Raw genomic sequence first — 54,096 nt, 5'->3', positions numbered from 1 at the left:
GCGCACCGTATAAAGCGAATTACTTAGTCCACACACGGTGTCAACAATAATCGCACATACCTGTAAAGTTCCTGAAAGGATTCCTTAAAACCTGAGGTGAAGGGTCATTTTCCAGGTGCCTGCCGGAACCGCAGTATCAACAAAAAAACGACCGCCCGAAGGCGGTCGTAGAACATGTGGTGGAGCCTAGTATAACTAAGGCGAACACGGTTATAAGCCTTGAAACCTGTTATTTGCAGATTAACCGCAATTGGTTTGCGGTCATAGGCAACCTGCAAAATACCAGATAGACGGCTTGCGTATTTGCCCTGTAACGCACGAAAACGGGGCACCCCTTATCAGGGTGCCCCGTTTGAACGTCAGATTTTGAGCCGTTGACCCGGATAGATGATATTCGGGTTCGTGATGCCGTTTTTGGCGGCAATCTTCTGATAGGTCGTGCCGAACTTAGCCGCAATGCCTGAAAGCGTGTCACCAGATTTGACGGTGTACGTCTGGCCGCTTTCAACGTTGCCGTTGATAATCGCCATGACTTCATCATAGCGGTGCGCCAAGATCGCTTTTCGCTCTGAACCGTTGCGATAATCGCCCGCCCACGTCTCTTTCGCCAAGGTTTCAGCCGAAGCGCTGCAAATGTGGTTGACGATCTTTTGCACCTCGTCATAGCGTGAGCCAAGCGCCTTGCGCCGGTCATCGTCCTTGCCGTATTCGTCGCGGAACACCCCGGCCACAAGGTCTAGCGCGTCCATGTTCTCAACGCCGGTTGCTGGCGCGGTCGGCGTTGGCGCTGGCTGCGCCGCGCCGCCGACGGCTGCGAACTGCTGCCATTTCGCAGCGTCCATATAGGCTTTGTTTAAGTCAAGGTTGCCGCCCCATCCGTCCAAGCGCCCGCAACTAGAGTATTGGCGAATGTCACATGAATATGCGCCCTCGTTCCATGGGTTGCTTTGAAGCCCGGTCGTGTTGTTGTTGGCGTATTGCGCAACCCACGTGCCGCAACCGTGCTTCTTGGCAATGTCCCAAGGGAAGACGCTTTGGCTTGCGTAGATCAAAGGTGTTACGCCGGTGAGCGCCTTTACCTTCGCAACCAGCGAATCAAGATAGCCGGTGTTGCCCCATGCGGCATTGTCGCCCTGCTCCCAATCAAGCACAATAAGCGCTTTGCCAAGGTAGCCTTTAATGCTGTTGGCGAAGTGCTGCGCTTCCGCGTCAACGCCAGCGCCGTTAACGTAGTGGTAAACGCCAACCAGAAGCCCGCGTTTCATCGCCTGTTGCATTTGCCGGTCACAATCCGGCGAAACGTAGCTTGCGCCCTGCGTCGCTTTGCAGATCGCAAAATCAATGGCAAGGGCATCAAGGTTGATACCCTTCTGCCAATTGCTAATGTCAATGCCCTGTAGTGCCATAGAAACCACCTTCCAAGCATACGAAATAGAAAAGTTTTGCCGTTTGAAGTTCTTCAAGTGTCCATGGCCGCGCGGAATTGACGGGGCTTGCCGGGTCGCGAACCCACCACATACCGTTTTCATCGTGCCGCCAGATCGTTATAACGTGGCTGCTGTATTCGGTATCGCCGAACGCACCGCGCACGCCCGCGAAGCAGACCGCGCCAGCGTCAACCTTGGCAAGCGCTGATTGCAAGCTGTAAATCTTGCCTGTGTGCGTGATGCCGTATGGCTCATAGGTCGCGGCAATCCACTGCGCGAACTTCTCCATGTCGTTTACACCGTCAGTCAGACACGCGGTGCCAACAGCGCCCGCAACGGTAAGCGGCGTAACGTCCTGTGTCGTTATGTACTTGATAGCCATTGCGGCGCAGACAAGCCCGCACCCGCTGTCACCGATGGTGCCGCCCGCGTATCCGATATGTGACCACTGCACATCATCTTGAAGGTAGAGCGGCATATAAGTGCCCGCCGGTATAGGCTTGTACGCGGGTTCATCAACCGCAAAAACGATTTCGGGCGCTGATGCTTCGCGCGGCTGGTCGCTTGCGTAGGCAACCATGAGCGCGAAGCAGACAACTATAGCCATGAGCGCCCCGCACGCAAACGCCAGAATCTCGCGCCACGTCCGTTTACTCGCTTCCATGGGTGGCTTTCTTGGGTTCGGTGTAGGTCATCGCCTGTGCGCTGTCGCCCAAACCCTCGGTGGTTGGGTCAACCACCACGCCAAGGATTACCAGCACGGCAAACAGCGCATCAACGGCGGCAACTACGCGGCCTTGCAGTTCCGACAAGTCGAAATTGAAGCCGAAAATAGCGGCCACCATCTGCACAAGCAGGAACAGTGCAGGGATTAGCGTCATCCAAAACAGCTTGTTCTTTGCACGTGCAAGAAAGTTGATTTTCAGATCGTTCATAATGTCCCCCTTAGTCGATTATTAGATAAGGCTTTAGTGCCTTAATCTCGTTCATGTAGCGTTCACCAGTGCCATTGCCGCCTAGAAGCTTGTATGCTTCGTATTCCTCTAGCAGTTCGTCATAGGTCGAAATGCTCATTTTCTTGCCGTCTATGACGTACTTTTGATAGGCGGTTTTGATATGCTCTCGCGCTGATGCTTTGTCGATAATCAGCCGCGCCCGCTGGTACTTGGTCAGGTTCTTAACCTGCGCGATAAGGAAGCCTATAACGCCGCTGGCCAGCAGCCCAACGATTGACGTTATAAGCTGTTCGGTGGCGGCGCTAATCATTAGTCCACCACCTGCCAAAGCGTTTCAGTGCCAGCCGCCCCCGGCTCCCAAACGTTGTTGTCAACAAGCGATTGCCACTTGTTGCCGCCGTGGGTTACCACTGCGCCGGTTGGGTAGCCGTTCGTTGCGTCCGGCTGCTCCCATGCGGGCACGTCCGTTGCGTCCGGGCTGTCGGCTGCGGCAAGGTTACGCGCCCAAAGGCTCGGCGCTGCTGCCGGTGTCCAGCCCGCTTGCGACGTGTGCGGCTGCAAGCACACATAGAGCGTGCCGCCATGCTCCACGCGCTCACCGGCGGTGTAATAGTGGCCGTCGCCCGTCCACTGGTCGTAGAGCGCCGGGGCAATCTCTGCCACGTCATCGGACAATGACGGCGCTTGTGACTTGTAAATTGCGATGATGCCGCGCAATGCGGCTTCCTCTTCGGCTGTGAATGCCATGTTTTGCCCCCTAACAATAGGAAAGCCCGCACAATGGCGGGCTTGGCTTGCTGTTGGTGTGTTTGTGCTGCTATCCGAAAAGCCGGGTAAACAGCGCATCCATGTTCGCGACGGTTCGCCGCGCGTCAAGGCGCATCATCGAACCGCGCCAAGATTGGTAGCTTTGCAACGCCTGATCGCGGGTCATCTCGCCGCGCTCCACGAACGCTGCAAGCTTTTTCAGCTTGCGCCGCTCCCGCGTTACGGCGGAACGGCACGGGCGCACAATGACTTTGCCAGTCTCGCCATAGTTGAACCTCTTCTTTAGGAACGTGAAACCGCGTGTCAGCTTCACGATGCGGGTTTTCTTCTCGTTAACGACAATGCCCAGCTTCGCGCACTCGCGCCGAATGTCGGCAAGCACGCCGCGCAAGTCTGCCTTGTCAAGGGCGATGCAATAAAGGTCATCCATGTAGCGCCCACTTGCCAGCACGCAGGGCGTGCGCAGCAACATATGGTCTACGGGGCTTGGAAGTGCCACGGCTAGTATCTGGTTCGGCTCGCTGCCAAGCCCAAGGCCACGTGTGCCGTGGGAATCAACTTGCGCGTACATAAGCGCCTTGATTCGCTCGTCATCTAGCGCCCTGTCAATTAGCCGCTTGGTGGCCGCGTGGTCGATGTTCCCGAAGAAGTTAGAGAAATCGACAAGCAGCACGTAACCTTCTGCGCCGTGCTTCTGGTAGTGCCTTGCAAGCTGCTGTTTCAGGCGCGATATGGCAAAGTCAGTTCCGCGCCCCTTGATGTTGGCGGTGCAACCCGGCGCGAGCGTCGGCCAGATCGCCGGTGCCAGCGCGTGGCGGTTAAGCGCCTTATGCACGACGCGTTCAGAGTAATGCACGGACGTGATATGCCGAAGCTTGCCCCGCTCGAATATGTCAAACTCAACGAAGCCGCGCCGAATGTCCCTGCCCGCCATCAAGTCGGCGTGCGTCCTTAGAACGTTCGGAATGATGTTTGCAAGGTAGCGTTGAACGGCAGACTTCCACGCCACGCCGTGGGCGCAGTCGCGGGCGCACCTGTAAAGGTTGTCAATGTCGGCCACCTCTTCAAGCGTGCATGATTCAATGCGCTTGGCGCGGTTCGCCGCCCGCTTGGCATCGCGGCGGGCACGCCTTGCCGCCCGCCGCTCTTCGGATTTCATGGGCACCCCGCACGGCTTGCAATCGGCATCCAATAGCCGCTTAGGCACCGGCAATGAAACGCAAGCGAATGCCGAAACCTGCGTCATGCAAGCAGCGGTCTGCGGTACCTGCGGGGTGCATATTTACGGCCACATGGCCGAACGTTGCACCTTCCTTCCTCTTGCGCACGGATTGCGGACGTGTCCGCAATGACTGGCAGTGCAAAGGAATCACGGGCGCGGGCGAATGCTCCCATTCGTCGCCGAATTGTTGTTGGCATTGCCGTTGCTGTTGACATTGCACACGTTGGAAGCCGAACCGCCCATGACGGAACGCAGCCACCAAGTAACGTGCTAAACAAGGTGCAACGCGACGCTATTTTACCGCTGTCCAATGAGTTTCACACCCTTTCTTGCGCCCTTTATAAGCTTCGCCGCCGTTTCCACATCTTCGGCGACGCGCACGCACCGGCTTACCTTGATGATGCCAAGATCAATAAGGCATTGCAGGTCTTGCAATAGCTGTTCGCAGTCGGCAACGGCAAGCGTCATGTAATGCCGCCGCTGCGTTACGTTGTGTTCGGTGTTGGGGTAGAACGCGTTTGCGGTCACAAGGTTGTTTACAAGGCTTCTTGCCGTCTCTGCCATCGGCACGGCCAAAACGAAGCGGTAAGACTTCGGCATTGCCGCCGAAGTCACAAGCGCCGTTATCTCCTTGCGCACCCTCGTTGCGGTGGTGAAATACTCGAAGTTGCTTAAATCCCTGTAGCGCTCCAGTACGGTACTCATTAGCTTGCCTTTCCAGTGCGCCCGCGCAAGGCGGGCGCGGGCATAGCGTCATGCAACGGCTTGTCAGCCTATGAGGAAGCACGGGCGCGGGCGAATGCTCCCATACGTCGCCGAATAGTAGTCGGCAGTGCCGTTGCCGGAGACAACGCACACGTAGGAAGCCGAACCGCCCATGACGGAACGCAGCCACCAAGTAACGCGCGTGCCCATGATGCGGCTTGCCGTGCTGTCGAACAGCGGAAAATGGCAGTCCATGCCCACCGAATAGCCCTTTGAACCCCACACGGCGCACCCGTAAACTTCCATTTCTGACAATGACCACACTTTACCAAGGTCAGCCCAGCCCCAGCCGCTCGCTTCGGTCAGCGCGGAAGAGCCGTAGCGCTGTTCACACAATGAACGGTGGTTGATTAGCACATTGCGAAGCGCTGCCGGAAGGGCTGGCAAATAGTCGTTGATTTCCCAGCCGTGAAGGTGGCTGGCAAGATAGGGTTCTTTGACGGTGGCGTTTCCGTTGTTGGTGGCCGTGGTGTTCCACATGATATAGCTAGTGTTGGTGGCCTTGCTGCCGCTCACCAGCACCGGCGCGGCGGGCACGAAAGCAAGGTGGTGCGGCATCGCCGCATCTGAACACTGGTAATACGGATCTACCGCAGCAAGAAGGTAACGCACCGTCTGCGCTGGCACGTTTGAGCCAGCAGCTACGGGCACGTCCATGTAATCGCCGATGCGCAAGCCCGAAAAGTCCGCAGCTTGCACGCGCGAATGAAGCCACGCGTAAATATCGCCCTTCGCCGCAATCTCCGTTGCGAACGTGTCAGCAAGCGAGCGCCCCGGATACTGCCCGATGCTCTTTTGCCGGTCGAACTCTTCAAGAACGGTGGCGTTGCTCGCCACCTCGCGTGCGAAATCGTCTTTGTTAAGGCACGTTTGGCCGTTAACGTCAAAACCGCGTACATTCGGCATGGTTTCCACTCTCCTAAACTAGGGTGATTGTCTCTATATCGCCGTCAAAGGACGCACCGTTGATGCTTAGCAGTTCTTCGGTGATCGTGGCGGCGCGGCTGCTCGGCACGTAACAGATTTCATCAATGACTATGTAGCTGTCCGTTGCTTCCGCAAGCGCCCGCGCAAGCACGGCGTTGTCCGCCTTGACCTTCTCCAACTCTTCGCTAGACGCGCCGCCGCCCGAACCCGTGCCGCTTCCGCCGCCGCCCGAACCGATTATGCTTAGCGCCCGTTTGGTCGCGTCGCGGGCATCCTCGGCGGCTGTAATCGCGTCCGCTGCCGCAATGTCCGCCTTGCTCGCCGAAGCATCGGCCTTTGATGCCGCTTCGTTGGCGCTCTTCGTCGCCTTTTCCGCGTCGGCTATGGCGCTGTCCACGCGGTCGGCTGCGTTGTTTGCGCGTTGCGCTGCCGTGTTCGCTGCGCCCGCCGCGTCGTTAGCGGCGCTGGCCGCGCTCGTGGCGGCGCTGGCCGCGTTGTTTGCGCTGGTGGTCGCCGTGCGTGCGGCGCTTGCCGCGCTGTTCGCTGCCGCAGCGGCGTTGTTGGCCGCTGTCGCCGCGCTGCTGGCGCTGCTCACTGCCGTTTCTACGCGGGCGGCTGCTTTGTTCGCCGCGTCTGCCGCCGTGTTGGCGGCTCCCGCCGCCGTGTTGGCCGCGCTGACTGCTGCGTTTCCGCGCGAAATGAGGTTGTCTATAGCGTCATCCCAGTTCTGCGCGGGCTGCTGCCCCTCGGTGACGCACCGCAGAATCTCGACGGCGAAGCGCTCCGTTGAGTAGCGCACGCCGTCTTTCTCGAACGCGAAATAGGCTTCGTCGGTGTAACCGGCCACGCTGCAAAGCTTGTTTTCGTCAACCGTCACCGTTGCGGCGTTGCCCGAAATGGCGGCAACGGCGCGGTAGTAGTGGCGCTTGTCGGGCAACAGCACTTCAAGGTAGGCCGTGAACCCCGTTAGCGCCGCTTCCGCGCCGCCGTCGTAGATTAGCGCCTTGATTGTGGTTCCGTGCTTGTCGCCCTGACCGACGCGGACAAGGCCAGCGCCCAAGCCGTCCTTGCTAAGGTCTAGTTCAAGCGTGTGCGTGTTCATCGGCTCTCACCCGCCTTGGTGATCTCGCGCAGGGCGGCAAGCTTCGCGCTGAACGTCTCTACCGGGTCGCGCACCTGCGCCGGTGGGTCATCGTCTGCCGCCGCGAGCGCCGCCGCTTCGGGAAGCATGAGCGTTTGCAGCGCGTCGAACACGTCAACCACTGCTTGCATTCGCTCGTCAACATAGACGGGCTGCACAAGCTGCAAAGAACCTTCGGTGCCCTTTTGCGGCTTGACTTCCGAAACATCCGCAATGCGCCTGTTGCCGTGGGCATCGACGGCCACGAACACCACGCCTTGCGATGCAGCCGCATTGAGCAATGCGGGGTCAAACTCTGTCACTTGCGCTTCGGTGTTGCTCAACGGGTCGTGAGCCATGTAGATAACTGTTTCGCCCATATCGTCCCCCTTATCCTGTTCCAACCGTGCCGTATGTGGTGCATAGCCCGTCAATATGCGAAATCTTGAAAGTTCCGTAATGCCAGCCAACGCAACCGTTGCCGTTGTCGTGCAGTTCGGAAATGATGGGCTGTGAAATGGTGCCTGTCTGGCATATAGTCGCAACCGTGCTTATGTCGCTGCTCGCCGCCACCGATATTTGCGGGCTTGAAATCCTCGTGCCGTGCTGTGCTTGAAGCTGCAAGCCTTGGTACAGTTCGCCGGTCTGCACGTTTCGGAAGTGAGCCGAGAAGTCAATAACGCCGATCTGCACGCCGTTTTCGCTTCCCCGAATCTCCCCGGAAATCAGTTGCAGCAGGTTAGACGCAAGGCCGCATGAGAACTGGCCGTTTGCGGTGATGTTGTTTGCTTTCATGTAATTTGTGGTCAACGTCCCGTTGGTCAAATCCCACGTGTTGCGCCCCCTGTCATCGGTCAGCAGCCCCGCGCGTATGCGGTCGGCTCGCATCGTTCCGGCGTTGATGCAATCGGCGGTCACGCTCGCGCCCGTTATGAACGTCTTCCAGTTCCATTGCCCGCTGCTCGTAAGGCTCGAAGCAAGGCGGATGCCGCGCCCGGAAATGTTCACGCACCACATACCCGACACGCTTTTGAGCGGCAAGCCGGTTTCGGGGTTCAAGGGCACGTTGCTGTACAAGCTGCCAAGTTCAAAGGTTTCAACCTTGTAGGTTCCAACCGAATTGAACTGATCGTTAAGCGCGTCTTGAAGCTGCACCAGCCAGCTAACCGACGTGCCCGCCACCGCGTCATAGGTCGCCGCCGCGCGGCTGCTGTTCTTTAGGGTCTGGCTCACGCTCTGCCACATATCGGCCATGCTGTTTACAAGGTTGCCGAAAGTAACGGTAGCGTCGCCGCCCAGCAAGTCGCGTTCGATCTGCGACACGCGCCCGGTAAGCCTTATGCCCTCTTCGGTAAAGCCCTTGTCGATTATCGCCACGCGGTCACCAACCGCCGCGCCTTCCCAGCTTCGCCCGAACGCGTACAGGTCAAGCACGCTCGCTTCATAGCTAACCTTCGGTTCGCTGACCTCTGCAAGGTACGCTTTCGTTTCCTTTAGAAGCTGCGCGGCATCCTCGCACTGCTCGTTCACGTAGCTTGTGCAAGCTGGCAGAGCGGTGCCGCTGGCGTTCGGATGCCCCCAAATCTTCGTTGCGGCGGCATCCTCGACGTAGGCTTTGCCGCCGTTGATTGATTCAAAGGTCAGCCGTCTGCCGTAAGCCCCCGAATCCGTCTCAACGCCCTTGCCGTAGCCGTAGACGCGCGTTTTCGGGTTGTCAGCCGCCACCGTGCGCGTGATGGTCTTAATGTCCTTCGTCCACGTGAAGCGCTTAGGGCTTGACTGGTTGCCGCGCAGCTTGCGCACGCCGACTTGGCGCGAAACCACCGAAGAACCATTGGTTGTAATGGTGGTTTCCAACTCGCCGCCCCACGCTTCCAAAATCTCGGCTATGGATTCGCGGGCGCTCTGGTGGTAGAGAACGACGCTTGCGCTTGCGGTCACGTCGCACGCGCCCACCGCCCAGCGCGTGCCGGTAAGCACGCGGGCAAGCGCCGTTGCAACCTGCCCCGACGGCCTTACATCGTCCGTCCAATCGTCCCAAAGTTCGGCGATTGAGTTAACGCCCGTGAACTCGGTTTGCAAGGTTCCGTCTTCGCCGTGGGTTCGGCTCGCATCGTCAACAATGTGTTCATGGGTCTTGCCCTGCGCGTCAACCCAAACGATATAGTCACCCTTGTTCACGTCATCGGAACACGTCACCTTGATTTCGTCGGTGCCGTCCAGCGCTTCGGTGTGCGTCGCCGCCGTAACGTCCAGCCGCCCAAGGTTCACGCCCCAGCGCGAAAAGCGCGTGAAGCCAACTTTTCTGATTAAAGCCATCTTTCCCGCCATTCCAGCACCGCGCTGCCGCCGCTTAGTTGCAGGGTCGTGCGGCCATTGATCGTGAAGAAATCCGAATCAAGCGTGACGGCGGCGGCTTGGCTGTTGACGGTCGCCCGCTCTAGCGCCATGTCAACGCGCACGGTGCTTGTGCTTGTGACGCTCGACGCAAGCTTTACTTGCTCGCCCGTGTCAACGTTCCTGATATACCAAGCCGCGCTTGAAGACGGCTTAGCGGTGATTGCCAGATGCGCGGGGCGGTTGCCGCCCGCGTTCACCGTGAACGTTCCCGCCTTGACCTCAACGCGGCGCTTGTTGCCGTAATAGAACGGATCGCCAACATGGAACGTCACCGTTGTGCTTGGGCAAGCGTCCGTGATCTCGCCAAGGTCTGTTGACCCGCTCACGATTGCCAGAAGGTAGCGCGTGGGGTCATCGGGAAGCACCAGCGGCGCGGGTTCGTCGGTGCATAGCAGTTCCGCCAGTGCGTGGCGAACCGCCGCCGCGTCCCGCCTGTCATCGCTTCTTAGCCAAATGTCAACCGGCAGATCATAGCCCCCGAAGTAGGCCGATTTGAACAACTCGCCGTGGCGGCCTGAAACGCTCTCGAAGTTCGCGTTTACAGGTGCCATGATAGGCCGGTTGACCTTGCAGCTTACAAGGGCGCTTAGGTCGTGCCCGTTGAATATAACGCGGTCGGTCTGCGCCCGCTTCATCTTACGTTGCAACGCTCACACCCCTTTGCTTTAGCTTGCTTGCAATCCCAAGGCCGATTTGCTGGCCTGTCTGGTACGCGTCCGCATTGCCCGCAACCGTCGCGTTGACCTCGACGCTGACGGCGATTTGCTGCGCGGGCTGTCCGCCGTTGAACGCGTTGTTAACCGCGCGTTCGATGAAGTCCCATAGCTGCTTTTCAGGCGCCACGTACTCGCCGCCCGCTTCGCCAACGCCGATGATCGAAGCTTTGTCGAAGTAGCCGCCGCGTGCGTACCAGTCAACGGACACGCTAGGCAGCTTGATTGGGCCAACGTCATTCCAAGAAACGTTGAAGTGCGGCATCTTGATTTTCGGCAACTCAATCTTGATGCCGCCGAAGATGCTCATAATCTTGCCCGGTATGTCCTTTATGAAGTTCCACGCGTTTTCAATGGGGTTCTTCATGAAGTCTCGAACGCTATTGAACACGCCGTTTACCTTCTCGCCCAAGCCCGGAAAGCCCAGCTTGTTGCCTATGGCATCGGCGACGCGCACGGCGTTTTGCTGCGCGTTGTCCATCTTCTGGCTGATGTTGTCCTTGATCGCGTTAAAGGCGTTGGCGGCTTCGGCCTTGGCGGTTGACCAGTCGCCGGAAAGGGCGGCTTGCAGGGCGCTGCCCGCGCTGCTGCCCACCTGCTTTGCCGTGTTCATGTCGGCTTGCACGGTGGAAGCAATTCCGCCGAAGTACGTTTGCGTGGCGGTCTGTAGGGTGTTCCACTTGTCGGAAACCCAATCAGCCGCGCCCTGTGCCTTTTCGGAAACGGTGCTTTTGATGTTCTCCCAAGCGTTGCTTGCGTCCTGCTTGAAGCCTTCCCATTTGCTCGCAACATCGCTTTTGAACTGCTCAACGCCGCTTGTAACGTCGTTCCAAACGCCGCCCCAGAACTCACCGGCACCGCTAAGGAAGTCACAAACGCCCTGCCACTTCTCCGAAATCCAGCCGGTGAAGTCAGCCCACATCTGCTTGCCCGTCTCGGTCTGCGTGAAGAACCACGTAAGACCGGCCACCGCCGCGCTTACCGCTGCGATGCCAAGGCCGATAGGGTTAGCGGTGATAAGGCCGGTTAGGCTCTTCCATCCGCCGCCAAGACCGCCGAACTTCCCGCCCAGCCCGTCGGCCTTTCCGCCAAGGTCAACGAAGCCGCCCGCAATGCTCTTGATCGCGCCGCCGATGGGCGCGGCGCTCTGCATGAACTTGCCAACGGCGGTAGTAACCCCGCCGAACGCCAGCACGCCTAGCCCAAGGTTCTTGACTAGTTCTTGCTGCTCCGGCGACAGCGATTTGAACCAATCCGAAGCGGCTTGAAGCGCCGGTGTCAGCTTGCCTAGAATCTCGCTGCCGATCTCGGTTACCATCTGCTTTACCGGCAAGGCCGCTTCGCCCATTTCGCGCATGGATGTTTCAAGTTCGTTTTGCGCGTCGCGGCTTGCCAACAAGTCTTTGTTGGTTTCCTGAAACGCCTTGCCAGCATCCCCGTAAACGCCCGCCAGCGCGTCCGTTACAAGGGTCGCGCGTTCCTGCTCGGTCTTGCACGCCGCCAGTGCTTCGTTAAAAGCGTCTTCCTTGGTCTGACCCTCTGCAATGGCCTTGTTGAAAGCTGCTTGTGCGGCAGAATTGCCGGAAAGGGCGTTGCTCCACTGCTCGGCGCTAGCCGTTGACCAGTTGAGCGCGTCGGCGAAACTGCCGGTTACCGCGCCGGTGTGCGCGGTTTCCTGCGCCGTTTCTGCCAAGTTCTCCAACGGCAGCGCGTCGCCGAATGTGGCATAGGCACCGGCTGCAATGTCAGTCCACTTCTTCAATTCCTCTTCGTCTTGCGTGAGCCTGATTAGGTTCTGGCTCGCTTCGGTGGCGGTGTCGCCGTCGCCCAAGATGCGGTAGAAGTTCGCATAGGTGGTCTGCGCTTGCTCAACGGTGCTTCCGGCGCTGGTGAAAGCGGTTTCAAGCTGGTTGTTCTTGGCTATGGCCTCTTCTTGGCTCTCCGCAAGGGCGGTCAGGCCGGTTGCCGCCGCCGTGATGCCGCCGGAAATAGCAAGCCCGCCGCGCTCAACGCCCTTGCCCGCCTTTTCCAGCTTGTCGGCGTTATCTTCGATGGTCTGGCCGAACTTGTATAGCTTGGTTTTCGACGCCTCGGCTTCGCGCGACGTTTCGGCAAGTTCCTTGCCGTACGATTCAAGCTGGTTTTCGCATTGCAAGATAGCGCGTTTAAGGCTGTCGTATTGCCGTTCCTCTTCGGCGGTCAGCCTAGCGCCGCTCTGCTGTTTCGCTTCAAGCTGCGCAAGCGCCTGTTTGTACGCGTCCAACTTCTGTTGCGTCTCGCCATAGGCGCTGTTTAGCGCCTTGACCTTCTGTTGCAGCAAGTCGGTATTGCCCGGATTGAACTTCAAGGACTTGTCAATTTCCTTCAAGTCCGCTTGGGTCTTCTTGGATTCGCTAGAAACCTTCTTCAAAGCCCCTTGAAGTTCGGTAGTGTCGCCGCCGAACTTGATAACAAGCCCTTTGTAGCTTACCGCCATGCCGGTTCACCTTCTTTCAATTCTCAAAGTGCATGAGCGCTTCAAACACCGCGCCCGCGCGGGTGCGGTGCCGTGAAACGTTCACTAGCCCCAAAATGCCGCTTCGGCCTTGCGTGCCTTTTCGTCGTCTTCGTAGTTGGCGACGGCATCGGCGTAGAACGCGTGAATCTCCAACAGGTCTTTGACCTGCCGGAAGCTAAGTTGCTGCAAATCGGTGATGGAAAGCCCGCATTGCTGGCAGTTGTACAGATAACGCGCGTCGCACGCGTCTGACAGGTTGCTAGGCAGTGGCGGCGCTGGCTGCTTCGGCGGGCGCGGCTTCCACTCCATCGGGCGTTGAAGGAAAAAAGTTATCCTCGACAATGCCCATCACGTCAGCCGCCCAACCGTCCCCCTTCTGTAGGTCGAACGCGGCGGGCGGAAGCGATTTCACCCACTTGTCAAAGCCAAGCCCCCAACGCGGCTTCGCGGTCTTGATGCACGCATAGGCGATTTCAAGAAGCGCCGTCATCGACGGCATACCGCAAGACTTCATCGTTTCAACGATCATGCCCACGTCTTCGTTAATGTCCTTGGGGCGCGTCGCGCCGTTGGGCTTCTCAACGCTGAACGTGCGCGAAAACACAATGGGCGTGAAGCCGTTGAAGGTGGCTTCAAACTCCATCCCGTCGCCGAAGTCGATAACCATTACTCGCCCCCGTTCTCGGCGGGCGTGCCGGTGTCTTCCGCTTCGGCCTTGCGCTCTAGCAGCCCGTCAGTTTTGACGGCATCGAAGAACGTTTCATAGTCAGGCAGACCCGTGAAGCTGTCATAGCCGCTCGTGCGGTCATCGGCTGTGCCGCCGGGGGGAACAACGGGCTTCCACGTAAAGGGATAGTCAAGCTGCGTGATCTCCGGCGTGTCGCTGTTGGTGGTGAGGGTCTGCGACGGCTTGGCAAGCTGGCACATCAGCAGACAGCGGCGGCGGCCTGTGACGTGTCCGGGCTGCTCGCACATGAAAGCGAACTTCTTTGGCTTCTTGTTGGCTTTCAGGTTGGTGCGTCCGTCTGCCGTGATCTCGTAGCCCACCAGATCAGCGATAAGCTGCCGAAGTTCCGGGGTGCCCTCGGTATCGTAGAAACTCATGGTGCCGCTGCCGCCGTTGTCTTGCTGCTCTTCCAACCAAACTTCGTTGTCCGCGTGGCTGGTGCCCGTCTCAACGCTCGGCTCCATGCCGATTTCAACGGTACCGGCAACATGCACCGGCTTTTCGTAGGTAAGCTTGTCTTCGTCAAGGACGATCGCGAAATGAGAATTGCGAACGCCGAAAAAACCATTGCGTGCCATTTTCAAGGCTCCTATCTACTCGGTTACGTTGACGGTGAACGACGCTTCAATGAGCCGTTCGCCGTCTAGGTGTGTTATTGCTTTCTCGAATGCGCAGCCGGACGCGTCCAGCGCGTCGGCAATCTTGCTTTCAAGGTCATATGAGCGCTGCGCGGTGTAAAGCAAGATTTCGTAGGGCATCCAACGCGCCCAAGCGGCATTGTCGGCATAGGCCGTTTCGCCAAAGCCCGCTTCAAGGCTCATGTAGGGCGGGGCGGGCTTGTCATCGTCTGAAAAGCCCTCGTTAGCCCAAGGGATGCCCAGACCGTCAAGCACGCCGCAAAGCTGGTCAAGCGTTATCACGTCGCATCACCGCCCGCCGCGAACTCGCGCCCCACCTCTTCGGCCACGGCTGCAATAACGCCGTCACCCGGCGCAACACCGTAGGTCTTGCCGGTCTGGTTCTTGACCTTGTGGCCTTTTTCAAGCAGGTGCGTTAGCTGGTATTGTTTGTTATGCACCGTCACTTCAACGCCCTGTTCCAAGCTTGCGTGGTCTACGGTGCTAGTCCAGCCCTTCGCGTACTTGCCGGAACGCTTGCGGCTCTCGGCTTTCAGGCGCTTCACTGCTTCTTTGCCAGCGGCGGCGGCTCTCTGCTCCAACACCGCTTCGTTTTCGCCTATGCAGTCGCGCATGGCGGCGGCAATCTCGCGTTCAATGTCGTTGCTAACCCTGCTCACGGTCGCCCACCCTCTCAACAAGCGTTAGCCGCACGTTGTCCGGCGAACGCTCCGCACGCTCAACGGCAAGCAACGCGCCGTTGAACTTCACCAGCGTTTCGCCGCGATAGGCGCACGCCCTCAACTCGATTACCGCTTGCGGCTTGATGCCCGCCGCGCTGGCGGCGTAGTAAGCTGCCGCGCTGATGCTGTAGACGTTGCAAGGAACGTCCCGGAACGCAAGCGAAGTGGACACAACGCCGCGCTTGTCGCGCGTCTGCGTCTCGGTGGCAAGCTGGCACGTGCCAGCCCACATACTCATTGCGCGCCCGCTTCTGGCTTGCCGCCATGCTCGGTGCTTCCGGCCATGCGGCAAAGCATTTCGCCGAATGAGCGCATGAGCCTGTCAGCGTCCGGGTTGTCCATGCCGAAGTTAGCCTTGACGTAGGTTTTCACGGCGACGCGCACGCTTGCGTCATCGTCGCTGTTGGCCTTAGCGTCGGAAACGCCGCCCGCAACCAGTGCGGAACGGGCGGCGCTCACAAGGTCGGCTATCTCTTCGTCATAGCCGGTGTAATCGGCAGGGATGCGCAGGGCGCTACGGCAAGCCGCCAGAAGGTCGGCTTTGTTTTCGTCTGCCATCGGTGGCACCCCCTTAGATCACTTAGGCGGATGCGCCGCCGATGGTAAGCTGCGCGAAAGACTGCGGGACGGCAAGGCCGCAATCATAGAGCAAGTAGCCGTCGAAGCAATGGTTCTGCGAACCGTCGGTTGCGACGTAGCCCGTAACGTCCACGCCGTCAAAGGCGTTGCCCTTGATAAGGTCGGGATAGCCAACCTTGATAATGCCATCGCCGCAAGCATCGTCCTGCTTGACGATGCGCCCGAAGATGCGGCCTTGCACGGCGGGGTCATCGCTCTTTTCGTCCACAAAGTAGCTGCGCTTGTTAGCGTCCTCAACCATGGCAATGTAGTTCCAAATGGTGTTGTTGTTCGCGTAGATAATGCAGCCCTTCGGCGCGGGGTTCGCAAAGGTCTTCAACAGCCCAAGGGTCTTCACAATGTCGGCCTTGGTGAGCGTTCCGGCCTTTGCAACGGTCAGCTTGTTATCAACCGCCATGCCCAACTTGGCATCGTCAAGGCGCGAATGGGCGAAAGCGTTTGCCGCAACGGCGATGCGGGCGGCAACCTCGGAAATTAGCCAGTTCTCGAAGCCGTCAATGGACTGAACGGCCATCTTGCGGGACAGCTTAACGGTCTTCTTGATCTCCACGCCAACAAGCCCGATGGTGTCAAACTCGTTCTTCTCGTCGGTGGGTGCCTTGCCCTCGTCGGTCTGCTCGGCATCGCCCTGCGCAATGCCGGTGTGGCGCACCAACTCGAATTGGTGCTTAAAGGTTGAGCGGCTCACATCGCCGAACAGCACCGCCGAATTGTCAACAAGGCTGATGATCTGGCCTTGAATCTCCTTCGGGATAACGGCATCTGTGTTGGTGGTAAGCGCGGTGAACGCCGCACGCTCCTGCGTGGTCATCTCGTTGCCGCCGCCAAGCTGAACGCCCGCGCGGGTCGCAATGTCTTTGAGCCAACCGCGCTTCGCTGCGGCTTCGTAGTCGGTAGTGTCGCGCACGACGGCACCGGCAGCGCTCGCGCTGCGTGCCAGCGGCACGGTGGAAACCTTCGGCGCGGCTCCGCTCTCGATAGCGGAACGGGCGGCGGCGACAGCGGCGGCGCGGGTCTTGCGCTGCTCGGCCTGCTCGGTGGTCTTGCGCTCGATCTCCGCCGTAAGTTCGGCCATGCGCTCTTCGTCCTGCTTGGCCTCTTCCTCGGTCACTCCCTCGGGGGTTCCCTCGGCGTACTTGTCAATCAGCGCTTGCAGTTCCTTCAACAGTTCATCCATGGTTCTAGCCTTTCTTTCTTGCGTTTGCAATTGCCATTACGGCGCACGCTCTCGCGTGCGTCATGCGCCGCCGCGCAAACTCCTTGCGCGTCTGCTCAATCTCTCCGTTAAGCAAGTTGCGTGCGCTAATCTCGGTGTTGGGGTCAGCCGGAAGGCTCACCGCCGACACGTCGAAAACCTTTTTGACCCGCGTAATAGTGGTAGTGCGGGTTTCCCTGTCGAACTCGTCAGCGGCCACGGTGAACGCCCATGACATACGCGTGATAAGTCCGGCGGCTATCTCTTCGTAAAGCTCGCGCGATGCTTGGCTGCGCGACAGGTCGGCGGCGATGAACAAGCCGTGTTCGTCCGGCTCGATAAGCAGCGTGCCGTTACTCGTGCGGGCGTACACGCGCCCTTCGTGGTCGTACTGCAAAATCACGTCCGACATATCGGCTTCGCGGAAAGCATCGGGGCTGATGATCTCCAAATACTCGTTGCCCGCGAAGTCGCAATAGATGGGGTAGGGGTCATTGAACGTGCTTGCGTAGCCCTCGACGTAGTAATCACTGTCAAAGCGCTTCTTCGGCTCTTCGCCGCCCTCGTCTGCGCGTTTGAGCGGCGCGAGCGTGGCGGTCAATGTTCGGTACTGTCTTTCATTCGGCTTGCTTGGCATCGTTGCCCCCTTGTCCCTTGTCCTTTGGTGCGCCTATCTGCTCTGAAAGCGCAATGTTGGCGTTGGTCTGCGCGGCGCTCGCGGCTTGCTCTGCCGTATGCTCGCTAATCAACCCAAGGTCGATATACTCGCCACGGATTACGTGGCGCTCGCCGCCCTCGTAGTGCGGCGATTGGAACACGTCGGCAACTTGGTTGCCGTTCCAGATTCCACGGTCGAAAAGCGCCGTTGAAACGGCAAGCTTCGTGGTGCTGCTGGCGAACTCCAAGCGGTTTGCCGAAAACATGATTTCGTTTCCGTGGGCAATCTCGTTCCTGCTGTAGGTCATCGCGGTTAGCACGTAGCCAAGCTGAACGGCGAACGTCTCAATGTTCCCTTCATAGAACGCGTTATAGGTGTCCTCGTTCGCCTTGTTCAGCACCACATCTTCGTTGGTACCGAAGAACCTATAGGCGCTCTTCTCGATGCGCTCCATCTGCGCCGCGTCAACCGTGTAGCTTGACGGCGTAATCTGCTTCACATCGTCAAAGATACGGTCATACACGGCGATGCCGCCCGCGTTAGACGGGTCAAGCTGCTTGTTGAAGTCCTTTGCGGCCTGTTCCCTGTCCTTGTCGTTGCGGTTCTGGCTCAACTTGCCTATAAAGCGGATGAAAGCGCCTTGCTTAATGGCGTTCATTTCCCCTTCGGTCTGCGCGTGCATCAGTTCTAGCGTTGGATTAAGCACGTTGGTGCCGTCGCCGAAAAGATCACTTCGGTACTGGTGGCGCGTCATAACGCCGACGCGTGACCATTCCACGTACACGCTTTCAGAAGTCGGAAAGTCCAGCTTCAACCAAAGTTCGCCGCCCACGTCATAGGCCGTGCATTTGCTCGGCAACACCGGGTAATAGCCAACGTGCGTTGTGTTGTCATCGGCGAACAGCGGAATGATCAACGCCGTGTCGTTCACCTGCAACATGGTGTAAATGCGCTTGATGAACTGCGGCGTTGTCATCCACGGGTTGGGCTGGTAGGCCAGCGAAGCCGTGGCGTGGCTCTGCGCGGTGCCGCTCACCTCTGGTTTCAGCTTGCTTGCGTGGTTCGCGCCGCTCTCGATGATTGAGCGCGTCAACTCCGCTTCGTAGATGCCGCCCGTCCAAGTGGTGAAGCTTGGTTGGTAGGCCGTGAACGTTGAGAAGTAGCCGTTTACGGCTTGCATCTGCTTGCCGTGAAACACGGAATCGAACATTGAGCGCAAGCGCGGTTTCAGTCTTGCCAAGGTTTCAGCCCCCTATCATTGATTGGTATTCGTCGGCCATGTCTTTAAGGACTACGAACGCGTCACACTCCGCCGCCCATGCGTCAATGCGGTTGCGCGGGTCTTGGTTCTTCTTGTCCGGCGCAATGTTGCCGTTCGCGTCCGATCTGACGGCCACGTTTGAGCGGCACCACTCCGCAATCGGGTTGGCGTTGTCAACTATTCGGTTCTCCCGGTAAAGCGCCCGCAGTTCCTTCATGGGCATTGACAGGGTTTGCGCACCCTGCACGACGCGCCGGAAGTAGTCAGCGCCAAAGTACCCTTCGTAAGCTTCCACGGTCGGCACGTCGCGCATATGCCACGGGTCATAGCCGCAAGCAACGGCATAGATGCCGTATTTCTGCTGAACCTCGGCCACCCAATCAAGCACGACGCGCTTATCAATAATGGGCGTTGGGCACGTGCGCAAGTAGCCGTTGGCAATCCACGCATCATAGGGCACGCCGTCGCGCCCGCCGCGCCGTCCCTCGCGCTCCGCTTGCTCTAGCGCACGTTGCGGAATCCACGCCATGTGCAGCGCGTATATGTGCGGGTCGTTCGGGCGCTGCATGAGCAGACACGCCGCCGTCAGGTCGGTTGTGTCCGAAGCGTCAACGCCCAGAATCGCATATGTGAAGCCGTCCGACGGGTCAAAAGTCGCGTCGTTGTGAATCTCTGACCATGTAAGCCAAGCTTGGCTTTGGTTCTCAATCAGGTTGAAATCCTTAACAAGCAGCGTCGGCAGAAACGTAGGGTCGTTCTTCGCCTTGCTCACGTTCTTGCGAAGCGCGGGCAGTGATTTGATGGTTCCTAAGCCCGGATTGGCCTTGACCCACGCCGGTTCATGCTCCCATTCCTCGCGTTCGTCCAACTCGTAGATGAACGCAATGAAGCGTTCCGCGTCAACGCCGGTTGCCTGACCGTCAAGCCACTTGGCGGCGTACTGGTATTGCGCATCGAAGATGCCAGCGCGGACGAAGCCGTTTGTTGTGATCTCCAACACAAGCGGTTGCCTACGCGCCGACGTGCCTTGTATGGTCAGGTCGTACAAGTCGCGGTTTCGCATCGCTGCCAACTCGTCGATGATCGCGCCCGACACGTCCAAGCCGTCAAGGTGGTTCGTGTTCGCGCTAAGCGCCTTGATGGTGCCCATGTTCAAATCGCAATACAGGTCGCTCACGCGCTTGCGAATGTGCTTTGACAGCGCCGGTGACGTTTTAATCATGCGCCAAGCGTTGTTGAAGCCCTTAGCCGCCTGATCGTGGGCGGTCGCCACGTTGTAGACCTCTGGTGCGCCCTCGTCATCGTTCACCTGCAAGTCAATTTCGATGCCGGACGCAAGCGCGGTCTTTCCGTTCTTCCTGCCCATGACCCAAAGCACTTCGCGGTACTGCCGCAAGCCCTCTGCGTCAACGAAGCCGAAAATCACGGACAGAATGGCAAGTTGGAACAATTCCAGCTTGAAAGCGTGCCCAAGCTTGCCGGATGGTAGGCGGCAAAAGCGCTCAATGAAGTTAACGTGCTTGCTCGCGTACTCTTCGCGGAAATGGTACGGATAAAGCGGGTCTTTGTTGTCCATGTCGCGCAGAATCTTTGCAGCTACCTGCTTGATCTTGCGGCACGCCGTTATAGACCCGTCAAGCACGCCGCCGAAGTATTCACGTATAGCTTTCTCGCACCGCCCAGCCTTAGCGGCCTTAGTCATAGCGCGTTTCAGCTAGGTAGTCCGTGAGCGCATCAGCAGCCGCCGCGCCGGTCGGCATCAGATCGCAAAGCTGCTTGATGCCGCGCTGAAACGTAGTGAATAGCTTGTTGTAAGCGGAAAAGCCGGGATGCTCTCGCAAGCCCGATTGACCGCCGCCGTTGTCGTACTCGGTGAAGATGCTTTCATAAAGCAGTTCGTGCCGCGCTTCGTCAAGCTTGACTTTCAGAAACGCGATGTTGTGGAGCATCGGCAACACAACTTTGCGCTTCTCGTCTGGTATTGCGTCCTTCGTTATGCGTTGAAGGTTGCGCACCTCGCTTTCGACACGCGATTGCATGGAAGCGGGCTTGCGCTTCGGCTTACTTTTGCCAACTTCGCCCGAAACTTGCGAACTATCGCATAGTTTTTGCTTCTGCACAAGACCACCCCCCTTTGAAAAGTCGGCACGCGAAAGAAATTGACTCCCGGCGTTGGTGCCCAAGGAATCGTTACGCAGATTCAAACCGGGGGGGATTGCCCGCCGCTCTGACCTGCTGTTTTATTTCGGTAATTTTTTCTTTGGTTTGCGTTTCTCGTCGCGCCGATCATTCGGCAAGGCAAATCAAGTTGCCGTCGGCATCAAACGCAAGCCCTTGACGCGTCGCACCGGCACGCGCCCACCCGTGCGTTTTCTTGTGGCACAAGTCGCAAAGGCTGACCAAGTTATCAAGGCCGCAAGCAATGTCCGGGTTGTCGATGTTGGCCGGTGTCAGTTCTTCGATATGGTGAACCATCGTTGCCGGTGTTATCTCTCCACCGGCAAGGCAGCGTTGGCATAAGTAGCTATCTCGCTTTAGCGCGTCTTCCCGCGCACGCTCCCAAGCCTTGGAATGATAGAACGCGTCACTAAACGGTTTAGCCATGCGCCACCACCCCAAAAGAAAAAGCGCCACGGCTCTAAGTCCGTGACGCTTTGCATAGTTCTAACCACCTTAGCGAACTTTAACACAACATGGGAAGTGATGGGAAGTGCCAATTTCTCATGCGGTGCGAATGTGCGCGAAGCCCACGCCGTCGATATAGGCGAAAGCCGCGCCCGATAGTTCACGGCACCATTTCACCGAACAGCGCATGACCTCGGCAACTTCCTTCCATGGCATTCCTTGGCAATACGCCATGCAAAGCACATCGGCGTAGCGGTTGCCTTTCAGCTTCGCCAAGCCGCCGTGGTCATCGTCGCCGTAAAGCAGCATGGTTGCTTCGTCCAGCATTTCCGATGCTTCGTTGATTCTGCGTTGTAATCTCTGCTCAAACTCAATGCGCCGGTTTACCCTGTCCATTGCATCGCTGTTGCCGCTGCCCTGCTGCTCACCGTAGCGCTGAACCTTCGCGCCCTCGGAAGCTTTGAGCCGTTCCAACATTTCCTTTGAGCGCTCAATTTCAACGACGGTTTCCCGTATGCCCTCGAAGTATTCTTGCGCTCTCATGGCTCCACCTACGCAATGCCGGTGCTGCCGAAGCCAGCCGCCCCGCGCTCCGTCTCGGTCAACTCCTCGCAGGGCACCAACTCGCACGGAACGAACGGCATAACGATAAGCTGGCAAACGCGCGTGCCCGCGTCAAGCGTGGTGGTTTCGTCCGACTGGTTCAGCAGCGTTGCGCCGATCTCGCCACGGTAGCCCGAATCAATCACGCCCACGCTGTTTGAAAGCGTGATGCCGTGCTTGCTCGCAAGGCCGCTTCGCGGGAACACAAGCCCCACGCACCCTTGCGGAACCTCAACCGCAAGCCCTGTGCCGACCGTGGCGCGTTCGCCCGAATTCAACGTCACGTCATGGGTAATGCGCAAGTCAAGCCCCGCATCGCCTTCATGCGCATAGCGCGGCAGTTCCGCGCCGTCCGAAAGTCTCACGTTCATTTTGCGTCCAATCATTCTTCGTCCTCACTATCTGTTGCCGGTTCACCGCTGACGCTCTCGCGGACGCAATGCCCAACCTCTAGGCAATTCGTCCACCTATCCCAGACCACGCAAAAGCACTTCTTGCCATCAAGCACCGCGCCCCTGTTTTTGCATTCATCCATTGCGCTTGCCCTTCTTCGCCTTGCGCCATGTGCGCAGAAGTTCAACCAGTCCCATTGATTCAAAGCTGCCTAAAGCCGGGTTCGCCAGGCGCAACGCTTCTCCGTCAATCGAAGCCGCAACAACGTTAACGCCCAGTATTTCTTCGAGGATGGTTCCCGCCTCATCCACAAGAACGTTTTTGCACATCGGTGCGCCAATGAGCATTTCGCGGCTTTTGTAGCAAATCGGCCTTGGCACTGGCTTGCCGATCTCCATTGCCTGACGCTCAATGTATTTCGCCATGACTTCTGATCGTGTAACAATCGGTATGCCGGTTTCGTGGGATAAGTTGATAAGGTATCGCGTCTTTCCTGAACGCCGGCCGCCTACGTAACATTGCATCTCATACACCCCCTAAAACGGTATGTCATCGTCGTAGATTGAACCGACCTGCACCGGCGCGAGCGCGGGCGCACCTTCGGAGCGCTGCGCTTCGCGGCGCGTGTTCATCAACTCCACTTCGTCAACGATGATTTCAACCTTGCTGAAATGCTGGCCGTTGCTCTCCCATGAAGACTTGTGAAGGTGGCCGGTAATGCTGACCTTGCAGCCCTTCGTTAAGTACGGGTGCAGCCCTTCGCCACGCTTGCCAAACATCGTGCAATCAAGCCAATTGGTGTAGTCGCTATAGCTTCCGTCCTGCTGGCGCTGGCGCTCGTTAACAGCAACGGTGAAGCTGACCACGGCAAGGCCGCTGCCTGTCATCCGCAGTTCAGCAGACTTGCCAAGATGGCCGGAAATGGTGCAGGTGTTAAGGCTCATTGCTCCACCCCGTCCAGCTTCATAATCAGGTTCGCGGCCTGAACAGAACCAAGGCCACCAACTCGCTTGTTTTCGGCTATATGCAGTTCCTTCATGAGCGCTTGCGTTCGCTTAAATCCGTATCCCGGCATTGCGTTTATAAGCTGTTTGACGCGCATACCGGCGTAAGCCTGTTCACATTCCAACGCACGCTGCACGACAATTGCCGCCGTGTAGATTCCATTGCTGATCTTTGCGCGGATTTCTGAACGTTCTTTGCGAATCCTCATTGCCTTTTCAAGGTTCGCTTGCCTTTGCTCTTTTGTCAGTTCTGGTGCTGTCATTTCAGCCCCTTTCATCCATGTGCCTGATAATTACTTCTTATCAGTCACTTGCTGTTTGTCTTGAAAGCCTTTTCGGTGTCGCACCTGCGCGTTTACGGTGGTGCGCGGTGCGCGTTCAAAATGCGCCATTGCAACTTCATTGCAACACCTCTTCAAGGTCTGCCGTGGCTTCCATGGCCGCTTGCTCGAAGACGCTTGCGGCGTATGCGTCGCGTCCCGGCAAGACGTGGGCGTAGATGCGAAGCGTGGTTGCTTCGTCTGCGTGCCCCAATCGCTCCGAAACGGTTTTCAGGTCTACGCCGTGGGTCAGAAGCCACGTTGCGTGCGTGTGCCGCAAGTCGTGGAAGACGAAGCCTTGCGGCATTTCGATTTTTCCGGCAAACGTCGTGAATGCGCGTGAAACGCTGTTAGGGCGAAGATAGCCGCCATCAACCGTGAGCAACGGCGCGTTGCTCGGCAGATCGCCGCAGAACAACCGGCGAAGTTCCATGAACGCATCAATGGTTTCAATGTCGCTTGTGGTAATGCCGATGTTGCGGCACTTACGGCCTTTGGTAACGTCGCGCCTGTAGGGCTTCTTGCCCTTCTTCTCAATGACGGTGCCGCCCACGTGGACGTACTTTGCAGCCCGGTAAATCTCGCCCGGACGCAACGCGCACACCTCGCCAACCCTCATGCCGGTTCTAAGCGAGAACCACGCGGCAAAGGCGTTCAGCGCCTTGCGCCACGTCCGCTTGTTCAAAACCTCTGGTTTCAGCAGTGGTTTTAACTGCGCATCCAGCTTGCGGAAATCGCCGATGTTGAGCGCTTGCGCTTCGTGGTGTTCAGGGCTTGGCTTCTCAACGTCAATGATCGGGTTTGTTTCGCATATGCCCGCTTTCACGAAGAACTTATATGCGCCGCGCATGAAGTTATGGACATTGATAACGCTATTGCGGGACAAGCCTTGCCCGCCTAGTTCCTTTGGCACCATCAAGCGTTGTTCGTAGCGGTTGAAGTCGGCGACGCGCAAATCACGGGCGTTTGAGGTTGCAAGGTACTTCCGGGCATACTTGGCAAATAGCCTATAGCTGCGCACGCTGTTAGGGCTTGCGCCGTTGCGCTCACTCATGGCCGTGTAATCGTCCAGCAGGTCGGCAATCAGCGCACTTGCTACTAGACCGTCAGCCGTAAGGTTAGCCGCCCAAGCGTTAGCCATTTCCTGCGCTTCCGCTTCGTCGTGCGCCGCCGGGAACTCTCTATAGGGCTGTATCTTCTTACCTTCTGGCGTTTGCCCAAGGTAGGGGCGTGCGTACCAGACTTCACGCGCCTTGCTCCATTTGACCTTGCAAGCGCTCATGGCTACGCACCCGCTATTTCAGGCAGCGGCTTGCTCTTCATGGTGCCCAAGCGGCTTTCAAGCGCAAGTAACTGTTGCCAGTAGCGCGGCAAGTGATCGTGAATAGCCCTCAACTCGCGTTGGTTCTTGTTCCGGCAGCACCAGCACGAAACGCGGTCTAGCACGTCATAAAGGCACACGCCGTCTTGCTCCCACGTGGCACCGTAGGCGCGGCAATATTCCAAGCAATCCGCTTCGGTATAGCCCCAATCCGCAAGCGGGAAGCGCTTATAGGGCTTGTGCTGCTTGGCAAGGCGCTTTTCTTCGTCCGCCGCAATTCCAACGTAGACGATTGCGCCTTTGCCCTCGGCGTAGCGGTCTAGGGCTGCGGTCTTCTCGGTAGTACCCCAGCGGCACGCGCCGCCGCACCATCCATAGCCGTACTTGTGTATTTCGCCCGTCTCGCGCGATTTCACCGGGTGAACGAACATCTTGTGCAAGAAGGGTTCTTTTGGCTTCAACTCCGTGTATTCAATGCCCATTGAAGCAAGCACCGGCAACATACGGTCACGTTCGCGGTAGATCGCTTCAAACTCCATGCCGGTATCGAAGAAAACAACTTCGTTAAGGTCTGGCGTGTTCTTTTCGTCCAGCAGCAAATGGAGCATCGCCAAGCTGTCCTTGCCCCACGACACGGACGCAATGAGCCATTGGCTTTCAGGTTGATTGCTGTTACTCATTGCCGCCATCCTCAAACACGCCGCCTTTGGCGTACCAAGCAGTATCAAAACCTTTGGTTTCGGTGGTGGTCTTCGGCTCGATTTCCTCAATCAGAAAATCAATGCACTGCTTGCACTTTTTCAGGTCTTGAACGCCGTTCTTGCGAATCCAGCGCCATAGGTACTTGAACGCGCAGCCCCACCAGTAAAGCGCGATGGGCGCAAGGTTCACGGCCTTGCCGTCGTTGGCGCATGGCTGCAAGCAATAGCCCGTGCCCATCATCGCCGCCATAGCGTCCTTGCACTCAATGCCGCCGCTGGTGTAGTGGCTAGGGTGCGAAACCGCGTCTTTGGCGGCTTCGATCTGCTGCAAGCTAACGTCGCTCATAGCGCCACCCCCAGCGCTCGCAGACGGTCGCCATAAAGGGCGCGTGTGTCATCTGCTGGCGGTACTTCGTCCGGGTGCTTCGCGTCGTGGTCGATGATTTCCCGGTACATATCGCGGCAAACCTTTTCCACGCTGTCAACGTCCGCGCGGCGTTGCTGGTATTCGTCCAGCGGTGCCGCTATATGCTCGCGCCTGATCTCCACGGTGGGCACGGCATCGAAGCGAAAACGCGCGGTTATGTCGAACTCGCAAAGCAAGCTTGGGTACTCTCCAAGCAGATTGCTTGCGTGGTCGCGTATGTATTCCCCCGCTTGCTCAATGGCTTCAATGAAGCCTTGCCGGGTGCTTAAATCCGGCCAAGTGTCTTTTGCCATATTCTGACCTTCCTAGATTTCGCCGCATTCGCGGTTCTCGTGGCCGCTGTGGCCGTCTTTTGGTGTTTTGTGGGTATCTGTAGCCCTTTACGCCTTTTTGGCGCTTCTGCGCGGCTCTGGTTCGCTGTCGCATTCCGCAACAAAGCTGCCGTCGTATGAAGTGACCTCTTCCGTTTCCGGCAGGAAACCGCCAAGGAATCCAAGAACGCGGGCTTTTGACCAACCACCGCTTGCGCAGACGGCTTGGCGCTGCATTTCCTCAACCAGTTCACGCCGGTAAGCCGCCATGCGGCCACGGCTGGCGTTCTCCAATTCCTCAATCCGCACTTCAAGCGTGGCGGCGCGTGCCTTTTCCTGCTTCAGGTTGGTTTGAAGCTGCTTCTTGCTCTGCTCCAAAGGCTCGATCTTTGATGCGGTGCTTTTCCGCTCTGATTCGCTTTGCCGCGCGAACTCTTCCGCCGCCCGAAGCTTCGTTGTCTTTTCCTGCAACGTCTCTTCAAGCGATTCAATACGGGCTTTCGCGCCGTCAAGCTGCTTCGCAAGATCAAGCTTTTCTTGGTAGGTCGCATAAACCATCTGTTCAAGTTCGGCGGCGCTCATGCTCGGTTGCTCGGCTTCCTCATTGCATTCAACGCGTTTGAAAAGTCCCATGAGATACCCCCTAACAAGCCAGCGCGGCAGCGTATGCCGCCGGGTCTGCAATCGCACTGCGCGGAATGCCGCGCGTGCAATTCATCCACTCTTTGAGCCAGCGCATGAAGCCGCGCAAGAACGGTTGCACGTTGTTGTCATCAGCCCAACCGGCAATGCCTATGAAGCCGTCGCCGTTGAAGCTGACCGCTTCGCGGCCTTGCCAATAGCGGCCATCGACGCGCAAAAACGCTTCGTAAATCCCCGGACGTTCCGTTGATACACTGATGTTCGGGGCGTGCTTTTTGAGACATGACGGCTGCATGAGCATGAGCAATTCGCCCTTGCTGGCTAGCTTGCGGTCATGCCTTGCGCACTCAATGGCTATGAAGCCTTGCAAAGCCCGAATGTCGATGCCGCACAAGTCCGCATAGGTCAAGCTGCGGTTGAACGCATCGCGCACCTGACCGCGCGTCAACTTATCCGATAAGGCCATCACAAGCCCCCTTCGCGTGCTTTCCGTGGCGCTTGCTGATTGAGCCAAGCAAGCCATCTTCGGGCGTGCGCTTGTCCTTCCATGCAAGGTTCTTGCACTTCCAGCACGGTTCACCCTCGTTGGCGAACCAATCAAGCGGGCGTTGAATGCCGCACTTCGGGCATTCCCGTGTCTTAACGTGGTTTTCGTAATGAACTGGCATGGTCAAAATCTCCAATCTTGCCGAATGTGTAAAACTTTGTGGAAAACGCGTTGAAAACTGCAAAATCAGGCTTTAAGGAACGCGGAAGCGATTTCATGCCCAGAAAGAAGAACCAAGAAAGAGAAACTTTCTTGTTAGTCAACGTCACAAGCAACAGGCATTCGGTTTCGGTTTCGGTTTTATGACCGAAACCGAATGCCTTAGACCTAGATATAGACTTAGGCATAGATATTGCTTTCGCAGTTTTTTAATGGTCGGTTTTGCATATCGGAAACCCTCGGTTTTCCGTGTGGTTTTCGTTCTCGCGCTTTTCATGGGTCTATCAGGCGTTTTGGTTTGGCTGTGGGTTTTTGCGCGGTCTGCCGCCCTTGCGTCCGGCTGCACGTTTCTTGCCGAAACTAAGCGCGTTTTCGTGCATCCGGGGATTTTCCAAGCACCCGTTTTCATCGGTCTGCAAAAGCCCGATGCTTAGCAACTGATCTACGAACGCCGTAACCTCTTCGATGCAAAGCAGTTCGCAGAAGTTGGAGCCGTCGCCGAATTGCAGCACGTCGCCCAGAATCAACTTATCTTCTTCGGTGCTGAACGGGATTACGTGCCCTTTGTTGGATGCCAGAAGTTCGCACACGCGCCACCAACGCCCGTAACCGCTCCAACCAAGCCGCCTGATAAGGCGCTGGCACTTAATGTCATTGGACGCGTTGGAATCGTGCGGGAAGTACGCCAAGCGGTCTTGCGCAAGTTCGCTTGCGTTAGGCATCTTCGCGCCCCTCTGCTTCGGCGTGCATTGCGGCAACCCTCGCGGCTACCTCGTCGTGCTTGCTGTCCTTGCGGCGAAGGTAGATTGCGCCAGCTTGCTTGATGCTGCCGGTGACAGCGGCCATTTGGCGCTGCTCGGTCAACTTGGGTTCTTCGATGATCGCCGCCGCGAGAACCAAACCGGCTTGCAGACCGGCGAACAGCGCCGTTGAATCAAGCTTGATGGTTTCGCCGGTATCGGCGTTGACTATGGCAACATCGGCACCCACGCAATCAAGCAGCGCGAAAGTGTCCGTGATGCGCTCTTTGGCTTTCTTCGTGTTGGTCATCATTTCTTTTCGTCCTTCCTGTCGAACATTGATTTGCGCGTCTCTATGCGCAAGTCGGGGTTGTTTTCAAGCAGCCACCGCGCAAGCAGCGGGGTAACTGTGTTGTTGATGCTGTAGTGGTGCGTGATGCCGTGCTGGTCGGTGTAGGGCACCGCTACAAGCCTGTAAGCGCTCTCGTATCGCACGCGCTCAATTAGGTACTTCGTGGACACCCGCAAGCCGCGCCGGTGGATGGCAAGCGCCGTCAACTCGATTTCGTGCGCCGCCTTGGGATTGACCCGCAACCACTCGTTGAACAACTCGCGGTAGCTTTCAGCTTTGAGCGGCACCGGGAACACAAAGGCGCGTTCTTGGGCTATGACGGCTTCCACGGGCTGCGTGTAGTCATCAACGTTCATAGCGGTGCTGCCTTTCAAGGCGTGCCAGCAAGCAATCAAAGGCGAAGCGGGCTTGCTCATACGTGGCAGTGAACGGCACCGGCAACGGGTGGCGAACGCGCACACCGCCGCCCTGCTCAATGTAGGCCGTCCAGAATCCGCGCTTGTCGCGCTCGAATGTGGCTTTAGGCATAGCGCTTCACCAGCTACACGATCACGGCAGCTTCAACGACGATGCAAAGAGCCGTCAGCCAAAGCCCGTAGGTGTCGCCAAGCCAGATTTGGAAGGTGGCAACGGCCATGGGCAAGATGCCGGACATTGTGAGCGCTAGGAAAGCCATAACGGCAATGCGCTGCCAAAGGCGCGGCCAACGTGCTAAGATTTCTTCGTCAAATTGCGGCCAGCATTTTTGACGTGCAAGCGTGCGGGTTCCAGCCGTGCGCTTGCTTCGTTTTTGTGGCGGCATCGTAAAGCGGTTGCAAGGCTTTGAAAGAAAGCCGCTTGCGTTGCATCCAGCTTGCCGCCCTCGCGGTCGGTAACCATTATCAAAACCAAAGGTTTTAGCGCTGGTTTTCATGGTGGTTAACCTTCGCTTTCGGTCGTGGTTTGGTCATTGGTTTTTCTCCTTTCTTAGAACCAACGCGCTAGACCGATGCCCGTTAAGCTGCTGCAAAAGGCACGATGCCTAGCAATTCGTCTGCCGTGCATTCGTACAACTTGCAAAGCTGAATCAGGCGTTGCGCAGTGGGTGACGTTTTCCCGTTCTCCCATGAACCAAGCGTGGTGATGGATACGCCAAGGCGCGTTGCCGCTTCTTGGGCGGTATAGCCCTTGCGCTCGCGTGCTTTGCGATAGTTGCCCATAATTCCTACCCCCTTTCTTTCTGCTCGTATAAGCCTTTGTGTTTCCAAAATAAACCAAACGGCTTACTTTGTGGTTTAGATAATAAGCCGAACGGTCTAGCGCGTCAACAATATTTTGTATACAATTATCCGCAAGGCTCACAAGCGGGAAAGGTTAGGCAAATGGATAACGAAAATGTAAAACGCCTGATTGGTTCGCGTATAGCGATTGCACGCAAAGCCGCTGGCTTGAATCAAGATCAAGTAGCGGAAGCAATCGGCGTGCATAAGCAGACTATTTCACGTTGGGAAAGCGGGAAACGTGCGCCCAATGGTGAGGAAATCAGGTTGCTAGTTAACCTGCTTCATTGCTCCGCTGATTTCATTCTTGGTCTGTCGGACACAATCACGATTCCCGAACAATAGAAAAACCCCGCGCAGGTTTGACGGCTGGCGCGGGGCAATACCAAATAGGCAAGGTGATTTTATCATGGTCAAACGTAGAGCGGCTATATACGCCCGCTTTTCGTCACACAACCAACGGTCGGAAAGCATCGAAATACAGGTTGACGCTGGCACCCGCTACATAGCTGAAAACGGCCTTGAACTGGTGAAGATATATGCGGACTACGCCAAGACGGGGCGCAACACTGACCGGCGCGAATACAAACAGATGATGAACGATGCCCGGTTAGGGCTGTTTGATTATGTGGTGATCTACAAGGTGCCGCGCATCATGCGCAACCGTGACGAAATGGCGCTAACGCGCATCATGCTGCGCAAAGCCGGTGTTGAAATACTCTACGCCGGTGAGGAAATCGCCAGCGGTTCGGCTGGCGTGCTGCAATTGGGAATGCTCGAAGTGCTGGCCGAATGGGAAAGCGCCATAGACAGCGAACGCATCATTGACGGCATACAGAAGAACGCGCAAAGGTGCATGGCGAATGGCCGCACGCTCTACGGTTGGGACATTGTAGAAGGGCGCTACGTTATCAATGACCGCGAAGCTGCGGTGCTGCACAAAATGAAAAACATGGTGTTTGCAGGTTCGATAATCGCCGAAGTGGTCAGGGCTGTTGCAAACGTGCGCACACGTCAGGGAAAGCCCATTAACCATGATCGCGCTAAGAAGCTGTTGTTGCGCCCGCAAAATGGCGGCACGTATAGCTACGCCGGGCACGTGGTTGAAGGTGGAATGCCCGCGCTCTGGCCGAAAGCTGAACAAGATATGCTAATAAGCATCTTAGGAAATCCGCGCCCGCGTCGCCGCGTAGACCACGCCGCAGAATGGCCGCTAACCGGCAAGCTGTATTGCGCAGAGTGCGGCAACACTCTTGCCGGAACGTCCGGCACCGGCAAAAGCGGCACGGTCTATGCCTATTACAAGTGCAAGAAGTGCAAGCGCACTTTCAGACGCGACATTTTGGAAGATGCCATAGTTGACATGACCATATGCGCCCTAGAGCGCCCCGACGTGCGCAAGCGCATTGCCGACGGCATGGCAACCTATGAAGCCACTATGGAAGATGCGCCGCTTGAAAGCGAGCGCCTACGCAAGGAAATAAAAAGGATTGATGCCGCGTTTGAACGAATCTGGCAAGCCATAGAAGACGGCATAGCGCCACCGGGCGGCAAAGAACGCATTGAGGATTTGAAAGCCCGCAAAGATGCGTTGGAAACCGAATATCAGATAGCCAAGGCCAATGAAAACATTGAACCGGGCTTTTCGGAATTGATGGACTGGCTAGACAATGTAGCCGAAGAAATGAACCCGCAAGAAATCCTAACAATGTTTGTGCGGGCGGTGCAGATCGACAAAGCCGAAGTGCGGTTGTACTTCGCCTTTGACTATTACGGCGACAATTTCACGCCGCCAAAAAAAGACGAACACCAGTTAAAACGGTGTTCGTCTAATTCTCCTATGGTGGAGCCTAGGGGGATCGAACCCCTGACCTCATGGCTGCCAGCCATGCGCTCTCCCAGCTGAGCTAAGGCCCCGAAAAAGTGCGAGGACTATATTAACACAACGGACGCGACGCGCAAGAACTTTTTTCAGGAATTTTGGAAATTCCCGCTAGCGGCGCTCGCGTCCCTCGCAGCTCCGGCTTTACTCGGCCTCAGATGCGGCGACGATCTGGTCGATGATGCCGTCCAGGGCGCCTTCCACCTCGTAGGCCTCTACCTTGCCTTCGTCCACCAGACGGGCGAAGGTCGGATCCATCGGCAGCGTGGCCACCGCAGGGATGTCGTACTTCTCGGCCACGGCCGCGCCCTGGGGCTCGCCGAAGATGTGGTGCTCCTTGCCGCACTCGTCGCACTTGAAGTAGGCCATGTTCTCCACGAGGCCCACCACCGGCACCTCCAGCGACTTCGCCAAGTTCACGGCCTTACCAACGATCATGGCCACAAGCTCCTGGGGAGCCGACACGGTGACGATGCCGTCCACGGGCAACGACTGGAAGACCGTCAGGAACACGTCGGAAGTTCCCGGAGGCATGTCGACGAACATGTAGTCCACATCGCCCCAGTTCACCTCCTGCCAGAACTGCTTGATGGCGCCGGTGACGACCGGGCCGCGCCAGGCCACGGGCATGTCGCCCTCGGGGAGCATCAGGTTCACGGACATAACCTCGATGCCGCTGGCGGACTTCGCCGGATTAATGCCGTCGGCGTCGGCCGTAAGCCGGCTGTCCACGCCAAAGGACTTCGGAATGGACGGGCCGGTGATGTCGGCATCCAGAATGGCCACTTTGTGACCGCGCTTGTTCATCTCGGAGGCGAGCAGGCTGGTGACGAGGGACTTGCCCACGCCGCCCTTGCCGGACACGACGCCGATCACATGCTTGACGTTGGTGCGCTTGTTGGGCGCAAGGGTGCTGGGGCCAGCCTCGGCGGTGCGATCGCCGCAGCCGGAGACGCCGCAGCTGGAGCACTCGTGGGAACATTCTTCTGCCATGATTCCTTCTTTCTCTTCTCGAGTGGCCGCGCACTTCGCGACCAGGGTAGTTCGCAGGGCATCATAGCACAAACCCCGAGGCATCCTTTCGACACCTCGGGGTTCTTGAACGTCGTAAGAACAAAAGACAGACCGCTTCGGAAAACACGCGCCGGCGCTTAGAAATCCTCGGGCATGTCCTTGCCATCGCCGGATGCGTAGAAGGTGGCCTCGGCAGCCAAATCGCGGATCGATTTTCCCTCGTGGAACGGCAGATCCAGGAACTCGGCGATGGTGGGCACGAGCGGGCTGCAATCGACGTAGTGACCCTTCTCGTTGAACTGGTTGGTATCCTGCGCGCGCCAGTACTGGTCGTTCACGTCGGTCAGGTAGTACAGCCCGTCGGCCACTTCCATATAAGCCGAGTGATTCGTGTGCAGGTAGGTGGGCAGCTCGTCGATGGTGATCTCGAGGGCTTCAACGTCCTTCTTCCCCATTAAGGCTCCTTTGCTCCGATGAGGGTGGGTCACTGCTGGTTCTATGATAGCGCGATCGGCGGCCTGTGGGCGTATCTACGCGAATTAGTCATCGAAGAAGGTCGAGGCAACGCGAGTGGAAGCGGCGGCGTCCTTTGCATAGAAGTCGGCGCCGATCTGCTCGGCGAACTCCTGCGTGATGACCGCGCCGCCCACCATGACCGCCACACCAGGAAGCTGCTCGTGAACGAGAGCGATCGTGCGCTCCATGGCGCCGACCGTGGTGGTCATGAGCGCCGAAAGCCCGATGAGACGCGCGCCGGTGTCGCGGGCGGCAGCCACGATGGCCTCGGGGGCGACATCGCGGCCCAGATCGATGACCGTGAAGCCGTAGTTTTCCAGAAGCATCTTCACGATGTTCTTGCCGATGTCGTGGATGTCGCCCTGCACCGTGGCCACGATAATGGCGCGGTCGCTTTCGGCGGGGACGTGCGCGTCGCCTTCCGTAGGGGCGGGGCTTGCGCAGCCCTTGCGAGGGGTGACTGCACTCGAGCCCGAGGGGCGACCAAGGTCGCCCCCTACGGGGGTGGCTTCAGCGGCACTTGCGCCGACTGCCCGAGCGCGGTCGCGAATGAGATCGAAGCCGGCTTTCACGGCTTCGGCGGAGGCCATGAGCTGGGGCAGGAAGAACGCGCCCTCGTCGTATTTCTGGCCGACCACGTCGAGGATGGGAACGAAGATATCGTTGATGATGGCCAGGCCGTCGTGGGTCTCCAACAGCCGCTCCGTGGCCGTTGCCACCGGTGCCTTGCGTCCTTCCAGCACGCATTCGGCCAGATGGGCGACGGTGTCCGCCGCATCGGTGAAGGCTTCCGTTATCGGAACGGGACAGCCCTTTGGAACCGAGGGGCGACCGAGGTCGCCCCCTACGGGGGTGGAGCCGGTGGCTGCGACGCCGTTGCGCATCCCCTCCGTAGGGGCGGTGCTTGCGCCGCCCTCCCGAGTGGTAGCCGCGTCCGCAGCCGAGGGGCGACCGAGGTCGCCCCCTACGGGGGTGGATCCGGCGGCAACTTCGTAAGGGTCGCTCGCGTTCGCGTAGGCTTCCAAAAATGCCCGGCAGCCCGTATCCTGGCCGTTCAAGATGCGGAACGTCGCCACGGTGTCGCGGTAGCGGACGTTCAGGGGGTTCAAAATGGGCATGTCGAGGCCGGCCCCGAAGGCGGCAGCGAGGAACGTGCTGTTCACGAGCGGCCGCGCTGGCAGACCGAAGCTGACATTCGACACGCCGAGCACCGTGCGCACGCCGAGACGTTCCTTCACCAAGGTCACTGCACGCAGAATCTCACGCACCTCATCCTGGTTGGTGGCGGCGGCCATGACGAGGCAGTCGATGGCCACGTCCTCGCGCGGGATGCCGTGAGCCTCGGCGGCAGCCACAATGCGCTCGGCGATGGCCAGGCGCTCTTCGGCCGTGGGAGGGATACCGTTTTCGTCCAGCGTGAGGCCGACCACCGTGCAACCGTAGCGCGCCACCACGGGCAGCACGGTGGCGAGGTTGTCGGCCTTGCCGTTCACGGAGTTCACCATGGGGCGGCCCGCATAGGCGCGAGCCGCGGCTTCGATGGCGGCCGGATCCGATGAGTCCAGCTGCAGCGGCAGAGGCACGGTGGCCTGCAACGCGCGCGTGACCTGCGACAAGAGCGCCGGCTCGTCAAGACCCGGCACGCCCACGTTCACATCGAGGATATCGGCGCCGGCGCGCTGCTGGGCGGCCGCCTCGGCCACCAGGTAGTCCACATCACCCGCTTGCAGAGCCGCTTTCAGCTTCTTCTTCCCCGTCGGGTTGATGCGCTCGCCGATGACGGCGATGCGCGCCTCGCCCTCGGGCAGCGACACCATCTGCTGCGCCGAGGTCACCGCGAAGGCAGGACAATAACGCAGGTTGGGGACGCTGAACGCCGAGAGGCCCTTCGGCTCGCTTTGCTCCCCCCAAGCAACACGGGAAGAAGCGGAGCCCGCGGAAACAGCTGTCGCAGAGGAGGCCACAGAAGTGTGTGCTGGAACGGAGACGGATGCAACCGCGGGGAGCGGCCGCACATCGATGAGCGCGCGCAGAGCAGCAATATGGTCGGGCGTCGTGCCGCAGCAGCCGCCTACGACCGTGGCACCGGCATCCATGATCGCTTCCATGGCCTGGGCAAATTCGTTAGGGCCCACGTCGAAGACGGTCTCGCCATCCTGAATGCGGGGCAAGCCCGCGTTGGGTTGCGCCATGACGAGGGCGCGGTCGTGCGGCGCGAGCTCCCCCACGAGCGGCGCCAGCTCCGTCGGCCCGAGCGAGCAGTTGAGTCCCACGGCCGAGGCGCCGAGCGCCGACAGCGTCGTGGCGGCGATGGCCGGCGTCGTGCCGAGGAAGGTGCGGCCGTCCTCGCCGAAAGTCATGGTGGCGAACACCGGCAGCGTCGTACTTTCCACCGCAGCGAGCACGGCAGCCTTGGCTTCCAGCAGGTCGGCCATGGTTTCCACGACGATGAGATCGCAGCCGGCCGCCTCGGCGGCGCGGGCTTGTTCGGAGAAGATGTCGAGGGCCTCGTCGAAGGTGAGGGTTCCCAAAGGCTCGAGCAGCGCGCCGGTCGGCCCGATGTCGCCGGCCACCAGCGGCGCCCCGGCCGCCCGAGCGTTGGCCGCGGCCGCCGCGTACACCTCGGTCACGGTAGCGCCGGCGTTCGCGAGCTTCAAGCGGTTGGTGTTGAACGTGTTGGTGGTGATGCAGTCGGCGCCAGCTTCCACATACTGACGCTGAATGGCCACGATGGCCTCGGGGTGCGTGAGGTTCAGCAGATCCGGCACCGCGTGGACGGTATGGAGCCCAGCGGCCTGGACGAGAGTGCCCATGCCGCCATCGAACAGCAGGTAGGTGCGCCCGGCCAGGGCCTCGGCCAGGTGGGCGTCGGTCACGGTGAGCTTACGCGGGGTTGCCATAGCAGGTCCTTCCTTCGGCGCGCAGGGCGCACGTATCGGCGACGGGGCAGGTGGAGCAGCGTATCCCCTCCGTAGGGGCGGTGCTTGCGCCGCCCTCCCGGGCGGAATTCGGATGGGAACGCAGGCCGATAACCGCCGTGATGGATTTGGTTGGAACGAGAAGGTGCGCCGCCGTAGCGTGGATCCCCAGAGCACGGTCGGCGCCACTTGCGACAAGAAAGGCTGGCTGGCAACTCAGCGACAGGTCGCCATAGCCAGGGCTGAAGCGCGATGTGGCGGCCAGGTTCCGCGCCGTGGCCTCTTCCACGATATGCGCGTTCAGGACATTGGCCGCCTGCTCGACGAGGGATGACGCGCAGGCATCCACGAGCAGGCCGTCCGTCGCGCTGAGGGCCCGCTCGCGACGCAGCAGCATCTCGCTTTGCATCCCCACCGTCACCGCCAGCAGCACCACGCGCGCGCAGCCTTCCACATGGCGGGCGATATCGCGGCCCGGCAACAACGCAAGGGCTTCCGACGCGCCCATCTCGCGGTACACCCCGCGCGGGACGAGCTCCTTTTCGCACAAGCAAGCCGCGCGTTCCAGCCTTTCGCGCAGATCCCCCAGCTTCTGGCCGCGATGGCCCAGAAACGCCAGGGCCTCTTCCCTATCGACGCGCGCTTTCAGTTCCACGGCGTCACCATCCTCCAACAACGTCGGAGGCTCTTAGGCACAGCGCCTTCGGCACGGCTCTCGAGATGGCGGAAAAGACAACCACGGTGTTCACCGAAGTCCGGCAGCAGCGACCGCTTCGGCGGCGGCGCAGGCGATATCGGGCTGGTTCATGGCATACACGTGCAGGCCGTTGACGCCGTGGCGACCGAGGTCGACGAGCTGGTTGCAGGCGTATTCGATGCCCGCCTGGCGCAGGGCCACCGGATCGTCCTCGTACTTCGCCAAAAGCTTGATGATGGGCGCCGGCAGTGAGCTGCCACAGAGGAACACCATGCGCTGGATCTGCGATTTCCCCAGAAACGGCATGATGCCGCACGAGATGGGGGCCGCAACACCCGCAGATTCGGCCGCCTCGCGGAAGCGATAGAAGTCGTCGTTGTTGAAGAACAGCTGGGTGATGAAGAAGTCGGCGCCGGCATCTTGCTTCGCGCGCAGATGACGGATGTTCTCGCGCGGATCCAGACAGTCGATATGCCCTTCCGGATAAGCCGCCGCGCCCACGCACAAGCCGGCCGCTTTCAGGCGCGGGTGAGCTCGTAGGCATAGCGAAAATCGGCCGGCTCCTGGCCGGGCGCAAGATCGCCGCGCAAAGCGAGCACCGTTTCAACCCCGGCCGCGCGCAGGGCTTCCACTTCCGTCGCCACCAATGATGCCGTGGCGCTCACGCAGGTGAAATGCGCGACAGCGGGTGTAGCCGCCTCGTTCTGAATAAGTTCGGCGATGGCCACCGTCTGGCCGCCGTGCCCGTTGCCGCTGCCGCCGGCCGAGCAGGTCACCGAGATGAAATCGGGAGATGCAGCGCGCAGGCCTTCCACGACCTTGCGGGCCGCGTCCAGCGTGAGCTGACCCTTCGGCGGGAACATCTCCACCGAGAAGGGGATGCGCCGCGCGCGGCTCTCGGACACTTCCGTGCAGGCTGCGCCAGCCTCTTGGGCTACGGCCACGCGCCCCGCGCGGCTTGCGGGCAAACGATCCTCGCGGCAGCTTTCGAAAATGCGGGCGACGGTTTCCATGAACAGCGTGTCTCTTTCCTCGTGCGAATCTCCTGCGCGTCGCGTGAATCGCTCCCGTGCGTCGCGCAAGGCTCCTGCGCGTCGTGCGAATCCTCCGGCATGTCGCGCGCGCCAAATCTTCCACGCGCTATTATAGAGAGGAACCGGCCTTCGCGCCCGAGTCTATCGCTCGCTGGATAGGCAAAAGGGCGATGGAGGGCCATGGCATCTCGCGAAAGGAGCCCCGCGTTGCGCATCGGCATCATCTCGGACACCCACGGCTCGCTGGACCCGCGCGCCTACGCGGCGCTGGCAGATTGCGACCACATCATCCACGCCGGCGACATTTGCGGGCCGGCCATTCTGCGCGAGTTGGAAACCCTGGCCCCCGTGACAGCCGTGCTCGGCAACAACGACTTCGACGAGTACGGCAGCGAGGTAGGACATTTCGCACATCCAGTTTTGGGCGGCGTGCGCTTCCTCGTGGGCCACAAGCCGGGCGACGTGCGCGTGAGCTTCGCCGGCTCGGCGGCACTCGCACCCGGAGACCCGCTGCCCGACGTCATCGTGCACGGGCATACCCACGTACCCGAACTCGTGGTCGGCCCCGCGGCGCGGCCCGCGAGCATCTATTTGTGCCCCGGCGCCGTGTACCGCCCCCGCAGCGATTTCGGCCGCACCATCGCGAAAATGGACGTGGAAGACGGCCGCATCCTGCACACCTGGATAGAGAACCTCGACGGGAAAGTGCTGTTAGAGGCTTAGGCTCGCATTTTGCAGCTTTGCGTCCTCGATTTTGTAGCCGCAAATTGACGGTTGTGAAATAACAAGCGTCAATTTGCGGCTAGAACGAGGCGAAATCGCTCGCAGCACGACGAAAAGTAACCCCGAATCGACGATGTTTATTTCAAAACCGTTTATTTGAGGCTAGTTTTTGAGATCGCCTTCTCTCGCGGCAATCTGTCAAAATTTTTCCGTAAACTGTAAAAATTTTTGACAGTTTTAGACGCCGAGGCCCACGGTGAGGTGGCTCATGTAGAAGGTGAAGCGCATGAGGAAGATCGCGACGAAAGCGAGGATGCTGGCGACGGCAAGGAGTGCTGGGGATTGGCGACGCTCGCACTTGATCGCGGTGCACCAGGCGAGGGCAAGGGCGGAGACGAGCTCGTTTTCGATGCCCTGCAGCTGGAAGCCGAGAACGGCGTACACCGCTACGTTGGCCGCGCACGCCGTCGTCGCGAGGGCGAGCAGGATACGCGCCCCGCGACGACTCGAGAAAACGCGCGCCTGCGCGAGGAAGATCATGGCGGCGAGGCCCTGGTAGAAGAGATGGCCGGCCGCCGCCTCCAAGGCTTCCAGATAGTGCGGCGCCCAGGTGAGCAGGTGGTCGCGCAGGTACTCGTCCGCAAGCTCACGACGCTCGAACTTGGCGGAGGTGGTGGGTTGGCCGAACCAGATACCCTGGTGACGATTGCGGCGCTGTACCTTCTCGGCATCATGTACTTCATCGGCCAGGGAGGCTTCCGCCGCGTGCTGGCCGGCACCGACATCAACGAGATCGAGCTATTGGCCCTCCAGCGCGGCGGGAAGAAAGGGTCTGCAAGCCGCGTGATCGCCCGTACCGATAGCGCAGCCGCCATGACCGACGCACCATCCGCCGCCTCGGAAGCATCAGCATCTGTTTCTGAAGAAGGTGTCGAAGGAAAGGATGCCGCAATCGCGGATCCCCTCCTCTGCGCTGCCGACACCGTCGGCACGCAAGCCGAAAGCAGAGATCGCGCGCAGGGAGCGCCTCATAGCGCATCGTCCGGTAGCACTGCAGCTACCCGAGATGGCGCTGCCTTTCGCGACCGTTTCTCGAAGCAGATGGCGGCAGTGCGCGAGTTCTACGGCCTATCGGCCCGCGAGGCGGAGGTGGCCGAGCTCATCGCCCGCGGCAACACTGTGGCCCACATCGCCGAGCTGCTGTTCGTCTCCGAGAACACGGTGCGCACCCATTCCAAGCGCATCTACGTCAAGCTGGACATCCACAAGCGTCAAGAACTCATCGCCCTCGTAGAAAGCTTCGAACCCGAAGGGCGATAAAAGCAGGCACGATTCTGAACGCAGTGCGTTCAGAATCGAGATAAACTGCAGGGCGCGTGCCCCTTCTATCGCTCCAGCAGCTGCTCCATGGTGCAACGCAAGGCACGGGACAGGCGATAGAGGGCTATGCCCTGGGCCTTGTTGATGTCCTTCTGTCGCTGCTCGTATAGCTGGATGGAGCGGACGCCCACCCCCGATGCCTTTGCTAGTTGCGATTGAGAAAGACCTGCCGCCTCGCGCAGAGTTCGCAAGTTGGTGGCCTTCGCGCGCTCGGTGCGCATCTCGTCGAAGATGTCGACAAACTTGCTTTCAGGTGCCTCGTGCAGCGGCCAATACATGGAGCGAATCTCGTCATAGGTGGCAGTCGCGAAGATGGACCGGTAGGAGCAACCCGTGACCATCTGGTAATGCGCAAGCACCCACCCGACCCAGAAATCCGGCGTCCGGTCATAGCGAAGACACGGCGCGGGCACTTCATCGCACGGGAGCAGAGGCACCATGATGCGCAGTAAGTCATAGGACGACTTGCCCGCCACGTACACCGGATTCTGCTTTTCAAACTCCTCGGCCAAACCTGACGCCATGAACGCCTGGGCCACCTGCTCGCCCGTGCACCCGGCCAAGTTCACCCCGATATCGAAAACGAATGCCAGCACTTCTTGCAGATCGTGAGCATAAGGCGAAGGCGGCAGCTCGACGACGGCGTATCGATACTCCCCCATGGCCTACCCCTCCCTCATCAAGTCGAGCATGTACACATCGTTGGGGTCAAAGGGCTCCTTGTGCAGAATGCGATCGAAGTCCTGGCGCGCCTTCTCATCTCGCCTCATGCGCTTCTCATGCCAGAGCGATGCTGACGCGGGCTCGGCTCCTACGAACCTGAGCGCCCCGAAGGCTGCCTCACTCACCGCAACCACCTGACGTCCCAGCCCACCAAGCTTCATCGCGCGCTCAAGCTGTGCGAGACTAATGCGATTCTCCAGAAAAGCCCGGGCAAAAGAAAAGTAGGAGTCGTCAGCACGGTAGCCCACGACCACGTCCGCTTCGCCCAACTCCGACGGGTATCGGGCCGCCACGTAGGACTTAGCGGACTCCATAAGACTCGTCGGAACGTCGAACTGTCGATTGGCGAAAAGCACCGCGAGCCATTCGATGGTACCGTAAGGCTCGGCGTCCAGATCCACCACGCGCAAGCCCGCGAGCTCAAGGTCATAGGCGTTCGCAAACCCATCCTTTGCCTTCGGGCAGGCCCATTCGCAGGCAAGCTCGAACGACTCCGTGCAATAGAAGCCCAAACCGTAGTCGTTGTAGGGATTGCCCACGCCAAAAAGGGGGCGCTTCACTCGAATTGGCGACCCATGGTACAAGCGCAGCACTTCGCTCATAGTAGCCATCCTATCTATATCGCTACAGTGATATAGATACTAGCACGAAAACATAGCCAGATCAATTTCCCCATTGTCTGCGAAGGTTGGAAAATGTGCTTTTTTGGATGAGGGTCTGACCTGGTATTATTCGAGTTTTACCAGGTCAGATAGGGAGTTTTTAGAATTCGAAAAAGCACATTTTCCAAGTCAATCGACCCACCATGACACCTTTTCCAAATCGCGATCCAGATAAGCACATTTTCCAGATTCCCCGGAGAAGGGAGTCAGCCTCGCATGCGTTCGCGAGAAAGGTGCCCTACTCCGTGACGCGTTTGCGGTCGGGGTTGAGCAGGGCGCCGGCGAGGGTGGCCACGGTGGAGATGCCGCCGGCGATGCGCAGCCACAGCGCCGTGCTCTGGCAGGCCATGTCGGCGCTCTTGCAGACGCCGATGGAGAGTGGCGTGTCGAAGGTGAGCAGCACGATGGCGAGCGACAGCAGCACCAGCGCCACGGTCATGGGCCGCTTCGTCACGAGGGCCGCCACCGCCACGGCGGCCAGAATAAGAGCAAGCAGCAGTTCGACCTTCGCCGTATAGGTGCAGCGCATGGGCACCATGTTGCCGTTAGCCAGTTCAAGCGTGCCCGAGCACACCGGCGCCCACAGAAGCACGGCTCCGCACACTATGGCGGCGCAGATAAGCGCCGCGATGGGCGCCAGCAGTTGCAAGTTCTTCATGAGTTCCCCTTTCAAGCGATGACGGCGATGCCCTTGGGACTCGCCAATCCTTCAATCGTATTCAGCAGCGCCAGCGACGGCGCATCCACCACGTGCACTTGGCCGCCGATGCTGTTGCCAACCAGCAGCGTCTTCTCGTCGGGAGCAAGTACGAGCGTATCGATGCCCACACCCAAAGACAGACGCCCCGTCTCGTTCCAGTCGGCGTCGAAGGCCACCAACTCCCCATCGTCGCGGGCGATGGCCCACACCGCAGAGCCGTCAGAGGCCTGAGCCACGCCGGCGACAGACTGGCCCACCGGCACCTCCTGCACGCGTTTGCCCGAGGAGCGGTCGAGCACATACAGGTCGCTCACCTGCTGCTCGCCCTCCCCTCCCACGCCGGCCAGAAGCAGCTGCACTCCATCGGCGGACACGAGGATCTGGCGCGGGCCCACAACCCCGTCGAAGGCCTCGATTTCCTCGCCCGTCGCAAGGTCGACGCGAGCCACGTCGAAGGTGCCGTAGTTGGCGCAGTACAGCAAATTCCCCTCGGGAGCCAACGCCAACGCCACGGTGCGGCGCCCCGCCCCCGGTTCAAAGGTGCAGCAAGGGGGCGGATCGGTGCGGCCGCTGAATCCCAATGCGCTAAGCTCCATCGTGCCCACAAGCGATTGCAGCGCCACGTCGATTACATGAACGCTGTTGGCGAAGTAGTCGCCAACATAGATAAGTCCCCGAGCCTCATCGCAACACAGCCCAAGAATCTGATGCCCCACGGGAATGGGGGCCGCGGCAGTCGGGCTCGCCATCGGAACCGCGGTCACCTCACCAGCGCCGGTGCACCCCACGAAAACGGTATCTCCCACGGCAAGAACCGAAGCCGGATTGCGGCCGACGGGAATACGGCCAGCCACTTCTCCAGCCCTCGCGTCGACAACCGCAAGAGTGTTTGTCGCGTACTCCGCAACGCACAGCATCCCGGGGATAATCTCCCCCGAAAACGGCTCGCTGGAAGCAACCGGCTCCTTTTGGGGAATTGGCGAAGGTTCTTCCAGCGGCTCCTGCTCTCCCGATACATCTCTCGGCGGCTCCTCGGCTGGCGCGGCGCAACCTGCCGTGTTTAGCAGCCCCATGGCTCCAATACCGGCCAGCACCACAAAGTTCCTGCGCGTGATCATTGCTCCGCCACCTCCCTAAGCTTTCCTCCTTCCAGAAGATACATGCTGTCAGCCCGAGCGGCATAGGAGCGATCATGGGTCACCAGAACCACCGATCGTTCCTCATCGGCACAGAAGCCGCGCAGCAGCTCGAAGACGCACTCTGACCATTCCTCATCTAAGTCATTCGTCGGCTCGTCCGCCAACAGTACATCGTGGCAGGAGAGGAGCGCGCGACCGAGCACCAATCGGCGCTTCTGCCCAGCGGATAGAGCCGAGGGAAGATGCTCGGCCCGTTCGTCAAGGCCCAGTTTCTCCAACATCTCGAAAATGCGGTCTCGCGCCACTTTCTCACCAGAGGCCCGCAGCGCCAGCTCTAAATTCTCATAGGCCGTTAGCGCCTGGAACAAATAGGGCGTCTGGAAAACGAAGCCAATGCCATGCCGATGAATGGCATCGAGCTGCGCGGCCGTCGCCTGTGTCAGGTCGACCTTCCGATACCGCACACATCCAGCTTCGGGGCGCAGCAGGCCGCCCATCACATTGAGCAGAGTCGATTTCCCTTTGCCAGAGACGCCCGTAACCGCAATCATCGTCGAGGGTGGTACAACCATGCTCAGACCATCGAGTGGACGCACCGGGGGGTGGGAGGAGAATTCCTTTACGACATCGGAAAGCTCTAACAACGGTTCCATCACAACCCTCCTTTGGCAAGCGTTTCCTGGGGATCCTGACGCATCAGGGTGATCATGGGCTGAACGAGCGCCACCAAACTGAGGAGCACCGCGAACAGAAGAGCCGCGCAGACAACCCACCCGTAAGCCGAGGGAGCCAGCAGGGCTCCCGGCAAATCGAACGAGGTATGGAGCTGTCCGATAATGGCCGATGATGCCAAGCATGCACAGACCGTCGCTGTCGCTGCCGCGACCATTGTGACAATCCCCACCTCGACCACGAAGCTCAAAGCAACCTTAAGGCGGCCAACTCCCATCGTCCTCAGCAGGCCGAGCTCGCCCATACGACTCGACACGAGCGACGAGAACCGCCCCGCCAACGCCAGAGCCGCCAAAAGCATGATAGCCGCCAGAAACGCAAGGGTCATCGATTCCAACACGACCAGCTGGGATGTTGCACCGGCAATAAGATCGGAAGTGCATACCGCCGCAGCTCCTGGCACCTGCTCGATAATGGCAGCTGCCACCGCCGAGGGCTGTGCTCCCTCTTTCACCTTCACCATAACGCACGAGATGGCATCGAAGGGATCGACGTTAAGCCAGACGCTCTCAAGATATGGACTTTCAGCCGCAATGGTTCGCGCAGCATTCACATCCATGAAGATGGTCTCGTCGACGCTCGATCCCGTTGGCTCAAGGGTGCCCACACAGTAAAACACCGATCCGAGAATGGATGCTTGCCCGCCTTCGATAGGTGGCGCCGCAGCTCCCAAGATAATGCCATCCGGAGGCAGCGCCCCCCCTTCAAGTGTCCCACCGACCAGCCAGGGGCCTACGATGAAATCCGTTTTCATATCAATGCCCACCACGCGCGTCACCCCGATCACCGAGCAACAGCTCTGGTTGACCGTTTGCGTGAAGAACTGGGGTGTCGCCTGTTCCACACCGTCGATTCCGGCCACGGTTCGCTCGACATCAGCCGGCAAGTACACGTTGACTGGCTCGGCGCAAAAGAGCACCTCTGACGCATTGCCAGATGCCCCTGCGGGAAGGACCATGATGTCGGCTCCGAGTCGCTCCCGCGAGAGCCTTAGTCCATTTTCAAGCGACGCCACGACAGCCAGAGAGGTGGCCAATACAAAAACGGCAATGAAGGCGATAAGAGCGGTCATGAGGGATCCGCCCAAACGTCGGGTGATGTTCTTCCAGGCTAGGGAAAACAATGCTCGTCCTCCTTCCAAAAGGGGACGGCACGAAGCGGAGGGGAGGGAGCGCTTCGTGCCGTTCTTGCGTCCTCGCGGACGAGGGCGCCCTAAGGGAAATTACGCCGTGCGGTTCTCGACCACGGTGTCGTCGGGCTCTTCAGCCAGGGCCGCATCCACCGTGATGACGAAGTTGGGCTTGGTGCCGGAGTTCTCGTCGGACACGATATCGGCCGTATACGTGCTCTGCAGAGACTCCATATCATCGAGAGCCAGATTTGCGCCGGGGCAGGCAACCACGCACGCGGGCAGCTCGCCGCGTTGACGCCGATCGTAGCAGCCATCGCACTTGAACGTAGTGCTCGTCGCCTCGTCATAGCTGGGCGCGCCGTAAGGGCAAGCGGAGATGCAGGTCTTGCAGCCGATGCAAACGGAGTGGTCCTGAATCACCGTACCATCTTCCAACTTGCTGTAGGCCCCTACCGGGCAGTTCGCCATACAGGCAGGCTCTTCGCAATGGTTACAGGCCATAGAGAGGTAAGCAAAAGCTCGCGGATCATCCTGACGAATTGCCGTCACATGCCGCAGCAGCACACCCTTATCCAACTGCTTCTCGCTCTTGCAGGCGATGGAGCAGGTCTTGCAGCCGTAGCAGTTCTTATTGTTCATCCAAAATCCGATAGCCATGGTCTTACGCCTCCTTCTTCACGTCAACGAGAGTCTGATTGCAGCAGTGGGTACCACCGAGAGTCCTCCACTTATCGTTGGTCACATAACTGGACGAGCCGCCCTGCTGCTCCCACCAGCCGTTCTGCAGCCCTACTACCCCAGGCTTGATAAGGTCGTTGACGAGAGCAACGCCGTGATGCTCGCCACGATCGTTGAACACAACCACCGCATCGCCATCCTGGATACCTCGTGTCTCGGCATCAGCGACATTCATAAGAACCACGGGCTTTTGATCGCATACCTCGTCCATCCATTCGAGATTGTTGAAGGTGGAATGCACACTGCGATAAGTCTTCTGCTGAACGCTGAAGAGCGGATACTTGCGAGCCAGTTCATTGTCGTTGCGAGCGTCCTCTTCAGCACGCGCGTAGGAGGCAATGGGGTCGAAGCCCTCCTCCTTCCAGGAGCGTACCCAGAACTCGGCTTTTTCGGAAGGTGTAAGGAATTTGCCGTCTTTATAGGGAATGTAGTCGGGACCCACCACGTCGATGGCCTTTTTCTCCTTCAGCTCCTCATAGGTGATGCCCGCCGGCTCAATGACGTTGCTGATGAGCGTCTCCATGGGCACATCGAAGGCATCGCCGAAGTCGTAACGGCGAGCGAGCTCAGTGAATATCTCCAAATCGCTCTTGGCCTCGCCGGGCGCATCCACCGCCTTCTCCATCAGCTGAATCCAATGGGAGCGGTTCTGGGCCAGCACGCCGTCCACCTCGAAGATGCCTGCGCAGGGCAGAACCAAATCGGAGTAGAGGGCGGTAGAGGTCAGGTACTCATCGACGGTAATGACGAAGGGGATCTTTTCTAGAGCCTTGCGCACCATGTTGGTATTGGGCCACTGGGTCATGGGGCTGCCGGTCATGGACCAGAACACGTTCACCTTGCAGGGGTCTTCGTTCAGAATGGACTCACCAAACTTAAAGCACGGGATGGTGGGCATCTTCTCGAGTAAGTTGGGAACCTCGATCGGCGCACCGGTCTTCACTTCGCACACACCACCCGCATCCGAATAGCCCTCACCCTCATGGCCGATCTGTCCGCAGAACGCTGCCAAGTAGGCACCAACGGCCACGGCGTAGGTACCATTCTCGGTACGCATGAATCCGCCCATGTTGTGAACGATCATGGCATGCTCGGCGGTCGCGTACTCGCGAGCGATACGCTGGATGTCGGCCGCAGGCACTCCGCACTCGGCCTCGGCAGCCTCAACTGTCCAGGGAGCGGCGTTGGCATAGATGAGCTCGAACTCAGTGTTGTACTGCTCGGCCTGGGGCGTTCCCTCCAAAGTGAGGGCAGCCGTGATGTTTGCGGCATCATGGCGCACCACATTGCCCGTGGCGGTATCGAGCACCACAAAGGAGGCCGGATCCTCAGGATCTTCCATCACTGGCTCTCCCGTGGCCTTGTCCACCAGACACGGGGCGCAGGTGTGAGCCAGCAGGAACTCCTCATCATAGAGCTTCTCGTCCACGATGGTCTTCAGCATCGCAAGCCCCAAGGCTGCATCGGTGCCGGGCCAGGGAGCGATCCAGTCGGTAGCCTTAGCGGCCGACTCGGTATAGATAGGATCGATCACCACGAGCTTGCCACCGTTTTCCACCACTTTCTCGAAACGCTGGAAGTAGCCCTGCTTGGTGATGGCGGGATTGTTGCCCCAAATAATGCAATAGGTGCTGTTCTCAATCTGGTTACGGCAGTCCAGAAAGCGCTTGCCGTAAATGTACACAACAGACTCGTACACGCCGGCACAGCAAAGCTTGCCTACCGTCGTAGTGGCGCCGCCGAGATGCGCAAAGAAGGCATTCGCCACCGGGCCGTGCATGGCCCCGAAGTTGCCCGAGCCAGTTGCGTAGCAAATCGACTGGTTGCCATCGGTGGCAATGGCCTCATCGAGCTTCTGCTGGATAAGGTCGAAGGCCTCATCCCAAGTGATCTCCTTGAACTTACCCGAACCCTTATCGCCGTCGCGCAAAAGCGGCACCGTCAGTCGATTGGGATCGTTGCACATAAAGCCACGAGCGATGCCGCGAGCACAGGCGGCGCAGTCGTTCAACTCGGAAGACTCCACCTTCACAAGCTTGCCGTCCACCACATAGCCCTTGAGGTTGTGATGCTGGCACTCCGGCGGGCACGTAGAGTAGAAGATCTCCGCATTTGCATAGGGATCCTCCCCCGTGACGGGCAGGCCCTCGTCCTTGGCCGGTGCCTCGTCGGTGGCCGCCGGAGCGCATCCGGCCAGGCCCACAGCAGCCGTAGCCGCGGCAGCGCCCACGAAGGCGCGACGGGTGAGCTTGGCGTCAATGGCGCGTTCGCTGTTCTTCGTCATAGAACTCTCCTCCCTCAGATAGGATTTTCTCGCGAGCTGCGGCGAAAAGACGTTTGAACCCCCGCTCTCGGCGGATCTCCTACCGCCTTGCTGTCGCATCGGGCGGCCCTCCTCGGCCGAAACCCTCGCACTCGCTGGCTATTATTCTGCCGCTGACTCAACGTCACTTCAATGGCGGCCAGCGGAACTTTTCATTAAGACTTCGGGGCAAATATTAAAAAAGAATTACCTTCCCCACCGAAGTCTCCTGCATGCAGCTCCATCGGGCATAATATGAAGATTGACGAGGAGGGGACACCATGTCGACCGATCACCCGGGGCGCCCGTTCCGCTATGGCATACGCTTCAAGATCGCCGTTTCCATCGGCGTCATTATGGTTGCGCTCATGGCCGTTGACATTCTATGGAACCTATCGCTTCAAAACGCTCAGGCCGAGAACGAGGCCCGTGAGAAAGCCGAGGTGCTCGCCGCCGAAATGCGCGCGGCGTGGGACTTCGTCGATATGAACCAGGAAGTCATCAACCGTGCCGAGGACGGCACCTTCCGTACGAAGCACCTCGTGTGCGTGGTGGCGGCGAAGTCAATATCCATGCTGTTCACCACAGAAACCGACTACTCCATCCGCTTCACGAACGACACGCCGCGTCAGGCTGCCAACGCGCCGGACGCCTTCGAGCAGGAGGCCCTGGCCGCCTTCAACGCCGACCCCGACCGCAAGGCATTCTGGCGCGTCGTGGACGCCGGCGACGGCACGCGGGTGTTCCGCTATACGGAGCCGTTGTACGTGACCGAGTCGTGCTTAGAATGTCACGGCGACCCCGTCGGCGAGCTGGATCAGTACGGCTACCCCAAGGAGGGCATGCAGGTGGGACAGGTGGGCGGCGCCATGTCCATCACCGAGCCCATGGGCATTTACGCCGCCGGCATTCAAGATAGCATGATGCAGCAGGCGATCATGGTGCTGTTCATGATGGTAGCGGCCTTCATCGGGCTGTACTTCGTGACAAGCCGGCTGGTGCTGCAGCCCATCGACGAGCTGCGAAGCGCGGCGGGCGCCGTGGGCAAGGGCGACTTCAACTACACCCTCACGGTGCCCGACCCCGGCGAGCGGCCCCGCGACGAGCTGGCGGAGCTCACCGGCGAGTTCGACCGCATGGCCCGCGACCTTGAGGCGCTTTATGCCGATCTGGAGGGCCAGGTGCGTTCCAAGACCGACGACCTCATGGTGCTCAACGACATGCTGAACTACCAGAAGCGCGAGCTGAAGGTAGCACTCGATCGGCTGGGTGATGAGGTGGCCTACAAGAACGAGTTCTTCGCCATCGTCAGCCACGAGCTGCGCACGCCGCTCACCAGCATTTTGGCCTACGCGCGCATCCTGAACGCGGACGACAGCCTAGCGCCCAAGACCCGCGAGGCCGTGGGCGAAATCGAGTCGAATGCCACCCTTTTGCTGAACATGGTGAACAACATCCTCGTCATTTCCAAGCACGCCGCCAAGAAGGACGAGCTTTTGCCCGAGCCGGTGGACTTCGTCGATTTGGCCCAGTTCGTGCGCAAGGCGCTGGCCCCCATCGCCGCCGACAAGGACGTGCGGCTCGCCTGCACGGTAGCGCCGAATGTGCCCTTGAGCATGGCCGACTGGGAGAAGCTGCGGCGCATTCTGGAGAACCTGGTGAACAATGCTATCAAGTACACCCATCGAGGTGGGTTCGTGCGCCTGACGATTGGGTTCGAGGACGGGAAGGCCGACTCCCGCCGTGAGAGCGAAAAGGCGGACACCAATGCCCCCGATGGCGAAGATGCCGCAGCCGGCTGGATCGTCATGCGCGTCGCCGACGACGGCATGGGCATCGCGCCCGAAGAGTTGGACCAAATCTTCGAGCTGTACAAGCAGGCCGGGCAATCGGCCAACCGCCGCTACCGGGGCACGGGGCTGGGGCTTGCCGTAGTGCGCGACCTCACCGAGCTGCATGGCGGCACCGTGACCGTGGAAAGCCGGGTGAAGAAGGGCAGCACGTTCACCGTGCGCATCCCCTATGTGCCCGTCATTGAGGAAGAGGACGAGGAAGCGTAAAGCCGCAGGGTGACCCGCAGCGCCGAAGGCCGAGCCGCTGACAACCGCGAAGGAGGACGACGATGGCGAAGATTCTGCTCGTGGACGATGAGCCGCGCATTGCCCGGGTGGTACGCGACATGGTGGAAGGTGCCGATTGGCAATTCGCTTACGCCGACAACGGCGCCGATGCGCTGGACGCCGTCGCCCGCGAGACGCCCGACCTCATCATCATGGACGTCATGATGCCGAAGATGGACGGCTTCACCGCCTGCCGCGAACTGCGCGCCCGGGGTGTCACCGTACCAGTCATCTTCCTATCGGCCAAAGGGGACATCGTGGACAAGGGCGTCGGGTTCGCGGCCGGGGGCGACGACTACATGGTGAAGCCCTTCGACCCGCGCGAGCTGATGATGCACATCGAGGCCCATCTGCGCCGCGCCGCCATGCGCCCGACCGCCGCCATGCCGTCCACGGGCACCATCACCGTGGGGCGCCTTTCCCTGGACATGGCCCAGCACCGCGCCACCTTGGGCGGCGAGCACGTGCCGCTGACCCCAAAGGAGTTCAAAATCCTGGCGACCTTGGCCGCAAGCCCCGGCACCGTGCTCTCCCGCGAGCAACTCGTGGAAGCGGCGTGGGGCCCGGAGTTCGTCGGCGAGACCAGCTCCATCACCGTATTCATCAAGAAACTGCGGGCCAAGATCGAGGACGACCCCACCGAGCCCCGCATCATAGAAACCGTCTGGGGCATCGGCTACCGTCTCGATCCCGAGGCCTGCGGGTAAGCCCCCTCACCCGCACCCGCTTTTCTAGCCTCAAATTGGCGGTTTTTCCGTAAGAAGCGTCGCTTCGTGACACCATTTCGTTCCAAACAGGCGATTTTGCCCACTTTGTAGCCGCAAATCGACGATCTTGACATAACAACCGTCGATTTGCGGCTACAAACAAAATGCGGTCGCCGAGAGGTTCCCCTACTTCCCCGCGCCGCCGTGGTTGATGGTGGTAGCGAGGGGGTGGCGCTTCAAAAGGAGCATCATCACGAGACAGGCGAGCATGAGCGGCACGAACCAGAGGAACAGCGGCAACAGCGCGTCGGAGTAGCCGGCGGCGATAACCGACTGGGCTGACGCGGGCAGCTTGTCCACAATCTGCGGCGTTAGCGTGGCAAGCGACAGGTTGTCCACATGGGTGAGCTTGCCGGCCACGTCGGCCGTAAGGCGCATGGTGAACCAGAAGATCCAGCGCCAGCCCGTCACCTGGACGAACCAGCCGCCGAGCAGTGGCCCGAGCACGTTCGACACAGCGAACACGGCACCGATGACGCCCATGTAGGTGCCGAGCTTCCGCGGCGGCGCCACATCAGAGAGCGTCGCCTGAGACAGGATGATAAGGCCGCCGCCCCCCAGCCCGGAGACGAGGCGACCACTGATCAGCATGCCCATGTTCACCGATAGGCCGCAGATCATCTTGCCCGCTGCGTATAGGGCGAGCGCCGCCATGAGCAGGCGCTTGCGGCCGATAAGATCGCCCAGCTTGCCGTAGACGGGCATGACCAGCGTTGACGACAAGATGTAGGCGGTGGAGACCCACTGCATGATCTCCACGCCATTCAGGTCGCCCACGATGGTGGGCAGTGCCGTGGAAGCGATGGTCTCGGAAAGCGAGCTGATGAACATGGCGAGCAGAAGCCCGAAGAACACGAGCGCCAATGCCCGGCCGTGCAGGGCGTGATCGGCAGGAGGCGTGGGAGGCGCCTGCGGGTTTTGCGAGCACGAGCGCCGATGGGGAGGCCGCTGCAGGCGAAGGGGCGGCCGCTGCAGGCGATGGGGAGGCCGCTGCAGGCGATGCGGGCGCGCAGGTCGAGATCGCCGGCGCCTTCGTCCTCGAAGCCGCATCTCCCGCGCTCACCGCCATAGGTCGTCTCTTTCCAATCAGGGTTTCCTCCCCATTCTAGAAAGCCAACTGTCGCAAGTACCGCGCAATGACCGCTCGTGCGCCGAACTGTCACGCGCCCGTTGCACGTTAGAGTTTTGTTGGGCCATTTTGCGACGGCGTGGCTGCAAGCGATGAGATGGCCAAACTCAGCCCATCCCCCAAGAGGCCAAAGCGCGGTCCATAAGAAAGTCTTCGAGGGTACACGAGCCCGGGCCCGTCCCGCCAACGACGAGGCGCAAAGCTTTCGGATACTCTTTCAGAAAAGCAGCCATGCCGCCCAAAGGCTTCATGCGCCCGCTTTTCACCTCAATGGCCACTATAGCATTGGCATCGCTCACAACGAAATCGACCTCGCTTGTTCCCTCGCGCCACCAGCTAACCGTAAAGCCGTGCTGGGGAGCCAGCGCAAGCAGATGAGCCCCTACAGCGCTTTCCACCAGATGCCCGCGCAACTCGCTATCGGAGAGAAGCAACTCGCGGGAACGCCCCATGGCCGCCGGCATAAGCGATGTGTCGTACACCATGAGCCGGGGCGACGACTTTCTCCGGTTTACCTCTTTGGGATGAAATTTGGGAAGACCGCACAAGACCCTGGCCTTGGAAAGGAGGTCGAGGTAATGGGCGAGCGTGGTGGTATTGCCTGCATCGTTCAGCTGGCCGAGCATCTTGCTGTAGGACAACTCCTGAGCGGAAAAGCGCGCGCCCAGTTCGAACAGAGAGCGCAGCAAAGCCGGCTTGCGTACCTCCTCATCCTCCAGCACATCCTTCGAAATGGTCGGCTCGATGATGGAATCACGCACGTAACTCATCCAACGACGCTCGTCGCCGGAAAATTGCGCCGCCCCCGGGAAGCCGCCGAAAAACAGAAAGTCGTCCAAGGTGAACCCGAAAGCCTCGGCGCACTCGCGGTAGCTCCAATGGGGGGATCGAATCAGCTCGAAGCGGCCCTTGGGGGAGTCTTCCAACCCTTTGCGCAAAAGCAGGCTGGATGAGCCCGACAGGAAAACCTTCAAGGGGAGGAAGTCTCGACGATCGGCATCCCAGAGGCCTTTCACAATGTTGGGCCACCCCTTCACCTTCTGTACCTCGTCGAGCACAAGGATCACGGGGCTATGAGACATCCGCTGTAGGTTGCGCGCCTGCTGCCGTTCGTCACGCAGCCATTCCTCGGTGGGGGCAAGGATATCGTCGGCGCTCACCGAGTGGGCCAGTACGTCCAGACCCCGCAAGGCTTGGGCGATCATAGTGCTCTTCCCTGTCTGGCGAGGACCGACCACCACCTGAATCAGGGTATTGCCCTCCTCAAGCATACGCTCGCGAATAACGGAAACCTGCTCTCGTTCGAACGTGGAAAACCCTTCCCTGTGTATTGAGTAACTTTACTCAGTGTATTGAGTAAAGTTACTCAATAGGAACCTTACCCCATTACAGGGAGCCCACAAACAGCTGTCCACAGTGGCATTGATCGCAATTTCTACAGCGCGTGATCCGCGCCAAAGTGCATCCAGAACGCAGAAACAAGAAGGCCGATGCTCACCATAACGCCAGCCGGATCAGACGGCTCCGGCGCGCGCAGTTATTCCATCCGCGCCGAAAGTGCAGCTCAACTAGTCAGTCTTGTCGTCAAATCTGCGTTTATCAGCGCCTGATCCCATGGAATTGTCCGAAATCTGCGTTTATCAGCGTCCGAAGGGGGTGCGGACAAAAAGTTGGACACTCCGGTGTCCGGATTGGAGTCCGCATGTACCCGTTGGAGACCAGGGAGCTCGCCGTGGAGGCCGTCGCGGC

At 59.4% G+C, this 54,096-nt stretch carries 63 protein-coding genes, 1 tRNA gene and 1 pseudogene; 6 read left to right on the top strand and 59 right to left on the bottom strand.

Features of this window, described 5'->3' with window-relative positions:
• Window positions 1-359 precede the first annotated feature (359 nt).
• The 42 genes from ACW4QM_RS08705 to ACW4QM_RS08500 form a co-directional block, all read right to left on the bottom strand.
• Window positions 360-1,406, bottom strand: coding sequence for a GH25 family lysozyme (locus ACW4QM_RS08705; protein WP_151429638.1), 1,047 nt, complete (start codon window positions 1,404-1,406; stop codon window positions 360-362).
• Entirely contained in the window at window positions 1,387-2,091 is a 705-nt protein-coding gene (locus tag ACW4QM_RS08700) for a C39 family peptidase (RefSeq protein ID WP_455798373.1), read from the bottom strand. Before ACW4QM_RS08700 ends, ACW4QM_RS08705 begins: the two co-directional genes overlap by 20 nt.
• Entirely contained in the window at window positions 2,078-2,362 is a 285-nt protein-coding gene (locus ACW4QM_RS08695) for a phage holin (RefSeq protein ID WP_151429640.1), read from the bottom strand. The genes ACW4QM_RS08700 and ACW4QM_RS08695 overlap by 14 nt, the downstream gene beginning before the upstream one ends.
• Before the next feature lie 10 nt (window positions 2,363-2,372).
• Window positions 2,373-2,693, bottom strand: a complete 321-nt coding sequence (locus ACW4QM_RS08690) for a hypothetical protein (protein ID WP_114538741.1) — start codon at window positions 2,691-2,693, stop codon at window positions 2,373-2,375.
• Window positions 2,693-3,130, bottom strand: a complete 438-nt coding sequence (locus ACW4QM_RS08685; protein WP_455798372.1) for a carbohydrate-binding protein — start codon at window positions 3,128-3,130, stop codon at window positions 2,693-2,695. Before ACW4QM_RS08685 ends, ACW4QM_RS08690 begins: the two co-directional genes overlap by 1 nt.
• A gap of 70 nt (window positions 3,131-3,200) precedes the next feature.
• Window positions 3,201-4,310, bottom strand: coding sequence for an RNA-directed DNA polymerase (locus ACW4QM_RS08680; protein ID WP_455798371.1), 1,110 nt, complete (start codon window positions 4,308-4,310; stop codon window positions 3,201-3,203).
• 210 nt (window positions 4,311-4,520) lie between these two features.
• Window positions 4,521-4,628, bottom strand: coding sequence for a hypothetical protein (locus ACW4QM_RS08675; RefSeq protein WP_366143068.1), 108 nt, complete (start codon window positions 4,626-4,628; stop codon window positions 4,521-4,523).
• A gap of 42 nt (window positions 4,629-4,670) precedes the next feature.
• Entirely contained in the window at window positions 4,671-5,078 is a 408-nt protein-coding gene (locus tag ACW4QM_RS08670) for a hypothetical protein (protein ID WP_151429643.1), read from the bottom strand.
• Between the two features lie 63 nt (window positions 5,079-5,141).
• Window positions 5,142-6,044: a DUF6273 domain-containing protein gene (locus tag ACW4QM_RS08665; protein WP_455798370.1), complete on the bottom strand. Its 903-nt coding sequence runs from the start codon at window positions 6,042-6,044 to the stop codon at window positions 5,142-5,144.
• A 13-nt stretch (window positions 6,045-6,057) separates the two neighbouring features.
• Window positions 6,058-7,167, bottom strand: a complete 1,110-nt coding sequence (locus tag ACW4QM_RS08660; RefSeq protein ID WP_455798369.1) for a BppU family phage baseplate upper protein — start codon at window positions 7,165-7,167, stop codon at window positions 6,058-6,060.
• Window positions 7,164-7,565, bottom strand: a complete 402-nt coding sequence (locus tag ACW4QM_RS08655) for a hypothetical protein (RefSeq protein ID WP_151429645.1) — start codon at window positions 7,563-7,565, stop codon at window positions 7,164-7,166. The genes ACW4QM_RS08660 and ACW4QM_RS08655 overlap by 4 nt, the downstream gene beginning before the upstream one ends.
• A 10-nt stretch (window positions 7,566-7,575) precedes the next feature.
• The gene (locus tag ACW4QM_RS08650; RefSeq protein WP_455798368.1) at window positions 7,576-9,516 is read right to left on the bottom strand and encodes a phage tail protein; all 1,941 of its coding nucleotides are present in this window, start codon (window positions 9,514-9,516) and stop codon (window positions 7,576-7,578) included.
• On the bottom strand, window positions 9,495-10,232 hold the full coding sequence (locus ACW4QM_RS08645) for a distal tail protein Dit (protein ID WP_151429647.1): 738 nt from the start codon (window positions 10,230-10,232) through the stop codon (window positions 9,495-9,497). The genes ACW4QM_RS08650 and ACW4QM_RS08645 overlap by 22 nt, the downstream gene beginning before the upstream one ends.
• Window positions 10,222-12,774 carry a hypothetical protein gene (locus ACW4QM_RS08640; RefSeq protein ID WP_455798367.1) on the bottom strand — a complete coding sequence of 851 codons (2,553 nt, stop codon included), beginning with the start codon at window positions 12,772-12,774 and terminating at the stop codon, window positions 10,222-10,224. Before ACW4QM_RS08640 ends, ACW4QM_RS08645 begins: the two co-directional genes overlap by 11 nt.
• A gap of 280 nt (window positions 12,775-13,054) precedes the next feature.
• Window positions 13,055-13,462, bottom strand: coding sequence for a hypothetical protein (locus ACW4QM_RS08635; protein WP_151429650.1), 408 nt, complete (start codon window positions 13,460-13,462; stop codon window positions 13,055-13,057).
• Window positions 13,462-14,100: a major tail protein gene (locus ACW4QM_RS08630; protein ID WP_302404099.1), complete on the bottom strand. Its 639-nt coding sequence runs from the start codon at window positions 14,098-14,100 to the stop codon at window positions 13,462-13,464. The genes ACW4QM_RS08635 and ACW4QM_RS08630 overlap by 1 nt, the downstream gene beginning before the upstream one ends.
• Before the next feature lie 15 nt (window positions 14,101-14,115).
• Window positions 14,116-14,442: a hypothetical protein gene (locus ACW4QM_RS08625; protein WP_302404100.1), complete on the bottom strand. Its 327-nt coding sequence runs from the start codon at window positions 14,440-14,442 to the stop codon at window positions 14,116-14,118.
• Window positions 14,439-14,819 (bottom strand): HK97 gp10 family phage protein, encoded by a 381-nt coding sequence (locus tag ACW4QM_RS08620; protein ID WP_151429567.1) that lies wholly within the window; start codon window positions 14,817-14,819, stop codon window positions 14,439-14,441. The genes ACW4QM_RS08625 and ACW4QM_RS08620 overlap by 4 nt, the downstream gene beginning before the upstream one ends.
• Window positions 14,806-15,120, bottom strand: coding sequence for a hypothetical protein (locus ACW4QM_RS08615; RefSeq protein ID WP_147272658.1), 315 nt, complete (start codon window positions 15,118-15,120; stop codon window positions 14,806-14,808). Before ACW4QM_RS08615 ends, ACW4QM_RS08620 begins: the two co-directional genes overlap by 14 nt.
• The gene (locus ACW4QM_RS08610) at window positions 15,117-15,440 is read right to left on the bottom strand and encodes a phage head-tail connector protein (protein WP_151429566.1); all 324 of its coding nucleotides are present in this window, start codon (window positions 15,438-15,440) and stop codon (window positions 15,117-15,119) included. Before ACW4QM_RS08610 ends, ACW4QM_RS08615 begins: the two co-directional genes overlap by 4 nt.
• Window positions 15,441-15,462: 22 nt before the next feature.
• Window positions 15,463-16,698, bottom strand: coding sequence for a phage major capsid protein (locus ACW4QM_RS08605; protein WP_455798366.1), 1,236 nt, complete (start codon window positions 16,696-16,698; stop codon window positions 15,463-15,465).
• Window positions 16,699-16,702: 4 nt separating this feature from the next.
• On the bottom strand, window positions 16,703-17,353 hold the full coding sequence (locus ACW4QM_RS08600) for an HK97 family phage prohead protease (protein ID WP_114538725.1): 651 nt from the start codon (window positions 17,351-17,353) through the stop codon (window positions 16,703-16,705).
• On the bottom strand, window positions 17,334-18,614 hold the full coding sequence (locus tag ACW4QM_RS08595; protein ID WP_455798365.1) for a phage portal protein: 1,281 nt from the start codon (window positions 18,612-18,614) through the stop codon (window positions 17,334-17,336). The genes ACW4QM_RS08600 and ACW4QM_RS08595 overlap by 20 nt, the downstream gene beginning before the upstream one ends.
• A gap of 4 nt (window positions 18,615-18,618) precedes the next feature.
• Window positions 18,619-20,211 carry a terminase large subunit gene (locus ACW4QM_RS08590; RefSeq protein ID WP_455798364.1) on the bottom strand — a complete coding sequence of 531 codons (1,593 nt, stop codon included), beginning with the start codon at window positions 20,209-20,211 and terminating at the stop codon, window positions 18,619-18,621.
• 118 nt (window positions 20,212-20,329) lie between these two features.
• Window positions 20,330-20,755, bottom strand: coding sequence for a hypothetical protein (locus ACW4QM_RS08585; protein ID WP_114538722.1), 426 nt, complete (start codon window positions 20,753-20,755; stop codon window positions 20,330-20,332).
• Between the two features lie 166 nt (window positions 20,756-20,921).
• Window positions 20,922-21,110 carry a hypothetical protein gene (locus ACW4QM_RS08580; RefSeq protein ID WP_455798375.1) on the bottom strand — a complete coding sequence of 63 codons (189 nt, stop codon included), beginning with the start codon at window positions 21,108-21,110 and terminating at the stop codon, window positions 20,922-20,924.
• A 246-nt stretch (window positions 21,111-21,356) separates the two neighbouring features.
• On the bottom strand, window positions 21,357-21,803 hold the full coding sequence (locus tag ACW4QM_RS08575; protein ID WP_302404103.1) for a hypothetical protein: 447 nt from the start codon (window positions 21,801-21,803) through the stop codon (window positions 21,357-21,359).
• A gap of 8 nt (window positions 21,804-21,811) precedes the next feature.
• Window positions 21,812-22,249, bottom strand: coding sequence for a dUTP diphosphatase (gene dut / locus ACW4QM_RS08570; protein WP_455798363.1), 438 nt, complete (start codon window positions 22,247-22,249; stop codon window positions 21,812-21,814).
• 141 nt (window positions 22,250-22,390) lie between these two features.
• Window positions 22,391-22,681 carry a hypothetical protein gene (locus ACW4QM_RS08565; RefSeq protein ID WP_302404105.1) on the bottom strand — a complete coding sequence of 97 codons (291 nt, stop codon included), beginning with the start codon at window positions 22,679-22,681 and terminating at the stop codon, window positions 22,391-22,393.
• A gap of 111 nt (window positions 22,682-22,792) precedes the next feature.
• Window positions 22,793-23,200: a single-stranded DNA-binding protein gene (locus tag ACW4QM_RS08560; RefSeq protein ID WP_455798362.1), complete on the bottom strand. Its 408-nt coding sequence runs from the start codon at window positions 23,198-23,200 to the stop codon at window positions 22,793-22,795.
• Window positions 23,197-23,523, bottom strand: a complete 327-nt coding sequence (gene mihF, locus ACW4QM_RS08555) for an integration host factor, actinobacterial type (protein WP_455798361.1) — start codon at window positions 23,521-23,523, stop codon at window positions 23,197-23,199. Before mihF ends, ACW4QM_RS08560 begins: the two co-directional genes overlap by 4 nt.
• Window positions 23,524-23,659: 136 nt before the next feature.
• Window positions 23,660-24,862 carry a tyrosine-type recombinase/integrase gene (locus tag ACW4QM_RS08550; RefSeq protein ID WP_455798360.1) on the bottom strand — a complete coding sequence of 401 codons (1,203 nt, stop codon included), beginning with the start codon at window positions 24,860-24,862 and terminating at the stop codon, window positions 23,660-23,662.
• A gap of 2 nt (window positions 24,863-24,864) precedes the next feature.
• Window positions 24,865-25,581 carry a phosphoadenosine phosphosulfate reductase domain-containing protein gene (locus tag ACW4QM_RS08545; protein ID WP_160213713.1) on the bottom strand — a complete coding sequence of 239 codons (717 nt, stop codon included), beginning with the start codon at window positions 25,579-25,581 and terminating at the stop codon, window positions 24,865-24,867.
• Entirely contained in the window at window positions 25,574-25,948 is a 375-nt protein-coding gene (locus ACW4QM_RS08540) for a DUF3310 domain-containing protein (RefSeq protein WP_151429553.1), read from the bottom strand. The genes ACW4QM_RS08545 and ACW4QM_RS08540 overlap by 8 nt, the downstream gene beginning before the upstream one ends.
• Window positions 25,945-26,322 (bottom strand): hypothetical protein, encoded by a 378-nt coding sequence (locus tag ACW4QM_RS08535; RefSeq protein ID WP_151429552.1) that lies wholly within the window; start codon window positions 26,320-26,322, stop codon window positions 25,945-25,947. Before ACW4QM_RS08535 ends, ACW4QM_RS08540 begins: the two co-directional genes overlap by 4 nt.
• Before the next feature lie 87 nt (window positions 26,323-26,409).
• Entirely contained in the window at window positions 26,410-26,973 is a 564-nt protein-coding gene (locus ACW4QM_RS08530) for a hypothetical protein (RefSeq protein ID WP_151429551.1), read from the bottom strand.
• Window positions 26,974-26,983: 10 nt separating this feature from the next.
• Window positions 26,984-27,448 (bottom strand): hypothetical protein, encoded by a 465-nt coding sequence (locus ACW4QM_RS08525; RefSeq protein ID WP_455798359.1) that lies wholly within the window; start codon window positions 27,446-27,448, stop codon window positions 26,984-26,986.
• 524 nt (window positions 27,449-27,972) lie between these two features.
• Window positions 27,973-28,410 (bottom strand): Lin1244/Lin1753 domain-containing protein, encoded by a 438-nt coding sequence (locus ACW4QM_RS08520; protein WP_114538710.1) that lies wholly within the window; start codon window positions 28,408-28,410, stop codon window positions 27,973-27,975.
• Entirely contained in the window at window positions 28,403-28,741 is a 339-nt protein-coding gene (locus ACW4QM_RS08515; RefSeq protein WP_151429548.1) for a hypothetical protein, read from the bottom strand. The genes ACW4QM_RS08520 and ACW4QM_RS08515 overlap by 8 nt, the downstream gene beginning before the upstream one ends.
• The gene (locus ACW4QM_RS08510; protein WP_114538708.1) at window positions 28,738-29,136 is read right to left on the bottom strand and encodes a hypothetical protein; all 399 of its coding nucleotides are present in this window, start codon (window positions 29,134-29,136) and stop codon (window positions 28,738-28,740) included. The genes ACW4QM_RS08515 and ACW4QM_RS08510 overlap by 4 nt, the downstream gene beginning before the upstream one ends.
• 185 nt (window positions 29,137-29,321) lie before the next feature.
• Window positions 29,322-29,693: a hypothetical protein gene (locus tag ACW4QM_RS08505; protein WP_455798358.1), complete on the bottom strand. Its 372-nt coding sequence runs from the start codon at window positions 29,691-29,693 to the stop codon at window positions 29,322-29,324.
• An 82-nt stretch (window positions 29,694-29,775) separates the two neighbouring features.
• Entirely contained in the window at window positions 29,776-29,979 is a 204-nt protein-coding gene (locus ACW4QM_RS08500) for a helix-turn-helix domain-containing protein (protein WP_114538707.1), read from the bottom strand.
• A 162-nt stretch (window positions 29,980-30,141) separates the two neighbouring features.
• On the opposite strand from ACW4QM_RS08500, the gene ACW4QM_RS08495 reads away from it, so the two are divergent.
• Both ACW4QM_RS08495 and ACW4QM_RS08490 read left to right on the top strand, forming a co-directional pair.
• A complete protein-coding gene (locus tag ACW4QM_RS08495) occupies window positions 30,142-30,384 on the top strand; it encodes a helix-turn-helix domain-containing protein (protein WP_151429546.1) in 243 nt (80 codons plus the stop codon).
• A 64-nt stretch (window positions 30,385-30,448) separates the two neighbouring features.
• Window positions 30,449-31,390: pseudogene (locus ACW4QM_RS08490) on the top strand (recombinase family protein); the annotation flags it as partial.
• A 490-nt stretch (window positions 31,391-31,880) separates the two neighbouring features.
• Here the strand turns inward: ACW4QM_RS08490 and ACW4QM_RS08485 are convergent.
• The 7 genes from ACW4QM_RS08485 to ACW4QM_RS08455 all read right to left on the bottom strand — a co-directional run bounded on the left by ACW4QM_RS08485 (window position 31,881) and on the right by ACW4QM_RS08455 (window position 38,079).
• Window positions 31,881-31,956 (bottom strand) — tRNA-Ala (locus ACW4QM_RS08485).
• 109 nt (window positions 31,957-32,065) lie between these two features.
• Window positions 32,066-32,914 carry an Mrp/NBP35 family ATP-binding protein gene (locus tag ACW4QM_RS08480; protein ID WP_114538705.1) on the bottom strand — a complete coding sequence of 283 codons (849 nt, stop codon included), beginning with the start codon at window positions 32,912-32,914 and terminating at the stop codon, window positions 32,066-32,068.
• Between the two features lie 158 nt (window positions 32,915-33,072).
• On the bottom strand, window positions 33,073-33,390 hold the full coding sequence (locus ACW4QM_RS08475) for a hypothetical protein (protein ID WP_022738605.1): 318 nt from the start codon (window positions 33,388-33,390) through the stop codon (window positions 33,073-33,075).
• 84 nt (window positions 33,391-33,474) lie between these two features.
• On the bottom strand, window positions 33,475-36,351 hold the full coding sequence (locus ACW4QM_RS08470; RefSeq protein WP_455798357.1) for a homocysteine S-methyltransferase family protein: 2,877 nt from the start codon (window positions 36,349-36,351) through the stop codon (window positions 33,475-33,477).
• Window positions 36,335-37,024, bottom strand: coding sequence for a hypothetical protein (locus tag ACW4QM_RS08465; RefSeq protein ID WP_306506520.1), 690 nt, complete (start codon window positions 37,022-37,024; stop codon window positions 36,335-36,337). The genes ACW4QM_RS08470 and ACW4QM_RS08465 overlap by 17 nt, the downstream gene beginning before the upstream one ends.
• 90 nt (window positions 37,025-37,114) lie before the next feature.
• A complete protein-coding gene (locus ACW4QM_RS08460) occupies window positions 37,115-37,567 on the bottom strand; it encodes a methylenetetrahydrofolate reductase (RefSeq protein WP_306506519.1) in 453 nt (150 codons plus the stop codon).
• Window positions 37,568-37,584: 17 nt separating this feature from the next.
• A complete protein-coding gene (locus tag ACW4QM_RS08455; protein ID WP_272918791.1) occupies window positions 37,585-38,079 on the bottom strand; it encodes a methylenetetrahydrofolate reductase in 495 nt (164 codons plus the stop codon).
• A gap of 201 nt (window positions 38,080-38,280) precedes the next feature.
• On the opposite strand from ACW4QM_RS08455, the gene ACW4QM_RS08450 reads away from it, so the two are divergent.
• Window positions 38,281-38,823, top strand: coding sequence for a metallophosphoesterase family protein (locus ACW4QM_RS08450; protein WP_117284464.1), 543 nt, complete (start codon window positions 38,281-38,283; stop codon window positions 38,821-38,823).
• A 342-nt stretch (window positions 38,824-39,165) separates the two neighbouring features.
• Window positions 39,166-40,143 carry a helix-turn-helix transcriptional regulator gene (locus tag ACW4QM_RS08445; protein WP_423752689.1) on the top strand — a complete coding sequence of 326 codons (978 nt, stop codon included), beginning with the start codon at window positions 39,166-39,168 and terminating at the stop codon, window positions 40,141-40,143.
• 65 nt (window positions 40,144-40,208) lie between these two features.
• Here the strand turns inward: ACW4QM_RS08445 and ACW4QM_RS08440 are convergent, their stop codons facing one another.
• The 8 genes from ACW4QM_RS08440 to ACW4QM_RS08405 form a co-directional block, all read right to left on the bottom strand.
• Window positions 40,209-40,865: a helix-turn-helix domain-containing protein gene (locus tag ACW4QM_RS08440; RefSeq protein ID WP_237975073.1), complete on the bottom strand. Its 657-nt coding sequence runs from the start codon at window positions 40,863-40,865 to the stop codon at window positions 40,209-40,211.
• Window positions 40,866-40,868: 3 nt separating this feature from the next.
• Complete coding sequence (locus tag ACW4QM_RS08435) at window positions 40,869-41,528, bottom strand: DUF3990 domain-containing protein (protein WP_237975075.1); 660 nt, start codon at window positions 41,526-41,528, stop codon at window positions 40,869-40,871.
• A 298-nt stretch (window positions 41,529-41,826) separates the two neighbouring features.
• Window positions 41,827-42,246: a DUF4418 family protein gene (locus tag ACW4QM_RS08430; RefSeq protein WP_237975077.1), complete on the bottom strand. Its 420-nt coding sequence runs from the start codon at window positions 42,244-42,246 to the stop codon at window positions 41,827-41,829.
• Window positions 42,247-42,257: 11 nt separating this feature from the next.
• Window positions 42,258-43,406 (bottom strand): YncE family protein, encoded by a 1,149-nt coding sequence (locus ACW4QM_RS08425; RefSeq protein WP_455798356.1) that lies wholly within the window; start codon window positions 43,404-43,406, stop codon window positions 42,258-42,260.
• Window positions 43,403-44,080 carry an ABC transporter ATP-binding protein gene (locus ACW4QM_RS08420; protein WP_306506516.1) on the bottom strand — a complete coding sequence of 226 codons (678 nt, stop codon included), beginning with the start codon at window positions 44,078-44,080 and terminating at the stop codon, window positions 43,403-43,405. Before ACW4QM_RS08420 ends, ACW4QM_RS08425 begins: the two co-directional genes overlap by 4 nt.
• Entirely contained in the window at window positions 44,080-45,231 is a 1,152-nt protein-coding gene (locus tag ACW4QM_RS08415; RefSeq protein ID WP_237975086.1) for an FtsX-like permease family protein, read from the bottom strand. Before ACW4QM_RS08415 ends, ACW4QM_RS08420 begins: the two co-directional genes overlap by 1 nt.
• A gap of 150 nt (window positions 45,232-45,381) precedes the next feature.
• Window positions 45,382-45,948, bottom strand: coding sequence for a 4Fe-4S dicluster domain-containing protein (locus ACW4QM_RS08410; protein ID WP_237975090.1), 567 nt, complete (start codon window positions 45,946-45,948; stop codon window positions 45,382-45,384).
• A 4-nt stretch (window positions 45,949-45,952) separates the two neighbouring features.
• A complete protein-coding gene (locus tag ACW4QM_RS08405) occupies window positions 45,953-48,313 on the bottom strand; it encodes a molybdopterin-containing oxidoreductase family protein (RefSeq protein ID WP_279055836.1) in 2,361 nt (786 codons plus the stop codon).
• A 299-nt stretch (window positions 48,314-48,612) separates the two neighbouring features.
• Here ACW4QM_RS08405 and ACW4QM_RS08400 point away from each other — a divergent pair, with 299 nt between their 5' ends.
• The gene (locus tag ACW4QM_RS08400; protein ID WP_279055837.1) at window positions 48,613-50,391 is read left to right on the top strand and encodes an ATP-binding protein; all 1,779 of its coding nucleotides are present in this window, start codon (window positions 48,613-48,615) and stop codon (window positions 50,389-50,391) included.
• 62 nt (window positions 50,392-50,453) lie between these two features.
• Complete coding sequence (locus ACW4QM_RS08395) at window positions 50,454-51,158, top strand: response regulator transcription factor (RefSeq protein WP_237975102.1); 705 nt, start codon at window positions 50,454-50,456, stop codon at window positions 51,156-51,158.
• 186 nt (window positions 51,159-51,344) lie between these two features.
• Here ACW4QM_RS08395 and ACW4QM_RS08390 read toward each other — a convergent pair whose 3' ends face one another.
• Together ACW4QM_RS08390 and ACW4QM_RS08385 are read right to left on the bottom strand one after the other, a co-directional pair.
• Window positions 51,345-52,073: an MFS transporter gene (locus ACW4QM_RS08390; RefSeq protein ID WP_279056549.1), complete on the bottom strand. Its 729-nt coding sequence runs from the start codon at window positions 52,071-52,073 to the stop codon at window positions 51,345-51,347.
• Window positions 52,074-52,454: 381 nt separating this feature from the next.
• On the bottom strand, window positions 52,455-53,618 hold the full coding sequence (locus tag ACW4QM_RS08385) for an ATP-binding protein (RefSeq protein ID WP_161128230.1): 1,164 nt from the start codon (window positions 53,616-53,618) through the stop codon (window positions 52,455-52,457).
• Between the last annotated feature and the right edge of the window lie 478 nt (window positions 53,619-54,096).

It is taken from the genome of Adlercreutzia sp. CNCM I-6207, from assembly GCF_977072305.1.
The sequence above is the reverse complement of the archived record's forward strand: the minus strand, read 5'-3'. Positions and strand labels throughout refer to the sequence as shown.

Coding starts and splice junctions, on each gene's coding strand:
- ACW4QM_RS08705 (WP_151429638.1), bottom strand. CDS start 1,406: ATGGCACTACAGGGCATTGACATTAGCAATTGGCAGAAGGGTATCAAC.
- ACW4QM_RS08700 (WP_455798373.1), bottom strand. CDS start 2,091: ATGGAAGCGAGTAAACGGACGTGGCGCGAGATTCTGGCGTTTGCGTGC.
- ACW4QM_RS08695 (WP_151429640.1), bottom strand. CDS start 2,362: ATGAACGATCTGAAAATCAACTTTCTTGCACGTGCAAAGAACAAGCTG.
- ACW4QM_RS08690 (WP_114538741.1), bottom strand. CDS start 2,693: ATGATTAGCGCCGCCACCGAACAGCTTATAACGTCAATCGTTGGGCTG.
- ACW4QM_RS08685 (WP_455798372.1), bottom strand. CDS start 3,130: ATGGCATTCACAGCCGAAGAGGAAGCCGCATTGCGCGGCATCATCGCA.
- ACW4QM_RS08680 (WP_455798371.1), bottom strand. CDS start 4,310: ATGAAATCCGAAGAGCGGCGGGCGGCAAGGCGTGCCCGCCGCGATGCC.
- ACW4QM_RS08670 (WP_151429643.1), bottom strand. CDS start 5,078: ATGAGTACCGTACTGGAGCGCTACAGGGATTTAAGCAACTTCGAGTAT.
- ACW4QM_RS08665 (WP_455798370.1), bottom strand. CDS start 6,044: ATGCCGAATGTACGCGGTTTTGACGTTAACGGCCAAACGTGCCTTAAC.
- ACW4QM_RS08660 (WP_455798369.1), bottom strand. CDS start 7,167: ATGAACACGCACACGCTTGAACTAGACCTTAGCAAGGACGGCTTGGGC.
- ACW4QM_RS08655 (WP_151429645.1), bottom strand. CDS start 7,565: ATGGGCGAAACAGTTATCTACATGGCTCACGACCCGTTGAGCAACACC.
- ACW4QM_RS08650 (WP_455798368.1), bottom strand. CDS start 9,516: ATGGCGGGAAAGATGGCTTTAATCAGAAAAGTTGGCTTCACGCGCTTT.
- ACW4QM_RS08640 (WP_455798367.1), bottom strand. CDS start 12,774: ATGGCGGTAAGCTACAAAGGGCTTGTTATCAAGTTCGGCGGCGACACT.
- ACW4QM_RS08635 (WP_151429650.1), bottom strand. CDS start 13,462: ATGGTTATCGACTTCGGCGACGGGATGGAGTTTGAAGCCACCTTCAAC.
- ACW4QM_RS08630 (WP_302404099.1), bottom strand. CDS start 14,100: ATGGCACGCAATGGTTTTTTCGGCGTTCGCAATTCTCATTTCGCGATC.
- ACW4QM_RS08615 (WP_147272658.1), bottom strand. CDS start 15,120: ATGAGTATGTGGGCTGGCACGTGCCAGCTTGCCACCGAGACGCAGACG.
- ACW4QM_RS08610 (WP_151429566.1), bottom strand. CDS start 15,440: ATGGCAGACGAAAACAAAGCCGACCTTCTGGCGGCTTGCCGTAGCGCC.
- ACW4QM_RS08605 (WP_455798366.1), bottom strand. CDS start 16,698: ATGGATGAACTGTTGAAGGAACTGCAAGCGCTGATTGACAAGTACGCC.
- ACW4QM_RS08600 (WP_114538725.1), bottom strand. CDS start 17,353: ATGCCAAGCAAGCCGAATGAAAGACAGTACCGAACATTGACCGCCACG.
- ACW4QM_RS08590 (WP_455798364.1), bottom strand. CDS start 20,211: ATGGACAACAAAGACCCGCTTTATCCGTACCATTTCCGCGAAGAGTAC.
- ACW4QM_RS08580 (WP_455798375.1), bottom strand. CDS start 21,110: ATGGTTCACCATATCGAAGAACTGACACCGGCCAACATCGACAACCCG.
- ACW4QM_RS08575 (WP_302404103.1), bottom strand. CDS start 21,803: ATGAGAGCGCAAGAATACTTCGAGGGCATACGGGAAACCGTCGTTGAA.
- dut (WP_455798363.1), bottom strand. CDS start 22,249: ATGATTGGACGCAAAATGAACGTGAGACTTTCGGACGGCGCGGAACTG.
- ACW4QM_RS08565 (WP_302404105.1), bottom strand. CDS start 22,681: ATGGCGAAATACATTGAGCGTCAGGCAATGGAGATCGGCAAGCCAGTG.
- ACW4QM_RS08560 (WP_455798362.1), bottom strand. CDS start 23,200: ATGAGCCTTAACACCTGCACCATTTCCGGCCATCTTGGCAAGTCTGCT.
- mihF (WP_455798361.1), bottom strand. CDS start 23,523: ATGACAGCACCAGAACTGACAAAAGAGCAAAGGCAAGCGAACCTTGAA.
- ACW4QM_RS08550 (WP_455798360.1), bottom strand. CDS start 24,862: ATGAGCGCTTGCAAGGTCAAATGGAGCAAGGCGCGTGAAGTCTGGTAC.
- ACW4QM_RS08545 (WP_160213713.1), bottom strand. CDS start 25,581: ATGAGTAACAGCAATCAACCTGAAAGCCAATGGCTCATTGCGTCCGTG.
- ACW4QM_RS08540 (WP_151429553.1), bottom strand. CDS start 25,948: ATGAGCGACGTTAGCTTGCAGCAGATCGAAGCCGCCAAAGACGCGGTT.
- ACW4QM_RS08535 (WP_151429552.1), bottom strand. CDS start 26,322: ATGGCAAAAGACACTTGGCCGGATTTAAGCACCCGGCAAGGCTTCATT.
- ACW4QM_RS08530 (WP_151429551.1), bottom strand. CDS start 26,973: ATGGGACTTTTCAAACGCGTTGAATGCAATGAGGAAGCCGAGCAACCG.
- ACW4QM_RS08525 (WP_455798359.1), bottom strand. CDS start 27,448: ATGGCCTTATCGGATAAGTTGACGCGCGGTCAGGTGCGCGATGCGTTC.
- ACW4QM_RS08520 (WP_114538710.1), bottom strand. CDS start 28,410: ATGCCTAACGCAAGCGAACTTGCGCAAGACCGCTTGGCGTACTTCCCG.
- ACW4QM_RS08515 (WP_151429548.1), bottom strand. CDS start 28,741: ATGATGACCAACACGAAGAAAGCCAAAGAGCGCATCACGGACACTTTC.
- ACW4QM_RS08510 (WP_114538708.1), bottom strand. CDS start 29,136: ATGAACGTTGATGACTACACGCAGCCCGTGGAAGCCGTCATAGCCCAA.
- ACW4QM_RS08505 (WP_455798358.1), bottom strand. CDS start 29,693: ATGAAAACCAGCGCTAAAACCTTTGGTTTTGATAATGGTTACCGACCG.
- ACW4QM_RS08500 (WP_114538707.1), bottom strand. CDS start 29,979: ATGGGCAACTATCGCAAAGCACGCGAGCGCAAGGGCTATACCGCCCAA.
- ACW4QM_RS08495 (WP_151429546.1), top strand. CDS start 30,142: ATGGATAACGAAAATGTAAAACGCCTGATTGGTTCGCGTATAGCGATT.
- ACW4QM_RS08480 (WP_114538705.1), bottom strand. CDS start 32,914: ATGGCAGAAGAATGTTCCCACGAGTGCTCCAGCTGCGGCGTCTCCGGC.
- ACW4QM_RS08475 (WP_022738605.1), bottom strand. CDS start 33,390: ATGGGGAAGAAGGACGTTGAAGCCCTCGAGATCACCATCGACGAGCTG.
- ACW4QM_RS08470 (WP_455798357.1), bottom strand. CDS start 36,351: ATGGCAACCCCGCGTAAGCTCACCGTGACCGACGCCCACCTGGCCGAG.
- ACW4QM_RS08455 (WP_272918791.1), bottom strand. CDS start 38,079: ATGGAAACCGTCGCCCGCATTTTCGAAAGCTGCCGCGAGGATCGTTTG.
- ACW4QM_RS08450 (WP_117284464.1), top strand. CDS start 38,281: ATGGCATCTCGCGAAAGGAGCCCCGCGTTGCGCATCGGCATCATCTCG.
- ACW4QM_RS08440 (WP_237975073.1), bottom strand. CDS start 40,865: ATGGGGGAGTATCGATACGCCGTCGTCGAGCTGCCGCCTTCGCCTTAT.
- ACW4QM_RS08435 (WP_237975075.1), bottom strand. CDS start 41,528: ATGAGCGAAGTGCTGCGCTTGTACCATGGGTCGCCAATTCGAGTGAAG.
- ACW4QM_RS08430 (WP_237975077.1), bottom strand. CDS start 42,246: ATGAAGAACTTGCAACTGCTGGCGCCCATCGCGGCGCTTATCTGCGCC.
- ACW4QM_RS08425 (WP_455798356.1), bottom strand. CDS start 43,406: ATGATCACGCGCAGGAACTTTGTGGTGCTGGCCGGTATTGGAGCCATG.
- ACW4QM_RS08420 (WP_306506516.1), bottom strand. CDS start 44,080: ATGGAACCGTTGTTAGAGCTTTCCGATGTCGTAAAGGAATTCTCCTCC.
- ACW4QM_RS08415 (WP_237975086.1), bottom strand. CDS start 45,231: ATGACCGCTCTTATCGCCTTCATTGCCGTTTTTGTATTGGCCACCTCT.
- ACW4QM_RS08410 (WP_237975090.1), bottom strand. CDS start 45,948: ATGGCTATCGGATTTTGGATGAACAATAAGAACTGCTACGGCTGCAAG.
- ACW4QM_RS08405 (WP_279055836.1), bottom strand. CDS start 48,313: ATGACGAAGAACAGCGAACGCGCCATTGACGCCAAGCTCACCCGTCGC.
- ACW4QM_RS08400 (WP_279055837.1), top strand. CDS start 48,613: ATGTCGACCGATCACCCGGGGCGCCCGTTCCGCTATGGCATACGCTTC.
- ACW4QM_RS08395 (WP_237975102.1), top strand. CDS start 50,454: ATGGCGAAGATTCTGCTCGTGGACGATGAGCCGCGCATTGCCCGGGTG.
- ACW4QM_RS08385 (WP_161128230.1), bottom strand. CDS start 53,618: ATGCTTGAGGAGGGCAATACCCTGATTCAGGTGGTGGTCGGTCCTCGC.